We start from the raw sequence: 57,671 nt of genomic DNA, 5'->3' as shown, positions 1-57,671 counted from the left end.
TAATTTATCACTGCATCAATCCGGCATCACCCAAGCTAAGTTAGCTGGTTATTTAAACCCAGAAGCAATTAGCCAGTTTAATGATGTTATGAAAATAGATGAAAGCGTATTAACAAATTGTCGTATCCATACCCAAGCAGCTCTTAACCAAGTAGAAGAGCAAGCGGAATCAGAACAAATTTTGGATGCCACTCAACTTTACGAAGTATTAGAACAACTCCAATAACCTATCTTTCTCTCCCTGGAGTCTTCTTTGGTCTAATTTTTGCAATTCGTCAATTATCTCATATTAATGATGGATTTTTGACAGCATGCAGTTAGCTAGCTTTTTCCAGCGCAGTAATTTCAGTAAAGAAAGTTTCCAACAAATTACGGGCTTAGGTGTTGCGTTTTTCGTATTAGCGACATTAGCTATGGTCATATTACCTATCCCAGCTTTATTACTTGATATCTTATTCTCGTTTAATATCGCCTTATCCATGGTGGTGTTATTAGTCGTTGTGTATACGCTTAAACCACTCGAGTTTGGTGCTTTTCCTTCCGTCATACTAATTGCGACTGTATTTCGCCTTGCTTTGAATATAGCTTCTACACGAGTTGTGTTGTTAGAAGGGCATGAAGGTGGTGATGCCGCAGGTGATGTAATCGCATCATTTGGTGAAGTTGTAATTGGTGGCAATTACGCTGTTGGTCTTGTTGTGTTTGCTATCTTGATGATTATCAATTTTAAAGTTGTGACGGCAGGTGCAGGTCGTATCTCTGAAGTAACTGCTAGATTTACCTTAGATAGTTTACCGGGTAAACAAATGGCGATAGATGCCGACCTTAACGCGGGTTTTATTAATCAGGAGCAAGCTAGAGAACGCCGCGAAGAAATTACAGCGGAAGCCGATTTTTATGGTTCTATGGATGGTGCGAGTAAGTTTGTTAAGGGTGATGCTGTCGCTGGCTTATTAATTATGTTGATTAATATTGCGGGTGGTTTAATTATTGGAATGGTTCAGCATGGTTTAGCTTTTTCAGATGCGATTGAAATCTATACCTTGTTGACTATAGGTGATGGCTTAGTTGCACAAATCCCTTCTCTACTACTTTCTATTGCGACAGCGATTGTTGTGACTCGTGAAAACACCTCAGTTCAGCTAGGCGACCAATTATCAGCTCAATTAGGGAATGTTAAAGCTTTATATATAGGCGCAGCAATTTTATTTGTGATGGGTATCGTGCCAGGTATGCCTCACTTAGCTTTCATTAGCTTAGCGGTTTGTATGGCGGGTACCGGTTTATTAATTACAAGCAAACTCAATCCAGGTGTCAAAATTGGCGGCTTGATATCCGGTAAGAATAAATTAAAAACAGCTGAAACTGCCAAAGCAGCTGGAAAAATAGAAGCTGACTCTAAACCGGCAGCCTTACCTGAGCCACAAGAAATTAGTTGGGATGATGTTCAACCTATGGATGTAATCGGTCTTGAAGTTGGTTACAGACTAATACCTTTAGTCGACAAATCTCAGGGTGGGGAATTATTATCTAGAATTAAAGGGGTTCGTAAGAAGCTTTCGCAAGAAATGGGCTTTTTAATTCCAGCTGTCCACATTAGAGATAACTTGGATTTATCTCCGAATATTTATCGAATTTCTTTGATGGGCGTCGTCATAGGTGAGGCCGAAATTTATCACGACAAAGAAATGGCGATTAACCCAGGTCAGGTCTTTGGTAAAATTAATGGTGTTAAAACGACAGACCCAGCTTTTGGCTTGGAAGCTATCTGGATTAATGCAGATCAGAGAGAACAAGCTCAAACCTTGGGTTATACGGTTGTTGACGCTTCAACAGTTGTTGCAACGCACATTAGTCAATTACTAACGAATAATGCTTGGCAGTTGATTGGCCATGAGGAAACTCAAAACTTATTAGATATGCTTGCTAAGACCTCACCTAAGCTAGTCGAAGGTTTAGTCCCTGATTTACTTAATTTGTCCACGGTTGTAAAAGTAATGCAAAATTTACTTTATGAAGGTGTCGTTATTAGAGATATGCGCACAATAGTGCAAACCTTAGTTGAGTATGCGCCTAAGAGTCAAGATCCGGATGTTTTAACTGCAGCAATCCGAATTTCACTAAGGAAATTAATCGTTCAAGAAATATCAAATGGGCTAGATGAATTACCTGTCATAACTTTGTCGCCAGAGTTGGAGCAAATATTGCATCAGTCTATGCAAGCTGGTGGTGGTGAAGGTGGTGGTATTGAACCTGGACTTGCAGAACGCATCCAAACTGCTCTCACAGAAGCATCTCAGCAACAAGAAATGAACGGAGAGCCAGCAGTATTATTAACCTCTGGGGTTCTACGTTCAGTGTTGGCAAGGTTTACAAAGCATACAGTCTCTGGACTTCATGTTTTATCGTATCAAGAAATACCTGACGATAAACAGATTAGAATTGTGAATTCGATTGGACAGTAAGCATAATTCTAATGGTGTCAAAAAATTGGCCTCCATTGTTAGGTATAGGATTGAGGAGCTAGAATGAAAATTAAACGTTTCGTCGCAAAAGATATGCGCAGTGCATTAAATCAAGTGAAAATTGAGCTTGGTGTTGATGCCGTTATTATGTCTAATACTAAAACCAGTGACGGTATCGAAATAGTTGCAGCTGTGGATAATGCGCCCAAACAAGAAGCTCCAGCTCCTGAACAAGAAAAAACGCTTAAGGTTTCGGCTGAAAAAAAATCCAGCTTAATAAATAAAATTAAAGCTTACGATAAGTCAAATGCAATGGATTCTTTATCAAAAGAGATGAACTCAGAAGCGCGAAGCGTTGAAGATATTCAGGTTTCTGATAGCTTACAATCTTTATTAATGCGCCAACAAGAAGTCAAAGCTCAACAGTCGAGTCCTAAATCACACCCTCCTGCAACTAAAATAAGAACAAGAGAAGTGAGTAGTGACAATACAGATTTAGATTGGTCACCAGAAGATAACTTTCATTCGCAACCTTCAGGTTTTGCTAAGCAGACAGGTCAATCAGAGCTTGCTCAGATGCAAGCTGAAATGGCTGAAATGAAAAAAATGATGCAGTTTCAAATGGCTGGTTTAATGTGGCAGGAGCTAGCTAGAAAAGAACCAGTTAGAGCTTATTTAGTCGATCGTTTGGCTAAAATGGGAATCGCGAATGAGGTTGCTGACCAAGTCGCTAGTTTTGTTCCTGAGGGCGTCGATCAAAACGAAGCTTGGGATTCTGCGTTAGACCTACTTGCTGGTCAAATCAATGTAACTAATAACGACATCATGCGTCGAGGCGGTATTGTCGCGCTTGTTGGACCTACAGGTGTAGGTAAAACAACAACCGTAGCTAAGTTAGCTGCTCATTTTGCACGTAAGCACGGCAGTGACTCAGTTGCCTTAGTCACAACAGATACTTATAGAATTGGAGCATCGGAGCAACTTCAAACTTATGCTAAGATTATAGGATGCCCATGTAAAGTTGTGTCGCAAGAAGAAGAATTAGCTGAAATACTTTACCAATTGAGAAATCGTAAGTTAATATTGATAGATACAGCTGGCGTAGGACAAAGAGATATTCGTTTAGCTCAACAATTAGAAAGTTTAATGGCTTCAAGTAAAGCAAAAATTAGAAGTTATTTGGTCATGCAAGCGACTGCACAACGTCGAGTTTTGAACGAAACGATAGAACAATTTAAAAAAGTCAGCTTAAATGGTTGTATTTTCACAAAAATAGACGAAAGTATAAGTCTGGGAGAAATTATTAGCGTTGCCATTCAAAATGGTCTCCCGATCGGTTATCTTACTGATGGTCAACGTGTACCAGAGGATATAAAATCGGCAAGTGCACGATATTTGGTTGAAAAAGCAACAGAGTTAATGGATGAAAGAGATTTTTCTCTTCCTTATTGGTTTACAGATAACGCTAAGCAGCCTATATATAAATAAGAATTTATGATAAATATGAATCAGTTAGGCGATCAGGCTAACGGCCTACGTGAGATGAATAGAAATAATAGAATAAAAGTAATCGCTGTAACTGGCGGTAAAGGCGGCGTTGGTAAAAGTAATGTCTCGCTAAACATGGCAGTTTCTATGGCGAAACAAGGTAAACGCGTCTTAGTTATGGATGCCGATTTGGGCTTAGCTAATGTTGACGTAATGCTGGGCTTGCGAGTAGAAAAGAACTTAGCGCACTTACTTGCCGGCGAATGTGACCTAGACGATATTTTAGTGACTGGCCCGCATGGCATAAGAATAGTTCCTGCTACTTCTGGAACTCGAAATATGGTTGAGCTTAGTCAACAAGAACATGCAGGTTTAATTAGAGCGTTTAGCGAACTTAGAGAAAGTTTTGATGTGTTAGTTATCGATACCGCTGCAGGTATATCTGACATGGTTCTGAGTTTTTCAAGAGCGGCCCAAGATGTGATGGTCGTGGTATGTGATGAGCCAACGTCAATAACTGATGCGTACGCCTTAATTAAAGTGCTAAATCGAGATTATGGCGTATTTAGATTCAAAGTTGTTGCCAACATGGTTAGAACTATGCGTGAAGGGCAAGAATTATTTGCTAAGCTTTCAAAAGTAACGGATAGATTTTTAGATATAGCAATCGAATTAGTAGCTATCATTCCTTTTGATGAGAATGTTAGAAAAGCGGTGCGAAGACAAAAAACGATCGTTGATGCATTTCCAAAATCACCAGCGGCAATTGCGTTTAAGGCATTAGCAGCCAAAGCGGGCAACTGGCCTATACCAGATAGCGCTAATGGCCACTTAGAATTCTTTATTGAACAATTGGTAACACCTGGAGTTTAGCGAGTAGTGAATAAAGTTGCGGCGTACCAATCAACAGAGCAAATGCAAGTAATGGTTGAATTGCATGCTGGATTAGTGAAACGAATTGCTCATCATATGATTGCCAGATTGCCGGCAAGTGTTCAAGTCGACGATTTAATTCAAGCTGGCATGATAGGTCTTCTCGAAGCTTCTAAAAACTTCGATGGTAGCAAAGGTGCAAGTTTTGAGACATTCGCAGGCATTCGTATTCGTGGTGCTATGCTAGATGAAATTCGTCGTGGCGATTGGGCACCAAGATCAGTCCATAAAAATAGCCGGTTAATATCGCAAGCGATTAACGAAGTCGAGCGGGCCACAGGCCGAGATGCTCGTGATGCAGAAGTCGCAGAAAAACTTGATATAAGTCTAGATGAATACCATCATATGCTTAACGATGTTAATTCTGGAAAAATTATCGGGATTGAAGATTTAGGTGTAACTGAAGATGTGCTTGGTGGAGAAGACAAGCACGAAGATGCTCCTTTTGATGACACTGCAACCGAGGCATTTCATGTTGCTCTGGCAAATACAATTGAAACATTACCCGAAAGAGAAGCATTAGTGCTATCTTTATATTACGATGAAGAGCTCAATTTAAAAGAGATTGGTGCAGTTTTAGATGTTAGTGAGTCGAGAGTCAGTCAAATACATAGCCAAGCTATGCATAGACTTAAATCTAGGCTACAAAGCTGGCAAAATAATTAATTGGTTGTTCGACAGGATATTCTCAAGCGGAGGAAGCTTTGGATAAAAATATGAAAGTGTTAGTTGTTGATGATTTTTCAACAATGAGACGAATTATTAAAAATTTGCTAAGAGATTTGGGTTTTACCAATGTATCTGAAGCTGATGACGGTGCTACTGCTTTACCTATGCTGCAAGCGGGTGACTTCGAATTTGTTGTAACAGATTGGAATATGCCAGGCATGCAAGGTATAGACTTACTACGGGCGATTAGGGCGGATGATAGGCTTAAGCATATTCCGGTTTTAATGGTAACCGCAGAAGCTAAAAAAGAGCAAATCATAGCCGCCGCCCAAGCTGGTGTTAATGGCTATATTGTTAAACCTTTCACGGCAGCTACGTTAAAAGAAAAACTTGATAAAGTTTTTGAACGACTAGGCTAAGAAATTAGTTTTGAGGAGGCAAATTTGTTGCCTAATGCACCACAAATTAGTTTAGAAGATGCAAAACGCTTAGTCACTTGTTTAGAACAAGGTGATAACGATACTGCTAATCAAATTATAGAACAAGCAACTCAAGCAGCTTCGGCTGAGCTTTTTGCTGAGGTTGGGAAATTAACGAGACAATTACATGACTCTCTAAGTGGTTTCCAAATCGACGAAAGGTTAAGCAATTTAGCAACAGAAGATATTCCTGATGCTAAGAACAGACTTGCATACGTGATGGATTTAACAGAGCAATCTGCGAATAAAACCATGGATGCTGTTGAAGGAAGTTTACCATTAGCTGAAGACCTAAGTAGGAATATAAAAGAAATCATACCTACTTGGGACAAATTGATGAATCGTCAAATTGATTTAAGTGAATTTAAAGCATTGTGCCATAGTGTCGATAAACTACTTAGGCAAGCTGAAGTTGATTCAGAAACATTAAAATCTCAAATGACAGAAGTTTTAATGGCTCAAGATTTTCAAGATTTAACCGGTCAAGTCATCAGACGTGTTATTGATTTGGTTAAAGAAGTTGAAGATAGCTTAATTCACTTATTAACTGTTTTCGGTGAACCGCAAAAATCTGCGAATGACTCAGATACACAACAACAAGAAGTAACGAGTCGTCAAACTGCTCCAGGGCCTGAGGGTCCAATTATAGATGCAGAAGAACGGGAAGATGCGGTTGCAAGCCAAGATGAAGTTGATGATTTGTTATCTAGTTTAGGTTTTTAATAGGGGAAAGATTCCATGAGCTTTGATGTAGATGAAGACATTTTGCAGGACTTTTTAGTCGAAGCGGCTGAAATTCTTGAACAATTGTCAGAGCAATTAGTGGAACTCGAAAATAATCCTGAAGATTCTGATTTATTAAATGCGATTTTCCGAGGATTCCATACAGTTAAAGGTGGTGCTGGCTTTTTAGCTATGACTACCTTAGTCGATGCTTGTCACGGGGCTGAAAACGTATTTGATATTTTAAGAAAGGGACAACGTCAGGTTACCCCAGAACTAATGGATGTTATTTTACAATCATTAGATACCATCAATGTCATGTTTGCGCAGATTCAAAATAGAGAAACCCCAGATCCTGCGCCAGATGAATTACTTCATACTTTACATCTATTGAGTGAACCTGAAACTGCAGGAGAAGCGCCAGTTGTTCCTGAACCAGTGTCGGCTCCTTCAGCTCCAGAACCTGAAATCATAGACGATGGTGGCATTGAGTTATTTGATACCAGTGTCGAATCTAGCATACAAGAAGGACCTATTGACGAAATCACCGACGATGAATTCGAAAAGTTACTCGATCAACTACATGGTGAAAATCAAGGGCCAACAGAATCAAAAGTAGCTGCTAGCGCACCAGCCCCTGTCTCTAATAGTAATAGTGACGAAATAGACGATGATGAATTTGAAGCTCTATTAGATGAACTTCATGGTAAAGGAAAATTTTCTCAACCTGCTAGTACTGATAGTGCTCCACAAGCACCTCAAGCAAGCGCGCCAGCGAGTCAATCTAAATCTGCTGATGAGATTACCGATGATGAATTTGAAGCCTTATTAGATGAGCTTCATGGTAAAGGCAAAGCACCGGCTATTGTCGCACCAACACCAGCGGCTCCAGAGCCACCAAAGCCTAAGCCGCAACCGCCTAAAGAAAACAAACCAGCAGCGGTGACACCTCCGCCGCCACCTACACCACCGTCGAAACCTGCTGCTAAACCCGCAGCGCCAGCGGCTAGTGCACCTGATAAAAAGAAAGCTGCGGCACCTGCACCAGCTGCCGAAACAACGGTTAGGGTCGACACTAAACGCTTAGACCAAATTATGAATATGGTGGGAGAGCTGGTATTAGTTAGAAACCGCTTAGTAAGCTTGGGTGTTAATGTTAATGACGAGGATATGTCCAAGGCAATTGCTAATTTGGATGTTGTCACGGGGGACTTGCAGGGTGCTGTAATGAAAACCCGAATGCAGCCAATCAAGAAAGTTTTTGGTCGTTTTCCTCGTGTTGTTCGTGATTTAGCTCGCTCATTAAATAAAGAAATTGCCCTTGAGTTAGAGGGTGAAGAGACAGATTTAGATAAAAACTTAGTTGAAGCTTTGGCTGACCCTTTGGTTCACTTAGTTAGAAACTCGGTCGATCATGGTATTGAAATGCCAGATGATAGAGCAGCCAAAGGTAAACCTAGAAGTGGTACTGTGAGATTGGCTGCTTCTCAAGAAGGCGACCATATCCTTTTGACTATTGCAGATGATGGCGCTGGAATGGATGCCGAAAAGCTTAAAGAAAAAGCAATAGGCAATGGTATTTTAGATACAGATGCTGCAGCAAGAATGTCTGATACAGAAGCGTATAATCTGATTTTTGCGCCAGGCTTTTCAATGAAAGAGCAAATATCTGATATTTCAGGTCGCGGTGTCGGCATGGATGTAGTGAAGACTAAAATAACCCAACTGAATGGCTCCATAGTTATCAAGTCTGAAAAAGGAATTGGTACTCAGTTAGATATTAAAGTGCCATTGACGCTGGCTATTCTACCAACCTTAATGGTCGTTATTTCAGAGCAAACTTTTGCTTTACCATTAGCTGGTGTAAGTGAAATTATTAACTTAGACTTGAAAAAGACTAATACGGTTGATGGTCAATTAACCATGATAGTTCGTAAAAAAGCTATTCCATTATTCTATCTACAAGATTGGTTAACCAGACGCAGAGCTAAAGGGACAACTGAAAGAGCAAGTAAAGAAACCGGTCATGTGGTTGTCGTTCAAATAGGTGCAGGCAAGCAAATTGGTTTTGTGGTTGACTCTTTAATTGGACAAGAAGAAGTTGTTATTAAACCTTTAGACGCATTACTTCAAGGTACGCCTGGCATGGCTGGCGCTACAATTACAAGTGATGGTGGTATTGCCCTTATTTTAGATGTACCAGGTTTACTTAAGCGATATGCGAAGAAGTAAACATTAGGAAGTATAAATGCCAATTAATGTTTTAGTGGTTGATGACTCTAGTTTCTTTAGACGTAGAGTTTCTGAAATTATTGAGAAAGATCCTGAGTTAACTGTTATTGGTACAGCGAACGATGGTAAAGACGCGATAGAGAAGGCGGTAAAATTAAAACCTGACGTAATTACTATGGATGTTGAAATGCCAGTTATGGATGGCATTACTTCAGTTAAAGAAATTATGAAGGTGTGTCCAACCCCTATTTTAATGTTTTCCTCACTAACTCATGATGGCGCGAAAGCCACTCTAGATGCACTTGATGCAGGGGCCTTGGACTTTTTACCTAAAAAATTCGAAGATATAGCTCGAAATAGAGAAGATGCAGTTGGTTTGTTATTGTCTCGGATTAAGCAAATCGCTAAGCGGCGTGTATTTAGATCTAGAGCAAGCTTAGCCAGTTCTCCAAGTCTCCGTCCTGCCGCTCGAAAACCATTAGTTGGGACTAAGACAGAACAGAAGCCAAGTGTATCGACCAGTAATTTTAGAGCTAAACGTAAATCTACATTTAAACTATTAGCAATTGGAACCTCTACAGGGGGCCCTGTTGCGCTGCAAAATATATTAACTCAGTTACCTTCTAATTATCCTTACCCGATTATTTTGGTTCAACATATGCCCGCTGCGTTTACGCCTGCGTTTGCATCTAGATTAAATAGCATGTGCCAAATTAAAGTCAAGGAAGCTGAATCTGGGGATGTGCTTATGCCTGGTTGTGCTTATTTAGCACCAGGTGGAAAACAGATGTTAGTCGATGGCTCAAGTTCAACCGCTAAACTATTAATTAAAGAAGATAATTCGGAACGTTTAACTTATAAACCGAGTGTAGATGTTACATTTGCCACAGCAGCAAAAATCTATCGAGATAGTGTATTAGGTATCATATTAACTGGTATGGGGGCTGATGGTCGAGAAGGTTGTCGACTATTAAAAAGCGCTGGCTCAGAGATTTGGGCACAAGATGAAGCGTCTTGTGTCGTATATGGTATGCCACAAGCTGTATTTTCTGCTGGTATCGCGACGGAAAGTATTCCTTTAAATGAAATCGCTAATAAGATTATTTCGGTTAGTTAAAGGGGATTATTTTGAACATATGGGCTGTTGCTAACCAAAAAGGTGGGGTTGGTAAAACAACGACGACTGTGACACTTGGTGGTATCTTGGTTGAGCGTGGTTATAAAGTTTTATTAATTGACACAGATCCACATGCTTCTTTGACCTATTACTTCGGCATTGATTCAGAAGATTTAGATAACAGTGTTTATGATATTTTCATGCAAGGTAAAAACTTAACGAAAGAACAGCTTTTGCAAACACTGTGCCCTACATCTGTGGAGAATATGGATATTTTGCCTGCGACTATGGCTTTGGCAACTTTAGATCGTAAAATGGGGAACCAATCGGGCATGGGACTCGTGTTAAAAAACGCGTTACAGTTGCTAGATGATGAGTATGACTTTGCAATTGTAGATTGCCCTCCTGTGTTAGGCGTTTTAATGGTCAATGCACTAGCCGCTTGTAAAAGAATCTTAGTCCCTGTACAAACCGAATTTTTGGCTTTAAAGGGTTTAGATCGTATGATGAGAACACTGTACTTAATGTCTCGTTCTCAGAAAAGAGATTATAAATATACTATTATTCCGACTATGTTTGATAAACGAACTAGGGCTTCTACGGAGGCACATAAAGAACTGTTGGAAACTTATGATGATAAAGTCTGGTCGAGTGTAGTGCCTGTGGATACCAAATTTCGTGACGCTAGTTTAGACAAATTAGTTCCTTCTGCTTATGCGCCTAAATCGAGAGGTGTTATCGCCTATAATGATTTACTGACATTTTTACTAAAGGTTGATCAATAAATGAGTAAAAATACTTTCGCCAACGAAGAAGTAATGGAAGAGTATTTATTGGCTTTATTGACCGAAGCTGAAGATGTTTTGCCGCCAGCAGCGGAATGCGAAAAAGAGCAAGAAAAAGCACCATCTAATAAAACTAAATTAGAAGTGGACGTAAATGAGCAGCAAGCCCAACCAAAAGCTCAACTTAGCCACAGATCAAATCTCACTAAGCAAGAAAAACCTTATGCAGATGAGACTGTTTTAAAACCAGTCGAAAATTTACTTAGGCAAGTTACACCAGAGCCAGTTGTTGAGCCGAAAAAAGAAGTCATAACAGAAAAAAAAGCGTCTACAATTATTAGAGACGAAACAAGAACGGCTGCTCAACAAGATGGCGTTCAACCGCCTAAGTTGCCAACAACAGAAAAACCTTATCAACAAGGTGATTTTCAGGCTTTGTTTTTTCAAGTTTCTGGATTAACGCTTGCAGTGCCATTAACTGAATTAGGTGGAATACACAATATGACAGAGGTTTCGCCTCTTTTTGGTAAACCTAAGTGGTATATGGGCTTAATGGTTCATAGAGAACAAAAGTTAAATGTGGTTGATAGTGCGTTATGGGTCATGCCCGAAAAGTATGATAAAGATTTAGAGGATTCCCTAAATTATCAATATCTTATTATGTTAGGCGAAAGTAATTGGGGTTTGGCTTGTGAAAGCTTGATTAACACAGTAACTTTAAGCCAAAATGATATTAAATGGCGAGCTAATCAAGGTAAAAGACCTTGGTTAGCTGGTTTAGTAAAAGAAAAAATGTGTGCTTTATTAGATGTGGACAATTTAATTTTTTTATTAGAGCAAGGCCTAGATAGCCAAGATAAAAATTAAACCGATAGAAGGGTGAATATATGAGTACAGCAGAGAGACAAGCCGTGGCTGAAGCTGCAGACAACGAAGTGTTACAATGGGTAACCTTTAACTTAGACTTAGAAACTTATGGTATTAATGTAATGCAAGTGCAAGAAGTATTGCGTTATACCGAAATTGCACCTGTACCAGGCGCGCCTGACTATGTATTAGGTATTATCAACCTACGTGGCAATGTCGTTACAGTTATAGATACACGTTCTCGTTTTGGTTTAGAGTCAGCAGAAGTTACAGATAACTCTAGGATTGTCATCATTGAAGCTGAAAAGCAAGTTATTGGTATTTTGGTTGATAGCGTTGCGGAAGTTGTATATTTAAAATCTTCTGAAATTGATAGCGCACCTAATGTTGGCACTGAAGAAAGCGCTCGCTTTATCCAAGGTGTATCAAACAGAGGCTCGGAGCTGTTAATTCTTGTTGATTTGAATAAGCTTTTGAGCGATGAAGAATGGGATGAATTAAATACTTTTTAATTTATGAGCCAAATTGTTTATATTTCTATCGGTATTGCCATAACAGCCAACTTTATCTTGTTGGCTGTTGTCTTTTTTAATTTAAAAAAGCAGAAGATTAAAAATACTGAGCTAGTAAATCAGCAAGACTTCTTTTCAAGAGAGATTAAAATTCTGAAACACGAAATTTCAGAAGTAAATGCAAGCTCAATTGGAATGGGCAAGATGTTAAAGCAATTGGAGCAAGCAATTCTTCAATTAGATTCTCGCCAAGAAGAGCTAGAGTTACAAGATCCGGAATCAAAGCTGTATAATAGAGCATCTAAAATGGCAGAGAAGGGCGCTTCTATTGAAGACATTATGCATGAATGTGAAATATCATCTGCCGAAGCTCAACTGATAGTTTCTTTACGTAAAACACGCTAATCTGTATTAATGTACTTCCATTCGACCCGAGTTGTTAATTGGCAAAGTAATTCATAAGCGATAGTATCGCACCATGCGGCTACTCTCTCTATTGCTAGTTCATTACCCCATAAAATAACTTCATCGCCAATTTTATCTTGTGAATGTGGACCTAGATCAACTGTTATCATGTCCATAGAAACCCGTCCAACTAAAGGCACCTCACGTCCATTTAACCAGACAGGCGTACCATTTTTAGCATGACGTGGATAACCATCACCATAACCAACGGCAATAACCGCTAGGTTTGTATCCTGTTTTGCTTGCCAAGTGCCACTATAACCAACTTTATCGCCAGTCAAAATTGACTTGATGGAGATAATTTTAGTTTTAAATGTCATTGCTGGGATTAGATTATTCTCACTGCCTGATGAATTTTGCATAGGCGAAACACCATAAAGCATAATCCCAGGGCGTACCCAAGTCGAGTTGTAAAATAAATTTGTGATAACAGCTGCTGAGTTAGAGACAGAGGTCTTGGATAAATTGTGAGCTTTGACGCACCGAGTAAAACGAGCTATTTGAGTATGATTAAACTCATTGTCGATCTCGTCAGCACAAGCTAGATGTGTCATAGCAACAATGTCATCTGAAACATTAGGACATGCTTTTAAACGTGCTAAGAATTCTTCCACCTGATTGATAGAAATCCCTAGTCTTGACATGCCAGTATCAATCTTAAGCCAAACTTTTATTGGAATATCCAAATTTGATTGCTCTAGCTGAGCTAATTGTTGCTCAGTATGGATGACAGTCTGAAAATTATTAACTGATAAGACAGGGATGTCTTCTTCGCTAAAAAAACCTTCTAAAAGCAAAATGCTTTTGCTAATACCTGAAGCTCTTAATTTAAACGCTTCTTCAATCCGAGCTACACCATAAGCATCTGCATCTGATAAAGCTTCAGCGACTTTGATTAGGCCATGGCCATAACCATTCGCTTTACAAACAGCCATGATTTTACTGTCTTTCGCCAATTTTTTGACTTGCAATAAATTGTGTTTAAGCGCGGATAAGCTGACTTCAGCAACGGCGGTTTTCATAAAGTATCGCTTAATAACCTTGGTAGTCAGTTCTTGCTAAATTATCGAAACGTGAGAATTGGCCCTGGAATGCAACGTCTACGTGCCCAATTGGACCATTCCTTTGCTTACCGATAATAATTTCAGCAATGCCTTTACGTTCAGATTCAGGATGATAAACCTCATCTCTATATATAAACATGATCAAATCGGCATCTTGCTCAATCGATCCTGATTCCCTTAAATCTGAATTTACAGGTCGTTTATCAGCTCTTTGTTCTAAGCTTCGATTAAGCTGAGATAAGGCTACCACAGGAACATTGAGCTCTTTTGCTAACGCTTTTAGAGAGCGTGATATCTCTGCTATTTCTAATGTTCTATTCTCAGATAATCCAGGAACCTGCATTAATTGAAGGTAATCTATCATGATTAAACCAATCCCATTAGGATGGTCTCGAGCCACACGGCGTGCTCTAGAGCGTACTTCTGTCGGCGTTAAGCCTGATGAATCATCGATGAAAATATTGTTTTTTTCTGCCAATATCGCCATGGTAGAAGAAATTCTCGCCCAATCTTCATCTTCGAGTTGACCGGTACGAATACGAGTTTGATCCACTCGACTTAGGGATGCCAACATCCTCATCATAATTTGTTCTGAAGGCATCTCTAAACTGAAAACCAGTACAGCTTTGTCAAACGACATGGCGGCATTTTCACATAAATTCATAGCAAATGTGGTTTTACCCATTGAAGGCCTAGCAGCAACAATGATTAAATCTGAGCCTTGTAAACCTGCTGTCATACCATTTAAATCGTTAAAGCCCGTTGTGACTCCGGTTACACCAGAAGCACCATTTTTCATGGCTTCTTCTATGCGCGTAACCGTTGAGGCTAAAATATGTTTTAAATCTTGAGGACCTTCATTGGCGTTGGTTCTTTGTTCAGCGATTTGGAAAACTCGACTTTCAGCTAAGTCGAGTAATTCATTACTTGTGCGCCCTTGTGTATCATAGCCAGCCTCAGCAATTTCATTTGCAACGGCTATCATTTCTCGAATAACAGCCTTTTCACGAACAATATCAGCATAAGCTGTAATGTTAGCTGCACTTGGTGTGTTATCTGCAATTTCTGCTAAGTAAGCAAAGCCACCAATATCATCTAAAAGTTTAGCCTGCTCTAGTGATTCACTTAAGGTAATTAAATCAATTGGTTGATGGTTTTCAACCAATTTAGCCATGTGCTCAAATATATTTTTATTAGCAAAATTATAAAAATCTTTAGCTACAACTCTTTCAGCAACTCTGTCCCATGCTTCATTGTCTAATAACAATCCACCGACAACAGATTGTTCTGCTTCTGCTGAATGTGGTGCCGTTTTTATATCATCTACAGATTGCGCGGGCTTTTTAGCTTGCCAAGTAATATTTTGTGCCATAGAACAAATGTTTGCTTTTGTTTAAAAATCTAATGCCACATTATGCCGTAAATTAATTAGGACATACAGATTAACTCGCATTAAATTACGAGTTAATCTAACACTTGATATAGGGCTATTTTATTGCTTGTAGTAATTCAGGCAGGTTTCAACTTCATTTCTCGAACCCATAATTACTGGGACTCTTTGGTGAATATCATGTGGCAGAATATCTAAAATATCACCAGTTTCCGTACAAGCTTTACCATTTGCATTTTCCACTAACATAGCGAGTGGGTTCGCTTCGTAAAGCAATCTTAATTTGGCAGGTTGATTTGGATCTTTAGTATCTGAGGGATAACAAAAAATACCCCCTCTAGTCAGTATTCTATGCACATCCCCTACCATAGCCGCGTTCCAACGCATATTAAATCGCTTACCTCGTATGCCTTCTTCTCCTTGGATTAGGTCTGCTATATATTGTTTAATTTCGGTGTGCCAAAATCTTTGATTAGCGCCATTGATTGCATATTCTTGAGTTTCGGATGGAATATCTAAAGCCTCAGTCGTTAACAAATAGCCTCCATGAGTGGCATCTAGGGTATAACAGCGGGTTGGGCCCCCTGTAGAAAGTACTAGCATGGTAGCTGGACCATATAGAACATAGCCTGCGCATACTTGATACTTTCCTCTTTGATGAAATTGTTCAGGGCTGTCATTTGGTACATCGTTTCGGGCATTGTAAATAGTGAAGATCGTTCCAATAGAGCCATTGATATCAATGTTGGAAGACCCATCTAAAGGGTCAAAAGCAACTATATAAGGTGCATTCTCAGTCCCTGCTACTATGGTATCTTCCTCCTCGGAAGCTAGAGCTCTAACTTGTTCATTATCTAGTAGCATATCTTTGATGAGCTGGTTAGCAACTACGTCTAGCTTTTTTTGAGTTTCTCCCTGAATATTTTCGTCAAGGGTTGAACCTAAAATGCCTGATAGCGCTCCTTGGTTCACTCGGAAAGCTATCTCTTTACTGGCTGCTAATATTGTCCTTATTAGCATGATCAGCTCTAAGTCAACGCCGTCCTTTCTTAATCTGGGGGTCAGTCTTTGCATGGTGAATTCCTTATAATCAAAGCTTGCTATTGAAACTAATAAAATACTAGCTAATTTTTAGCTGGTTCTAAGTTCATCTTAATAGTGTTTTGTTTAATTTACAAAATATCAAATGCTAAAAATAGTGAGTGAGAAAATGTGATGCAAGTTTGAAAATACAGACTAGAATTTGATCGGTTGCAGTTAGGTTAATTTTTTTATGGGAGACCAAGATGGACTTACATAAAGCAGTTTTTATGGATCCAAATATTTTACTCGGTATTGTGAATGATCAACTTAGGCATGATTGCCATGATCTGCATGTGTTAGCGACAGTTATGGAAGTTGATGAAACGGAAATTGAAGATAAGCTGGCTCAAATAGGCTTTCATTATGAAGAGGGGATAAATCAATTTAGTCCGGATTTGTAGTGAATCAATTAGGGGTTGTAGCTGATGGGTTATAACATCAGCTACAGTGCTCTTTTAATCAAGAGTCGCTCCCTTTGATTTAAGAAAACTAATAACTTCTGTTTGTTTATGCGTTGTTGCTAAACGCAGGGGCGTAGAGCCTTTGGTTGTTTTTGCATTCACATCTGCACCTTGCTCAATTAATAGTTTCGCAACACCTTTTTGTCCCTTAAACGCAGCCCAGTGTAAAGCCGTAGCCCCTTGGCTATTCAAACTATCTACATCAACTCCTTGTTTTAATATTCGTTGTACTTTTTCTATATCGCCTCTAATTGCAGCTTCATGCAATTCAGGTTCGTCCCAAGGTTTTGGTCCACAGCCAAGTAGTGTCACAATGAGTATGCTGAGAATACAATGTCGGATCATTTATTTAGCCTAATTCAGTGCTTTAAATAGTCATAATTTTTAGTTTAGACGATGAATTATGTTTGTTCTCATAACTTTTTGTTGTGTTGATAGTAAAAAATCATCCTAATGAATAATTGATTAAAAAGTGAGCTTTAGTTATAACCTAGTTAAAGCCTGCTATTTGTCGAGGTATTCAATGGCTAAATTATTTTTTTTCTTTATGTTTATATTTACACAAGTCTCGGTCGCGAAAGAAGTCATCATTAACAACCAAGTACTTTCAGATTCTGAGATTGACGCAATTGAGATGCAGCTTGGCTATGATATTCAATCCGGTCGATACTGGTACGATAGCAAGTCAGGGCTCTGGGGTGAGCAAAACCGTGGAGCAAGTGGTGTTATTGCTGCAGAGTTAATATCGACATGTTTACCTGAGGATATTTCATGCTTAGAGGGTGATACATGGTTAAATGGCAGGCGTTTACCAGCAAGTGAATTGAGTTATTATCAAAGGCATTTTAATTTTCCTATAGCGTCAGGAAAATATTGGTTAGATAAAAATGGCAGAGGGGGACAAGCTGACAAGGTGTTATTTTGTTTTAAGTTAAATGAAAATGAAAGAGGGTTTAACTTAAAGTCAGCTTAGCGCTTTTCGAGATACTAAGCTTTGATGCCTTTGCCAAGCGTTTGAGTTTTAGCCTGTCCTTGCTTGTCATAAGTCATTGAATCGGCATTTTTTAAAGATAAAATAGACTGTTTTAGTCTAGTAACATTATTAAGGCTCGTGCGAATGACTCTTTCGTTTATTGCACTTTGAACTTTAATTTCTTTTAGTTGGTGATTAATGGCGTCGACACTAGCTTGAAATGACTCGCTTTGTTTTAGTTCATCTAGGTTTTCTAGTTGAGCGATACTTTGATCTAATGCCTGAATTTTGATTAACAAAGCTTGTTTAGCTTCTGCAGTATCTAAAATTTTATCAGTGTTTCTTTGTTTATAGGCATCTAATTCGGCTTGCAACAAGTCACCTAAACTTGTTAGTTGCTCTGCTTGTTGGTCGAGTAACTCATTTGCTTGGTTCATTGTTTATAAGCCGAAAATTTTGCCTTCGCTAGCAATAATGTTTGCTGCTAATTTTTCAGAATTAACTTTATACTCACCAGATTCAATCGCTTTCTTGATTTTGTCGACTTTCTCTTGATCAAAACCAGAAGCGTTAGAAGCTTTTTTTGTTAAGTTATTTAAGTTTTGCGCAGTCTGCGTCAAAGAAACAGAGTCTTGTCTCGGCGCACTAGTTTGCTGAGCATTCTGCGCACTTTGGTTCGCAGTCTGCTGATTTTGTGCCGTTTTTTGTGCATCTGCGGCTGTATTTCCAACCTGATTGTTCAGATTGTTGATATTAATAGCCATAATTTAACCCTTACCACTTTTTATTACCTCATCTATTATATCGGTAATTTCTTTTATTTCTTTAATTAATTTTGGTACTAATTTTATAAATTAATTTTTATTTCACCTACAGAGCTCACTCTACCGTGAATGATTCGACCTGAGCTTTTATTTTTGACTCTCACAGTTTCGCCAAAACTACCGTCTGTAAGTGCAATACCTGCTGCTTTAACAGATAGACCTGAAGTGTTAGCAATAACGGTAACAACTTCGCCTTCGCAAACAAAGCAGACATTCTTGTTTATTATAGCTTCTCCTGGCCTAATTTGCTTCTTAGTTTTCGCACCAGTAATACCTTTTTTATCGGCTATAAAACCATTCCTTGAGCGATTTTTTTCGATCATAACAATATCCGTATTCGAATTGGTTAGAATGTCTCCTTGATTCAAATACTGGTTTGCGACTAAAACAGGTGTCAATATCTTGATTTGGACTGGTATATATAGGGTCCAAGGAGTGCTGTCTTCGCACTTTACCCTGACCGTCAAGTTTTTAGAGAAGCGATTTAAATTCGGTGTTTCTGCATTTAACTCAGAATCACAAGGTTTTAAATTTAACCTTGTATCTATGGGAGAGGCTTGCGCTGAGATATTTTCATCTGGATGATGGGGGTAAACAGACAGGGCATGTTCTTCAGCTAAGCTCTCAACTGCTTGTTTACTATATTTTGTTGCATTGGCTGCGTTTGATATAGCTAAAAACACAAAAATGCTCAATGTATAGACAATAATGGTTCTCATTGGCTCTCCTAATCAAATAAAATTTCACTTTTTCGAATATGGACTATGCTTATTTTGAAAAAAGCGTTATAAATGAATCTAATAAGCGTCAAAAAATTGATACTTTATGAAATGATACTTAGTTATCGCAATAAGCATGCCTAGAATAAAAGAGTGGAGATAAATATGGCAGGATTACTTGACTCCGTTAACCAAAGAACACAATTGGTTGGTCAAAATAGACTCGAACTACTGTTATTTAAATTGCAGGGGCGCCAACGATTTGGGATAAATGTGTTCAAAGTTAGGGAAGTATTACAGTGCCCAAATTTAACTTCATTGCCTAAGCGCAATAAATTTATTCGAGGGATTGCTCATATCCGCGGCCAAACTATCTCTGTTATTGATTTGAGTATGGCGACAGGCGGTCGTCCAATCGAAGATACTAAAGATTGCTTTATTGTTATTGCTGAGTACAACCGTACAGTCCAAGGCTTTTTGGTTATGTCGGTTGAGCGTATTATTAATATTAATTGGGAATCTATTATGCCGCCGCCGAAAGGGGCAGGCCGATATAGTTACTTAACTGCTGTCACAGAGGTAGATAAAGAGCTTGTCGAAATTTTAGATGTTGAAAAAATCTTACACGAAATCACACCTATTGATGCCGAAGTGAGTAAAGAAGTAATGGAATCCGCTCCAATTGAGAAAGATTACTCTGACAAGTTGATCTTTATTGCGGATGACTCTTCTGTTGCTCGAAATCAAGTCAAAAGGGCACTTCAGGGGTTCGGCATCGAAATGGCTTTAGCTATCAATGGTCGAGACGCTCTAGAGAAGTTAACCGCAATTGCAAATGAAACAGGCAACGTAACGGATAAAGTCGCTTTGTTGATTTCCGATATTGAAATGCCAGAAATGGATGGATACACGCTAACAGCTGAAATTAAAAATAACCCCAAACTCAAAGATCTTAAAGTTATTTTACATACTTCGTTAAGTGGAGTATTTAACCATGCTATGGTTGATAAAGTAGGTGCTGACGGTTTTATTGCTAAATTTAATCCAGACGAACTGGCCGGTGCCGTTCAAAAATGGCTAAACGTATAAGGCTATATTTGTGATAGATAAATCTATTGACGCAAATGACTATAAGAAATTCTGTACTTTTCTTGAGCACCAGTGCGGAATCGTTTTAGGCGACAATAAGCAATACCTAGTAAAGAGTCGTTTGACGCCTTTATTAGCTAAATATAAAGCACAATCACTAGGTGAAATTGTGACTCGAGCCATGAGTGTGACTGAGCGGCAATTACGTGCCGCTGTGGTTGATGCCATGACAACTAATGAAACTTTATGGTTTAGAGATACCTACCCGTTTGATGTTTTAAAGAATGATATTTTTCCGCAATATGATAAACGTATTGCGCCAATTAAAATTTGGTCTGCAGCCTCGTCATCAGGGCAAGAGCCATATTCTATTGCTATGAGCGCCTTAGAATACCAACAAAGAAAAATTTCAGGTGGTAAGGTTCAAATTACAGGGACAGATATTTCGCCTAGTATGTTAGATATGTGTAAGGCTGCTACTTATGACTCTTTAGCGCTTGCGCGCGGCTTATCACAGCAAAGAAAACAACAATTTTTTGAACCAGCTAACGATACCGGGGCAATGCAATTAAAGCCTGAAGTTAAAAAGTTAGTCAGCTTTAGGCAGATGAACTTACTTGATAGCTATTCACTTTTAGGTAAGTTTGACATTATTTTTTGTCGCAACGTCTTGATTTATTTTTCTGCTGAGAACAAAGCTAAAATTCTTAAACAATTTGCTAGTTCTTTAAACCCTGACGGCTACTTGTTTCTTGGTGCTTCTGAATCTATTTCTGGTTTAAGTGACGACTTTGCAATGCAGCGTTGTAACCCAGGTATCGTTTACCGCTTAAAATCTTGATCACACTTGCCGATAATTATAAAACTATCGGCAAAACCTACCAACATTTCATTTTCTACAAAATATTCGTTAAAGTTTTTCGTTCTTAACTATATGAAAAATATAGGTTTAATTTAAATTTAGAACTGATTGATATTTTGGCACTTAATTTGCTCTGATTTAACTAAGTTAGAACGGAGACAAAAAAATGGCGATCTCATTCGATAAAGCATTTGGTATTCATCCCGAAGCACTGAGCTTAAGGCTTAAACGCTCTGAAGTTTTAGCGAGTAATATCGCAAATGCTGATACGCCTGGCTATAAAGCCAAAGATTTTGATTTTCAAGCCGCTTTATCCGGTGCTCGTAAGGAGTATTCCACGTCTTTAACTAGAACGAGTGATAAGCATATGTCTTTTAGCTCAAGTATGAACGATGGACTACAGTACCGAAATCCATTACAGCCTGATACAGGCGATGGAAATACGGTTGAGTTAATGGCGGAACGAAACGAGTTTTTGCAAAACCAGCTGAGATATAACTCTTCTCTACAATTTTTAACCGGCCGCATTAAAGGGCTGAAAAAAGCGATAACAGGACAAGGTCAATGAGTTTATTTAATGTATTTGATATTTCGGGCTCAGCTATGTCTGCCCAATCGGTGCGGTTAAATACAACTGCGAGTAATTTATCCAACGCCAATAGTGTGAGCTCGTCAGTTGATGAAACGTATCGTGCTCGACATCCTGTTTTTGCTGCTGAGATGACGCGTGCACAAGCCAATATGAACAATACTGAAAATGTTGGTGTACAAGTTAAAGGGATAGTTGAAAGTGACAAACCTTTGCAGATTGAATACAGCCCTAATCATCCAATGGCGGATAAAAACGGTTATATCTATAAACCGAATGTTAATGTGATGGAAGAAATGGCGAATATGATTTCAGCTTCTAGAGCATACGAAACGAATATTCAAATTGCTGATTCAGCAAAAAAGATGTTGTCTAGAACATTGCGCTTAGGTCAAGGTTAGTAGGTAGAAGATATGGTTGATTCAGTTAGTAATTCAAATTCGTTAAGTGATTTGTACTGGAAAAAAGAAGAGGTTAACTCAGCACCTGAAGAAAAGGGGGCGTTAACTCAAGATGATTTTTTCTCTTTGCTTACAACACAGATGGCAGCGCAAGATCCGACTAACCCAACAGATAATGATCAAATGATCTCGCAAATGACGAATTTTACCATGGCCGAAGGGATTAGTGATCTTAATGAGAAGTTTACTGAACTATCTTCTCAGTTTGGTTCTATTTTAGGTAGTATTGAGTCAGGTCAAACCTCTAATAAAGCCTTACAGGCCTCGTCTATGGTCGGTCGGACAGTGCTTGTTTCAGCGGAAGAAGCGCCATTATTTTCACTTGATGAAGAAAATAGAGCAATGGCAGGCCAAGTTATGTTTGATGGCAGTATGAACGACATCAAACTTCAAATTAAAGATCAATCCGGAAAGTTAATCCAAACTTTAGATTTAGGTGCCTCGGAAACGGGAACTGCAGGGTTTAACTGGGATGGTCGCAATAGTGATGGCGAGTTGATGGGTCCGAACATGTACCAAATTTCAGCCAGCGCTATAGATGCAAATACAGGTATGCGAACTGATTTAGCTGTGGGAGCTTATTCAACGGTTAATAGTGTTCGATTTGGAAGTGGAAGTGAATTGTCTATGAATTTAGCTGGCCTAGGCAGCTATTCAATGGATGATATTATTGAAGTCGCACCTTAAGCGGCAATTAATTAAAAGAGGTGAAACGCTATGTCATTTAATATTGCGCTTAGTGGTATTTCGGTAGCACAAAAAGATTTAAATACGACGGCAAATAACATTGCTAATACCAATACCACAGGTTTTAAAGGTTCCAGAGCAGAGTTTTCTGATGTTTATGCTCAATCTGTGTTTGGTGGTGGTAAAACGAAAGTTGGTGATGGTGGTTCAACCGCTGTTGTTGCTCAACAATTTTCACAAGGTAGCTTAAAATTTACTAATAACTCGCTTGATTTAGCAGTTACTGGTAATGGTTTTTATGCAACAACACCTGATTTAGAAGCAAGAGATATGACTTTTACTCGAGCAGGTAACTTTAAACTAGACGACGATAACTTTGTTGTGACAAACCAAGGTAGTTTTTTACAGGTTTATCCTGTGAACTCGGATGGTACCTCTCAGGGGGTCTCTTTAAGTACAACAGAGGCATTAAGAATCCCTGATTCAGCGGGTGTGCCAGTTGCAACCACAGAAGTTGAAATGACAATGAATGTTGATTCAACCTCAACAGGCCTTGATCCAACTTTGTTTGATCCTAATGATAATTCTACATACCATGCTTCTTCTTCAATAACAGTGTTTGATTCTTTAGGTGAAAGCCATATACAAACAACTTACTATGTGAAAGATGGTGTTGGTCCAACTTTAACCCCTCCGGTTGATAATCGCTGGTATGTTTTTTCGTCGATTGATGCAGATGCAAATGGTAATCCTATTCCGGTTGATTTGAATGGTTCAACTTCAGCTGGTACTGATGCCACAACTGCAACTCCGGTTACAGCTGCTCCGACTGGCTATCCAGCTGGTGATGGTGACTTTGTAGGCGTTGCGATTCGATTTAATGCACAAGGTGAAATAGCTTCTATCAATGGTAATGAACCAGGAACAGACCCACAACCTTTCATCCAAAGTCAGGGATTAGGTAATGGCGCTGGCGAAGCGGGTGTTTTAACTAATGGTGCGGATGGAAGCCAAAGTATTATTATTGATTTTGATTCACCAACTCAATTTGCTTCGTCGTTTGAAGTAACCGCGTTAGAGCAAGATGGAGCAACAGTGGGTCGGTTAACGGGTGTTACCATTGCGGATGATGGTTTAGTGTCTGCTAACTATTCAAACGGTACAGTTGATTATTTAGGACGAGTCGCATTAGTTCGATTTGCTAATGACCAAGGTCTGCAACAAGTGGGTAATGCGAGCTGGAAAGAAACGATTTCATCTGGTCAACCACTAGCGGGTGAAGCGAATACAGGTACTTTTGGTACTATAGTGTCGAATGCACTAGAACAATCTAATGTTGATATTACTCAAGAGCTGGTGGATTTGATTACAGCGCAAAAATCTTTCCAAGCTAACTCAAGAGCGTTAGATATAAACTCACAGTTACAACAAAATATCTTACAAATTAGATAATTTTAGATTTAATAATTTGGCTGCATAAAGTATGCAGCCATTTTTTAACTCAGCTTGATATTCAAATTGGAATGCAAGTGCTTTAAATCAGCATAACCGCGAATTTCAGACACAAAAAAACCGATGTAAAATCGGTTTTTTTAAATAAACATAAAAGTTTATATAAGAAGTTATTTTACCATCTCTGGTAATTTAATGTTTGTTGCATGCAGCCCTTTAGGACCTTCTTCAAGTTCAAACTCAACTTCTTGGCCCGCTTTTAGTGTGCGATAACCGTCCATACTGATAGTTGAATAATGTGCGAAAACATCATCATCTTCACCATCTGGCACAATAAAACCAAAACCTTTAGCGTTATTGAACCATTTCACTTTACCGATAGCCATACTACTAATTCCTTCTGAATCCTGAACAGGGTCGATTTAATCGATTACGTGAAGCTGTATTTGAGTACCGCTATTGAAAACCTCTAATACAGACTACATATTTAAATGTAGATAAATTATCCGACCAGTCAAGTTAAATTAGCCCAATTAATGAAAAATTAACCAAATTTTTTTTATATAATAAATTGGTTGGGCAATCAGGCATTAGCGAGCTATATTTTAATTATGAGTAACAAACAATTTAATGAAGATCATGACGAACTACTAAATCCGGTTCGTCAGGCGATTAAGCCACCACCGATGTACAAAGTAATACTTAACAATGACGATTATACCCCTATGGATTTTGTGGTGGATGTGTTGTTAAAGTTTTTTAATATGGACGAAGAAAAAGCCACTCAAGTGATGCTAACAATTCACTATGATGGAAAGGGAACTTGTGGAACCTATACGAGTGAGATAGCAGAAACTAAAGTCTCCCAAGTAAATAAATATGCGAAAGATAATCAACACCCTTTGAAGTGCACTATGGAACAAGCGTAATCAAATGGATACTTATTTTGTCAGTTAGTGGAGTACCATATGTTAAATAAAGATCTAGAAATTACTCTAAATGATGCTTTTCGCGATGCTAGAGAGCACCGTCATGAATTTATGACAGTTGAACATTTACTCCTTGCATTACTCAATAACCCCGCTGCATTAGACGCGTTACAAGCCTGCAGTGCGCCCGTTGATAAACTAAAGTTAGAGCTAGTTAATTTTATAGACGAAACAACACCTGTGATTCCTGAAAGTGACAACGAGCGAGAAACTCAGCCTACATTAGGCTTTCAGCGCGTATTACAAAGAGCGGTTTTTCATGTTCAATCTTCAGGTAAAACAGAAGTAACGGGTGCAAATGTTTTGGTTGCTATATTTAGTGAGCAAGAATCCCAAGCTGTTTACCTTTTGAAAAAGTCAGATATTACTCGCTTAGATGTGGTTAATTTTATTTCGCATGGAATTAAAAAAATTGAAAGCGAGGACATAAACAGTCAAGTCGATACTGAAGAAGTGTCTGAAGCGCAAGGTGAATCTACTAGTGTTTTACAGTCATTTTGTACCGACTTAAACAAAGAAGCAGAGCTAGGTAAAATTGACCCTTTGATCGGCAGAGACTCTGAATTAGAACGAACCGTGCAAGTGCTTTGTCGCCGTCGTAAAAATAATCCTTTATTAGTCGGTGAAGCTGGAGTCGGTAAAACCGCGATTGCGGAAGGCTTAGCATATCGTATCGTCAATAAAGAAGTCCCAGAAGTGATTGAAAATGCAACTATTTATTCACTGGATATGGGGTCATTACTTGCAGGTACTAAATACCGAGGCGATTTTGAAAAGCGTTTTAAAGGTCTTTTAAAAGAACTGGAAAAAGATGAAGCCGCCATTTTATTTATTGATGAAATTCATACCATAATTGGAGCGGGTGCTGCATCCGGTGGTGTTATGGATGCGTCTAACTTACTTAAGCCATTGTTGTCTGGTGGTAAAGTTAAATGTATGGGCTCGACAACCTATCAAGAATTCCAAGGAATTTTTGAAAAAGATAGAGCGCTCGTTAGACGTTTTCAAAAAATTGATGTGGTCGAACCGTCAGTTGATGACACAACAAAAATATTAATGGGCTTAAAGTCTAGATATGAAGAGCACCATGGCATTCGATACACAAATAAAGCTATTAGAGCGGCAGCTGAGTTATCGAAAAAATACATTAATGAAAGGCAGTTACCAGATAAAGCCATAGATATTATCGATGAAGCAGGGGCAAGCCAAAGGTTACTAGCAGCAAGTAAGCGCAAAAAAACGATTGGGGTGTCGGATATAGAGCAAATTATTTCTAAAATTGCGCGTATCCCAGAAAAGTCGGTCTCTTCTTCAGACAAAGATGTATTGAAGAATTTAGAACGTAATTTAAAAATGGTTGTGTTTGGTCAAAATCCAGCGATTGAGACATTATCATCGGCGATTAGGCTATCCCGTTCTGGTTTAGGTGATGAATCCAAACCAATAGGTAGCTTCTTATTTGCTGGCCCGACAGGGGTTGGTAAAACAGAAATTACTCAACAGCTGGCTAAAGCACTAGGTGTAGAGTTGATCCGAATTGATATGTCAGAATATATGGAACGACATACTGTATCTCGATTAATTGGCGCACCACCTGGATATGTTGGTTATGACCAAGGTGGTTTGTTAACCGATCAAGTAATTAAACATCCGCATTCAGTTGTTTTACTGGATGAGATTGAAAAAGCACATCCAGATGTATTTAATGTCTTGTTGCAAGTTATGGATCACGGTACTTTAACAGATAATAACGGTCGAAAAGCTGATTTTAGAAATGTTGTGCTTGTGATGACAACCAATGCGGGTGTGCAAGAAACAACTCGTAAATCAATTGGTTTTCAACAACAAGATCATGATTCAGATGCTATGGTTGAAATTAATCGCACGTTTACGCCAGAGTTTAGAAATAGACTGGATAGTACAATTTGGTTCAATCATTTATCACCTGAAATTATTGTTCAAGTCGTTGATAAGTTTATTGCAGAGCTTGAATCTCAACTGGACAAAAAAGGAGTGGTACTTAACTTACAAAGTGATGCTCGAGAGTGGTTGGCTGAAAAAGGCTACGACAAAGCGATGGGCGCAAGACCTATGGCCAGAGTGATACAAGAACATTTGAAAAAGCCATTAGCGAACGAACTATTATTTGGTGTTTTGGCTAAAGGTGGTTCTGTTACGATAACGGTTAATGGCGATGCACTTGATTTTGAGTACGAAGATTGCCATGTGGAAGCTGCTGAAAGTTAGTTTCAACTGGCACTGAATGTTTGAATTGAAAAAAGAGGCCTAGGCCTCTTTTTTGATTTTATCTTGGAGAGACAAGATATCTACACTGACAAAATAATTAGCGGGCGTTGTGCTTCATCATGCGCTCTTTCTGACGAGCCCAATCTTTATCTTTAATATCTTCACGCTTGTCATGGCTTTTCTTACCACGACCTAGTTTGATTTCTAGCTTAACCCAGCAGCGTTTCCAATACATGGCGGTAGCAACAATAGTGTAGCCATTTCTTTCTTGCGCACCGATAAGTGCGTCAATTTCTCTACGTTTCATGAGTAGTTTGCGATAACGTTTAGGGTCAGCAACTACGTGAGTTGACGCAGTATGCAAAGGTTGAATTTGACAGCCTAATAAGAATGCTTCGCCATCTTTAATAAAAACGTAGGTATCAGAAATATTAACTTTACCTGCGCGGATACTTTTAACTTCCCAGCCCTGTAACTCTAAACCTGCTTCATATTTGTCTTCCAAGGCATATTCGTGCCTTGCTTTTTTATTTAAAGCAATAGTGTTGCTAGTATTGGTTTTTTTCTTTTTTGCATTTGCCATAAATGTTTATTTTCTCGATGAAACAAGCGATTATCTATAGGGCGAGTCTAATCTTGGTATTTGCTTTTGAGCAAGCATTTACTACGACATCAGGGTATATTTGGTGAACAATATGACCATGTCGCGCATTTAGCCCTCTGGTATAAGCCAGATATTATACCTAAACGATAGCAACAGGCTAGCGGTTTCATCAGTAACAAATTTCGATGAAATTTTTATTATCAAAAATGCGGCTGAGATCAATTTATGGTAGAATCCGCGCTCGTTAATTTTCAGGAGTTCAGAATGCCAGCTATACACAGACATGCTTTGGTTATGCATAGTGCGAAAAATATGTATGATTTGGTTAATGATGTGTCTGCTTATTCGAAGTTCCTGCCGGATTGCCAAGATGTAAAAGTAATCGAAAAGACGGATATTGAACAAAAAGCTTCCTTGTTAGTTGGTAAGGGTGGCATTACTAAATGGTTTACGACACACAATAAAATGTGTGATGGGAAATCAATTGAGATAAATTTAGTCGATGGTCCTTTCAAAAAATTAACAGGCACTTGGCAATTCCAAGAAATTGATGAAGATGCTTGTAAAGTCATTTTAGATTTAGAGTTTGAATTTTCATCTAAATTGATTGCTATGGCATTTGGTTCTGTTTTTAGTCATATGGCGAATAATATGGTTAAAGCTTTTGTTGATAGAGCAAGTAAGGTTTATACAGCATGAGTGATGAATTACTTAAAGTTGAAGTTGCATTCGCATTACCAACTAAGCAAAGCATAATGACAGTTCATGTTTCTGAAGGGACAAGTATTGAAGCTTGCATTAAAGCTTCAGGCATTTTAGAAGAATATCCTGAGATAGACCTAGCAAACAATAAAGTTGGAATTTGGAGTCGAACTAAAAAGCTTTCAGATACAATTAAACTAGGCGACAGAATAGAAATTTATCGACCTTTAATTGCTGATCCAAAAGAGATCAGAAGGCTCAGAGCTGAAAAAGCAAAAGAGGAAGGCCGAGCAAATAAAATTACCGGTGCGAAAAAAGTCACCAAGTAAAGGTTTTAATAGCATCAAACTATAATTGTCATTTTAGTTTGATGCTTTTCATTTACGCTCATTTTGAGCGACTCACTTAAATAACTTATAGAGACTCTAATGTTTAATTTGATTAATACAAATCAATCAAACGTTAAAAACGATGTATTGTCTGGGATTACTGTAGCATTAGCTTTAGTACCTGAGGCGGTTGCGTTTGCGTTTGTTGCTGGTGTTGAACCTATGATAGGTTTATATGCTGCGTTTATGATGGGCTTACTAACTTCAATTTTTGGTGGTCGTCCAGGCATGATTTCAGGTGCGACAGGTGCGACAGCTGTTGTTATGGTTGCACTCGTTGCTGTACATGGCGTGCAATATTTATTTGCCGCGGTTGTACTCGCTGGATTACTACAAATAATGGCCGGTGTGTTTAAGTTAGGTAAATTTATTCGTATGGTTCCGCACCCAGTTATGCTGGGATTTGTCAATGGTTTAGCGATTGTTATATTCCTAGCCCAGCTAGGTCAATTCAAAATACTGGATTCAGTAGGCGAGTGGACTTGGCTGCAAGGCGAGGGCATGTATCTTATGTTGGGGTTAGTCGCCTTAACGATGGCGATTGTGCATTTCTTACCTAAATTAACGACAGCAGTTCCTTCTGGTTTAGTTGCGATTGTCGTGGTGACTGGCATAGTGATTGGCTTAGATTTAGATACTCGTAATGTTATTGATTTTGTTCGCGATATGTTACCACCAGAAGAAGCAGCTAACGCTTCATTAAATGGTGAACTACCGAGTTTCTCAATTCCTATGGTTCCTTTTACGCTTGAAACCTTAATTATCATATTCCCAACTGCGCTTGTTATTGCCGCAATTGGTTTGATTGAGTCGTTACTGACTTTAACTTTAATTGATGAAATTACCGGTACTCGCGGAAAAAGTAACCGTGAATGTATTGGTCAAGGTATAGCAAATACTACCAATGGTTTCTTTGGTGGTATGGGTGGTTGTGCCATGATAGGCCAATCTATGATCAATATTAATTCAGGTGGTCGTGGTCGATTATCTGGTATTACAGCAGCATTAGTATTATTAGGCTTTATCTTGTTTGCTGCAGGCTTAATTGAAATGATCCCGCTTGCTGCATTAGTTGGCATAATGTTTATGGTTGTTTTAGGCACATTTGAATGGTCATCATTACGTATTATTCGTAAAATTCCAGTAACAGATGCGTTTATTATCATTCTTGTATCAGGCATTACGGTTGTTTATGATTTAGCGATTGCGGTTGTCATTGGTGTGATTGTTTCGGCACTTGTGTTTGCTTGGAAACATGCAAAACACATTCAAGCTAAAACATATTTAAATGAAGACGGTCATAAAGTTTATGAAATTCAAGGGCCAGTATTCTTTGCGTCAGTTGCTAACTTTAAAGAGTTATTTGATATTGAAAATGATCCTGAAGAAGTGATTGTTGAGTTTCAACGTTCACGTGTAAGTGATCATTCTGGCATAGAAGCGATTGATGGTTTGGCTGAAAAGTACAAACAAGTCGGTAAAAAATTACATTTACGTCATTTAAGCCCTGAATGTGTTTCTTTATTGAAACAAGCTGGCGATGCTTGTGAAGTTAATATATTAGAAGATCCTGAATATCATGTTGCGAGCGATAAACTAGGTTAGTTTATTGAGCCATGTTTAATGAATGTGCTAGCTAAGTTAGCACATTCATTTACTCCAATCATTTACTCCAATCAGTTACTTTACTCCCTGATAAACTTCAGCGATACCTATCTTTCCAGTTAATCATTTTAATTGCTTTGTTGTAATTTGGTTCGGTATTCTGCTGGGGTGCATAAAAATCGCTTTTTGAATGCTCGGTAAAATGGACTTAGTTCAGCATAGCCAATTTTTTCTGCTATGTTGTTGATGACGCAGCCTTGTTCAAGTAGCATTTCCACAGCACAATCTAATCGATAATTCTTAATATATTCGGCAGGAGAGTGGTTCGTTAAGGCTTTAAATTTACGATAAAAAGCACTCCGGCTCATGCCTATTTTTGACGCTAATACTTCAGCATTAAACTGTGAATCTGTGTAATGCTCGGCCACTATATCTTTAAAATTTTGGATAAACTGCGCATCTGCGCTCGATAATTTTTCAGTTGTCAGTAGAGAGTTGTTTTCTGCTTGTTCATTTAGCTCGGCAGGGATGTATTTAGACCGAATAAGCTGTTTTTCAATATAAGTTGCGACCCTTTTACTCGCTTCTAAATGATTTTTAATTTTAGATTTTAATAAAGGCGTCGAAATTGGTTTATTGATGTAATCAATAGCGCCTGCTTGTAGTCCCATCGCTTCAGAGCTTTGTGAGGTTAAAGAAGTTTGTAAAATAATAGGGATATGGCTAGTGGCTGAGTGATTTTTAATTTTTTGGCACATACTAATACCATCCATTCCACCTGGCATCATGACGTCTGAAATTATGATGTCGGGGATTTTTTCTATTGCTAGCTTTAAACCTTCTTCACCGCTACAGGCTAAAATTATTTTAAAGTCATCTTCTAGTTCAGATAAGTAGTAATCGCCTAATTCAGAGTTGTCATCTATTAATAAAATGAGTTTCTCATGTTGGTCGTTTAAATCAGAAATTTTGCTTGTTGCTGGTATTATGTCTGTTTGGTTATTTTGCTCTTTTTCTTGTACTTTCAGCTTGGTCAAGTGCGGTAATTTTAGAATAAACCTTGTGCCTGAAATTTCTTCTCTATCAACAAAGTAAGGGCTTTCTGCCGTAATACTAGCATTTTGCAGATCAACTAATTCTTTAACTAAAGCTAAGCCAACACCAAAGCTAGATAAGTTAGACTCCAGTTTATTATTGCCGCTGTAGAAAGGGTCGAATATTTGCACTAGATCATCTTGAGCTATTCCAATACCTTGATCATCAATGATGACTACAATGCCTGAGCTCGGCTCTTGAGTATTAACACTAATATTAACCTGAGTATTATTTGCGGAATATTTAAGTGCATTTAAAACTAAATTATCCAAAATTTTACGCATGGCGTCAGGATCAAACTTACACAAATAACTTCCATTGTCACATTTTAAATTGATACTTTGCTCACGTGATTCAGCTAAATTAGCGAAATCAGCAACGACCATTTTAATGAACTGGTTAAAATCTTTGGTGCTTGGATGCAGAATAACTGCTCCGGTTTGTAATTTTCTATAATCCAGCAATTGGTCCACTAATTCATTTAGCCTACGTGCATTCCTTAAAGCCATCTCGATTGGTTGTTTAACTTTGTTATTCCGATTTACGCTGTTCGATATTTTTTCAAGCGGCCCAATAATTAATGTGAGTGGAGTTCTTAATTCATGCGAAATATTGGTTAAAAACCTGAGCCTGGCTCTGTCGAGTTTAGCTACATGCTTGATTCTTTGTATTAATAAGCTAATCAGTAAGCCGGCTATTATGATGGGCACTAAGATGAGTAGGGCAATAAACCAGTTCGTTTCCCAAAATGGTATTTTAATAACAAAATTAAGCTTAGCCGGGCTTGTATCTAAATTGCCGTGACTATCACGTGATCTAACTTGAAGTTGGTATTCACCTGGCTGTAATCGCGGAAAATAATTGGCTTTGTTTAATGTATAACTAGACCAAGCTTCGTCATTCAGTTTATAGGAGTATTGTAATTCGTTGACTGGGGTTTCTGACCACTTATCGACACCAGTCCATTCAACATAAATTGATTTATGATATTCATCTGTTTGCTCTACAATCTTGGCAATGGTATCAGGCGCATCTAAGTTTGGACTATAACGAATACTAAATGTGTCATGATTGCTTGTATATTTTACAATGTGCGAGTAAATCCAGTCTTGATGAAAATTTCCTATCCAGATTGCACCGTCTTTTGCCTGTTTAAAAACGCTTTTACTAGCATCACCAGTAGATAATGGAAAACTGAGTTTCTGCCAATCTCGGCCGTTGTACTTTTCAATTCCTTTATCACTTAGTGCTAAGATATCTTGGTTGGTTAATTGTAAGAGGTTGGATATATTATTACTGGATAAGCCATTTGCCTTGCTCATGTGTTGCCACTGATTTTGACTGTATCTTAAAATCCCTGCTCCCCAAGCAGCAGACCAAATTTCACCATTTTTTGTTACCATAGTGTCATCTATCCAGCCTGATTTTAAACTGATCGGAGTGGGTAAATTTTGATGGCCGCTTGTGGTGTACTTTCTAAGTCGGTGACCACTTAATAATAAGTCATTGTTTGGTAATTCAGATATTGTGGAGACTTTTGGGTAGTCAATTGCCAACAAATTTAGCTCATATTGTTTGCTGTTATTGTTGGGGCTAAATTTAGCTAGATAGGCTGCTAAAGGTTTTTCTAAAAAACTATCATCATTGCCAAAATAAATGGCACCGTCACTTGCTTCAAAAGGAGACTGATAATTGATGCTTTTACCTAATTTAGGAATTTGGATTAGTTGCCAAGATATACCATCATACCTATTGACTGCTGCTACTTTATTATTTGAACCTGCAAGCCATATCTCATCTTTTGAGCTACAAAGCGCAGAGACGGGCTTATCCATTAGGCCGTCTGCTTGGGTGAACTGAGTCCACAGGTTTCTATATTTAGAAAATTTTACTAAGTGCCTTTGCTGATTAAGAAAGTATTGGTTACCTTTTTTATCTTCACATTGGTAAATTAGGTTTGGATATATACTATTTTTTGCACTACGGGTGTTAAAACGTTTAAGTGATGACTTAGGCTCTAATAACCATAAGCTGCCATCTGCTTGTTCGAGTAACTTGTTTGACTGGAGTGATAATTTTAGTTGGTGTTTCGCTTGCTCTTGGAACTGCCAACTCAAATTGTTTATTTTACTGTAGAGTATGTGATCAGCTGCAGTAATTAAGTAATAACCATCTTGAGTCTCTATTACACTGTGGTTAATGTTTGCACCTCTAATATTAGGTAATTTTATTTTTTTCCATACTTCTTGTTCATGGTCTAGGTACATAGGGGGATAATGGTTGTTGCTTGATATCAACCAGATATCTCCATTTTTCATTTGTTTGATTGATGCGCTGAAAGGTAGATTATTTCTATTTTTGTCAGCTAATAATTTTGGCCAAGTGTTAACTTTAGATAGAAGACCGTTGGTCATTTCGTATTTTGATACATCGCCTTCATCTCCTTCAATTAGCCAAATATAACCAAGCTGATCAACAGTCATGTTTTTTATTAATTTGTTTATTGGCTGACTTTTTGTCACTAGTTTATTTTTCATTTGAACAACAAAATTTTCAGCCGCAAAGTAAATTGACTTATCCGGGGCTTCACTCGCATCTGTCAGTATATGAGTATAAGCAGAAGGGAAAAGGCTTAGATTTTCTGCGATCTTAGTCCATCTATTATTCTCCAGCATAAAAATGTCTTTAAAACCAACTGCGTAGATCTTTCCTTCTGAAGTGGCTTTAATGAGTTTAAAGTTATGACTAGTTAGGCCTTGGTGTGGATTGTAGTGAGTTACTTTTAAGCCATCGTATTTAACTATACCGCTTGAGGTCGCTAGCCAAATGTTACCTAATGTATCTATGTCGAAATTATGTAGCGTCCTATTAGGTATATTTTCAATCGAAGTCCATTCAATTTCGCTTTGCAATGGCGCTAATGGTTCAAATTTGTAGCTAGTTTCTGCCTGTAAGCTAGTTATAAAAGCTGAGATAACTAAAAAATATGTGTTTATTTTATTTTTACTTAACATTTAAATGGACTCTAAATTCATTTAACAATAGGTAGGAAATAGCCGAATTTTATAAACACTTATTGGTACGATTTTTTATCGAACTTGCTAATCTTAAAGTTTAATTTAAAAGTCATACATATCTCGCACTTATAATTAATTACTAACACTTTGTTATAATATCTAACACCTTTCACTCACATTTACATATCTTTACCTTTTGTATCCTAAATTGTTAAATTTGGTTTTGGAAAGATAATATATTTTGCCCCTTTGTTATAAAAATACCTCTAGTTTAGATTGGTTTTATTGTTTATAAATTGTTTTAAATTCAATGGTTTATTGTTTATGTGGTGTGTTGTGAGAAGTATGGTTAGTTCGAATTGGATGCTTGGTCAGTGAATGTTTAAATAATGTTGTATAAATTTGAAATTATGAAGTTCTCAGCAGCATAGGCATAGAAACTTATTGGATTTTTGTGCTAAAGCTAAAAAGTGGATTTCAACATTAATATAAAAAGATTGTTAGTTTTTGCTGTTTTTACTGATTGTTCATCATCAGATGAAATAGCTCAGGTTAACAAAAATCACTGTATCAACATGCAATGGGAATTAAAATATGTACAAACGTAAGTCCCTCTCTGAGCAAATTCGTTACCATTTGCTCGCTTCGGCTGCTGTGTTATCCCCTTTGGGGATGAGCACTGCAATCGCTGCAGAAGAAAACCAAGGTGAAGAAACGGAAGTTATTGAAGTCACAGGTGTTAGAAATTCATTAAAAGAAGCTGCTTTCATTAAAAAAAATGCGAATCAAATTGTAGATGCTATATCCGCCGAAGATATAGGCCAATTACCGGATAATAACATTGCTGAAGCTTTGCAGCGAGTAACAGGGGTACAAATTAACCGCGATGGCACAGGCCAAGGTTCTGGTTTTCAGGTGAGGGGATTATCTCAAAACCGAGTTGAAATTAATGGTCAAGGAATGGGCAGCGGGGGGGATGACAGGTCTAACTCTTTCAATGCGGTTGATTCTGCACTTTTTTCTAAAATAGAAGTTATTAAGTCACCAACAGCTGACATGGTTGAAGGGGCTTCAGGTGCAACAGTTCGCTTGCATACTTTTAAACCTTTAGATTTTAAGAAAACAACCTTTAACGTTTCTTATCAAGCGACTAAAGATGATATAGCGACTGATTGGGGTGGAAAAGGCACCTTGATGGGAACGACTAAATTCGATTTAGAACAGTTTGGTGAGATCGGCTTGCTCTTTAATTCAGCTTTTGAAAGGAGTAACAGAGAATCCCATAAGTTTGATACAAACTGGGCTCCCGCCATAGTAAATCAAACAGAGCAGAGCTCTCAACTCGTTGGTTTAGATGTTTTTAGGCCTGATAATATTTCTATTAACCAAACACCATACGAAGACACTCGAATTTCTTTAGATGCGGCTGTTCAATGGACTTTAAATGAGAATGTGCAATTTAGTGTCAGTGCAACACGCATGGAACTCGATCGCCTATACACAAAACAAGGCATTCAATATAAAACTAATAATGATAGAAATTATTTCATTGATCGAGACCAAGACGGGACCTTAATTGATGAGAGTATTTTCGTTATAGGACCTTGGTATAGAACTCCCAATAAAGATGAGCTTTACATTGCTAATCCAACAGATGTAAAGAAAGGTTTAGCGCCTGTTTATGCAGCTTATGAGCAACCTTTAACCCGCTATATTGCTCAAAGTGCCACAGTTACACCTAAAGGAGATCTTTACAATCCACCGGTTCAAGTTCAGTACGGATCTAATGACGAAAACTTACTTCAAGAGACATTTCAGTTCGGCAGTAAAATTTTCTTAACTGATGATTTAGAAATGAATTTTATTTATGCCACTGCAAGTTCGGAGAAGAAGGTTGAAGCATTTACTTTGAATATGGGGGCTGGTCAGATACAAAGTAGAGCGAGTATTGAAGCTGAAGCTGATTTAGACAAAAGCGAAGCTGAAGCTGTTATTAATTTATCTAGTGCAAATGTTTACTACGATTTTACCTCTTCAGGAGATGTTCCTAATGTTGGCATTATCGTCGGTAACGGTGATTTCGCGTCAATGAAAGACGCATTGCTTAATCCAGAAATTTATACCGTAAGTGGCTTTTGGGGTAATGAAAGCATTCACTTAAATAAGAAAGATTCATTGTCATTAGATTTTGATTACACAGTTGACGGTGATTTTTTTACTAAGTGGGAGTTTGGTGCTCGGGTCGCAAACAATAATATTAACCGTCAACAAAACAAGTTAATCCACGCAGGCGCTGCAGATAAATCAATCACTTCTGATAACTGGCGTGCTTACGACCAAGATCTAACAACAGAAACCATGCTAGGTGGCAATATTGGCTGGAGTAATCCAACTGTTGGATGGATGGATCAAGTTTTTGAAGAACACTACGGGACAAAAAATTATATGTCTCGTTATTTAATTCAGCTAGATGATACTTTCCCTGGTTCAAATGGTGATAATGTACCTGGTTGGTTAGGTTTAGACATGGAACATGCTGATATTAAACAGTTAGTTGCGGATATGTTCCCAGGCCGAACCGGTGGAAACTGTACTCTTTACGATAAAGATGAACAAAAAATTTGTCGTGACCGCATGGAGTATCCTGCTGGCGATGAAACACCTGAAAATTGGCGTGAATATGACTACACAATGGATATACCGGCAGCTCAGTTTATTCTAGATCAAAGATTCCCGTACCTAATTGAAGAGCAAACACGTGCTATCTACTTAAAAGCTAATTTTGAAAATGAAATCTTTGATATGCCTCTTATCGGTAATTTTGGTGTTCGGTATGTAGAAACGGATGTTGAGTCATTGGGGATGGAATTATCTCGTATCATAGATGAAGATACTTATAGACCAATTAAAGATTACGATAAAATCAATGGCGAACACTATACATGGGTTAGGGAAACTAATAAATATAGTAATGTCTTGCCATCTTTAAATGCTAATTTATTGATAACAGATAAAATGTTTCTGCGTTTTGCATTTTCTAAAACAATGACAAGACCAAACCCTAGTGACATGTCTCCTTCATTTAGCATTCCTACTTTTGGTTATAGTGGTAGTCGAGGAAACCCTAGATTAAAACCTGAAAAATCGACTAACTATGATCTATCTTGGGAATGGTATCCAGATGATGTAAATCAATTTAGTACTGCCATCTACTACAAGCAACTAGATGATTTTTTAACTAACACCTATCAAAACTATTTCTCACCTGAAGATAGGGATAAAAATGGTGAGTGGGATGATCCAGTTGCAATAAAGCAACCCAGTAATGGCGATCAAGGTTCTATTACCGGGATAGAGCTTGCTGCTACGCACACATTTGAATATTTACCAAGTTGGCTAAGTGGTTTTGGCGCTCAAGCTAACTATACCATTACTAAAAGTGATCAAGGCTCTGGTTTTAATGAGTTAGACGGTTCTAAATTGCCGATTAAAGATTTATCTGAAAAGAGCACCAACTTCATTTTATTTTACGACAAGTACGGTTTTAACTTTAGAGCTGCATTTAACTTCCGTGACGAGTCCTACAGTGAAGGTGCTACAGGTGGGCCAGATCAAATTATAGTTGAGAGCTATGTTAATTCGGATGGTGAAATTGGTTATAGAAATCGAGCTATATCATTACCTGTGTGGAATGATTCATTTCAAACATTGGATTTATCAATGAGTTATAAGCACAAGGGTATCTCTTTTTATTTCCAAGTTAATAATGTTTTAGACGAACCTAAGCGTCGTTATGTTGGTGACCTTAATGAAACTAAGCATTTATTACGTGAATATAACGAGACAGGCCCTTACTACACCATGGGTGTTAGAGCGCGTTTTAATTAACTCGAAGTGAAGAATTAGGTATTTAAGATGAAATATAAAATGAAAAGCGTATCGCTAACTGTCATTGCTAGTGCACTTTCTTTGCTAGTTGGGTGTGGAAGCGAACTAGAACAAGCTGGGATTAATACTCAAACCAACGAAAATATAGAGCCTATCCTATATCGTGGTGGTTATGGTTTCACTCGATATTCACGTGAGGTTATTGATCCAGAAACTAGAGAAGTTAAATTAACTTACTATTGGGAAAGAGCGGATGTCGATGCCGACTTCAAAACAGAAATTAATAGTGCTGGCATATATGGTATGTCTGCAGATGCAGAGGTTCCTGTTCATATTGAATCAGTTAAAGACATTACTGGCACAGTATACGATCCACGCATTAAAAAGAATATAACAGCGGCAACTGAAGAGTGTGAAAATCGTAATTTTAATAGTAAAGAAAGTAATAAAATTAATTACGATAATTGGTTATTAGCGAAAGAAGACGCAGAAACTAATAACAGACCCATCCCAGAGCAACCCGCCGTAATTGAATTAGAGGCTTGTGAAAATCAAGATTATATCTATGAATTAATGAGTTATACCCCAGTTCCGTTAGAAGATGTAATCGATGTAACTTCTGAAGGTTTGTTTAAATACTCATTGAGTGACACATTAGATGTTGATAAACAAGAATTATTCGGTGTTAACGCACCACTAACGGCTCAGCCTGGAAAACTTACATTATTAACTAATATCACCCCAACATTTGATTTAAACGATGAGCAATGGGAAAAAGCATTTCAAGCTACTTTAGTTGTTGGAAATCAAAAAGATGTGTTCATTATCAATACTGGCGTTAGAGATGCTCAGCTAGATGTTAAAACAAAAATTTTGACACCTAAACGCAACCTAAAACCTGGTCGAACATTTACTATGGAGCCTGTGACATTTAATGGTTTCAATACAAATGCACCAGTTGTCTTGAGTAAAGTAACTAAAATTAACGATACTGAAATTGATCCTGCAGCTATAACAGACTATGACATTTATTATTCAATAAATAGTAACAAAGACGCTGATTTTGTGCTTTATCAAGAAGGTAATACTGAATTAACTATTCGTAAGTTTGAAAAGTTATACATTAAAGTAGCCTCTAAAGATGGAGATGCTGAACAGTTCTATGATAAAAATTTGATCATAGACATTAAAGTCGGCGAAGAGGGTGTTGAGAAATCAACAGATAGAGTAATAGTACATACTCAACCTGTGGATTTCTTGCCTGCTCCAGAGTTGTCAACTCAATATCCAGTTCCTTCAAGTGCAACTTATACTGAATCAGTGACACTCCGAGGCAAAGTATATATAAGTCAAGATCAACTTGATTTTACAAATAACGGAAAGGTACCCGATGCTTCTATCCCAGAAGAGCATGTTGTTGATGGGTTAACTATTTATCGTGTCCATTCAGACGAGACTATGACTGAACTCGCTAAATTAAGTGCGAGTGATTTAACTTTACTAGTAGATGAGAGCACAGCTGTATTCTCAGAAGCAACCCAAGGAGAATTGAAACGCAATGTTTATAGTTGGGAAAAGAAAGTAGACCTAAATATTGGCGTTAATGAGTTTGCTATGGTGGCAACTTCTAATTTAACTCGTACTTGGCCTGTTGAATTTAATCGAGACATACAAGTTGCTCAAAGTGAAATTACAACTGCTGAAATTACTCGTATTGGTGAAGAGCCATTGTTCACTTTTCCAGTTGGATTAGAGCAGAGCGTGCTAGAAAATGTTGTTGATTTAACTTTAGACCCTAGAGATAACTCATTATATTTACTTGACGGCAGTGGCAATAATGATGCTATTTCTGGTAATCAAGCGCCGGGTATTTTATGGCGATATGATTTGAAAGGTCTAGATAAACCTACTTGTCTAGTTTTACCTTGGTCATGGAGTGATGCTGGTGTAAATGGTGTTCAATTCAATCATGCTATTCCTGAAGTTGGCGGTGTGGTTATTGGTGGATCACCTGGTAATTTAGCTTATTATCCTGACGATTTATTAACCGGAGATGTTAGCACTTCTAATAAAGGTTTGTATCAAACTAACTGGGAAGGTGTTAAACATCCAGGTCACTTTGCTTATACGGCTTCTGGTCAGCAATTGTTCATGAGCGCAGCTTCAAACTTTAATCAAGATCCTCGTTATCAAGCCATTGTCGGTTTAAAAACACCTAAAATTGAAGATTTCGTCTTTAAAGGTTTTGGTGCTGGCGTAGGTGTAGTAGCTAAAGAAACAACATCCACTCAAGATGCGGCTGGAGTAAACAATAATGCAGTTAGTTTAGATATTTACAGCCAAGTAAATAGAGACAACGAATCTGCAATTGAGTACGAAGAATGGTTATTAATCTTAGACGGTAAAGATAACTCTACGATAGCCAATAATGGACAAACTTTGCTACGTAAAATGAAAGTCGCAGAGAGTTACACGCCAGATACTGCTTCAAGTATTGTTTCCATCATAGATGAGAATAATGAAAGTATTAAATTATTTAAATCAGACGCAATCGCTATTTCAAATAAACGAGGTTTAGCTTTTGTTGTAGATAATAAAAATAAGTTAATTTATGAATTGGATCTTTCACAATTAGCAACTGGTGTTTTGACTGCAAAAGTCATTGCCAGCCCTACTCATGCAAATCAACCTCCATTAGGCAATGTAAAAGCTATGGTGATTGAAGGTGATATGGATTACATGATTATTTCTGATATTGCGAATGAAGATGGCTATAGCGCTTTATTAGCAATGGATTTAGAAACGTATGACATGGCTTACATATTAAAAACTAACAATCAAATAGTAGCTGATTCAACTAAGACGCATTGTGATCAATAACAAAACGCTGGGGAAACCCAGCGTAAAAAATATTTTTTGGAGTCAAAAAATGATTTCTAAGCAATTTAAGACCACACAAGTGGCAGCGGCCGTACTTTCAATTTTATTGATATCGGCATGTAGTGAAGACGTTAAAAAACCGTCTGACAATAGAGAATCTACACCTGAAAAGTTTACTTTTAGCCAATCAGGCACGAGTAAAGATTTAAATTACACGAGTGCGAATCAGGTCGATCTTTCACTCAATGAATTTAATGGCACTGAACAGATAATTTCTTTTAAACCTGATCAGCTAATCGTTTCAGGATTAGGGCAATTTAAAAAGCATACTTTTGAATTAATAGCGGCAGATACGATTACAGTACCAAATCCATCAGCATGCCCCTCAGATGACAACTATATGGTGAATGTACCGTACAAGCATACTTTTGTTCGTGCGGATGTAAAGCCAACTAAAGCAGGTACTGGTGTTACAGGCAGTACGGCAGTGACTTCTGTGATTGATGGAGATGAGTTTTCAATTGATTTTCTAGTACCTAATGGTTTTTACAACATGTCATACCAAGCTGGGTTAGAGTATGCAGGAGAAAAATTTGATTTTGCATTAACGACACCTAGCCCAAGTGATATTTATAGAGACGACCAAATTGAGTTTGATTGGTCAGCTCTAGAAGATAAAGATGGCAACCGAAAAGTGGTCGCAGATGGGCAAACTATTTTAATTAAAGCGAAAACACCGATTCAAGGATTAAGCAATTATTATAAGTCTGAATTTAGTTTTGTCTCTGATATGGATACCTTGATCGGTGAAACGGAAGATAACAAAGCTATAGTCGAACCAGTTGCGAAAATTTCGATTTACTCAACTGATGACTTTAAAGACGCTGATATGCTGCCATATAGCGCTTGTGGTCAAAATGGAGATTATTTGCAAGTTGCATTTAACATTCCTGATTACACCTACGATCAAACTTATAGAGCTCAACTAACTTGGGATTATGAAGTTGTTGATTATGAAATGATTCAGTCAACAGATGATGAAGGTGCTAACTTATTTGATGACCTTGGCAATCCAATTATGGAACCCAAAAGGGATGAGCGAGGCATACCTGTGGTTATCGGTCGAACGGCTAAAACCCAAATTATTCCTTTTGAAGTCGTAACAGCCTCGAAAGATACTGTGTTTGATACTATAGACCCTGATTATTTTATCGATGATCCGAGAAATTCGGGTGCTGAATTAAGCACCTCAGAGCAAGTCGTTGAGCTTATCTACACAGTTAATTTACAAGGATATAATTCAGTATTACCTGTTTCAGTATCTGCAACTGATGCTGATGGTAACCCATTAATAGGCAAGGTTTTATATTCTATAGATGGACAATTTTTCAGTGATGCTGCTGGGGCTGAAATCGCTCCAGGCCAGAATTTATTGGTTAAAGTTATTTCACCTGAAACATTCGTGACATCTATAAAACCAAGTTTAGCGGTTGGTGATGAAACTTTTACTTGGGTCGTGAAAACAAAAGCAGATCCTAGCTTACCTGTATTATCAGCTAGTTTTGAATATCCAGCACCCGTAAGTGCAACCGCTTCTAATAGTGTTATTCTTAGAGGTAAAGCGAGTTTAAATACATCAGATGCGCTTACAGAAGCAAACCTCTTAATAAATGGTAATCCAGTTACCACTTATGATTCTGCAACTGGCATATGGACATATCAAGCAGATATCACAAGTACAGCAGCTGGAGATGATATTGAATTTATTTTAACTTCAGATGTTGATGATTCGATTACGCCTTTTGATGCAATCAATTTAAAACCACTTAAAGTTTCGGTTAGAAAGTTAGCTGATAAAGATACTTTATTTCCAGAAAATGCAGGTGATTTTAAAGATTTAGTCGACGTGGCTATTGATGGCCGCGGTGGTTTTCCTGTGTTTTATCTAGGTGAAAAAGAAGGTAAGCAAGTTACTGAATTTAAAATGGTTTCTAGCCCTGAAAAGCTTACTGCACCACTAGAGCTTTTCGGTGCGAATGAGGTAGATAAAAAAATTGGTGGTTTAACTATTAATAACTACCGCCCAGCTGCGGATGGAAATTATTTAATTCGCCATGGTTGGCAGGGACCCGCTCTTCGAGTTTCTGATTTATCTAACTATCCTAATTTAAAAAATAAAGCAACGCCTGATGCATACATAGATGGGTTAAGTAATACCCTATGGGATGCGCGTCAAACTGTTATGTCTGAAGATGGTGTCACAATATATGCTTCTGGTAATGATGGTTTAGCAACTTACACTTTAAACTATAACCTTGAAGGCACGCCATTAAGTCAAACTGATACGACAACACACAGAAAGTGGGTATCTAAAAAGACTTTTGGTACTACATCTAATTATAGTGGCACTGTGAGTACCGATTTATTATATATCGGTGAAGGCGAAAATCGTAAAGAATACATAATCACTTTAGCTCAAAGCAGCAATGATACGGGCAATACCGCTAAAGTATTCGCCACAATTCGTAAAGATATTTATAACGAGTCAACGCCTTTAACTGAGCTTTCTTTGGTCGATATTGATGATGTTTCTGCTGCGAAAGAGTTACCAGCAAGTTACTCAATCGCTGTAGATAATGCCAACTTAAAAGCTTATATCGCTTTTGGTAATCAAGTCGCTGAATTAGACCTTTCAAATATAACTGCGATAGTAGATGCCACACCTTCTGGCGGAGCCGCGACAGAAAACACCACGGTTAAAATATTAAATTTACAATCAACTGAAAATACGATCGGAGAGTTAAGTTCGATAGTTACTGAAGGTGGATTACCTTACTTAGTTGCAACAGATAAAACTGAGAGCGCCTTATATGCAATAGATCAGCATACGGGAGAAGTTGTCTATCTACTTCAGGCTAGTAACAAAGATTAATTTTAATACGCGGTTAATTAGTTAGCCGCATTTTATACCAAAACAAATTTTACAATTTAGCGGTACGTTTATCGCTAAATTATCAAGAATAAGAGGCAGAGTCATGTCACCTAAATTAAAGGCAATCCCTTTATCTATACTACTTGCATTAGCTGGTTGTAATGATAGCGAAGAGAAAAAAAGAGTTGTAATAAACGACTGTGAGCAAGATAGTAGCTGTGAAACTGTACCTAATGTTGCTCCAAGCATTAGTATTATCGCTCCTAGCACAGAACTTTCTATTAATGCTGGAGAAGCTTTAACTGTTTCGACTATAGCTGAAGATGCAGATAGCAATATTAAGCGTGTTGATTTTTATTGGAATGGTGCATTTATTACTTCTGTTATATCAGCACCTTATACACTGGAAAATTTCTATGTACCAGTGAATGCTACATTAGGAAAAAATACCATTGTAGCTATGGTTGTTGATACACAAGATGAAGTTGCTCAAGCAACAGTAGATATCGATGTAACCGCAGCATTAAAACCGCCAACAATTGAGCTTGTTTTACCGACTCATAAAACCCCCTTAGTACTAAATGAATCATTATCATTAGAGGTTTTAGCAACAGATCAAGACGGCAGTATAGATAGAGTCGAATATTATCTTGACGGCGAACTGATTGGTCAATCAACCACAGCTCCAAACTATAGTATTGATTACACATTAATGAGTTTTGGTTTTAAAAAATTAACCATGAAAGCATTCGATAATGATGGTCAACTTCATCAAGTAGATACTATGATTTCGGTTGCTAAAACGCATCAAACGCTACTCATTAAACCAAGCCAAGTTTACTTTAAATCTGAAGCTCCTTATGACGAAATTACTGTTTTTTGGGGCGACAATAGCGAAAATGAAAAAGGTTTCAAAGTAGAACAAAAAATAGAGGGTAGTGATACTTGGACCAATATTGGACAGGCAGGTGAAAATGAAACAGAATTAACCATATCTAATTTTGACCGAACAGAAACTAGTTACATTCGAGTTAAAGCCTTACGCGATGATTTAGAATCAGAATCGAGTGAAATGCTTCGTTTAGTAGGTACCAATGATACCCTTGAAGTATATCCTGTGATACCTGAAATCAGTTCAGGTAAAACTTTATCAACCAATAAACAGGTATATAACTCAGAGGGTACATTAGTTACACGAAAAATAACTTATCCAGCCTTCCAGTATCAGACTCCTAATGAAAGAGGGCAAGGGCAAGCAACTCGTGCTTCTAGTTACTTTTCGGTTGAAGTTAAAACGCTTGATAGCGAATTACTCTCTTCACCAGTATATGAAACTAGACCTCAAATTAGAAATTTTCTAGCGCAAAATGATAAACGCCATACAGGCCAAGATAAACCTTACCAAGCTGGACGTTATGGTGTTGTTGAAGGTGAATTAAATAGTTCAATACACTCTAAGCACTGGACGAATATTGACGCCTCAGAAGATGTTATTGTTCGGGTTAAATTAGATCCAACAATGGGTGCAATCGATATTTCTGATTTAGAAATTCATCCAGCACCAATTGATACAGTGAAAATTGATGAACAGACATTTGATGTCACTTTGCCAGGTGCAACTGACTTTACGCGTCATTATCGTATTGCTGTTAATAGAAAAGCTTGGGCAGAATCAGAACAATCTGAGTACCGTGGTAGCATAACAATTGAATCGCCTTTATTTGTATTCATTAACCCCGTTCATTTAGCGCCAGCTTCAGCGCCAATGGGGCAAGTTAAAGAGTTTAATGACGGTGCTTTAGTTGTATTTGGTGCTGGTGTTCATTTACCTAAAACTGAATATCAATTCTTAGGTGAAGGAGGTGCTGTAGCTGGTGGCGCAACGGGTAATGATAAAGTAAGAGAAATTTATGCACCAGGCGATGCCTATTTGCAATATGGCTTCTTATTTAAAAATAATAGTTATCCAATAAAAGCATGGGGACGTGCAATATACTCAGACGAAATGTTTAATGTATATACAGAAGACGATAAAGCTGGTGATGCTGATGGCTATGTTTGGAGTGATAGAGCTCGCTCTCCATGGTCTCATTTAGATGCAACAGAAGGAAATCCTTGGCAAATTACACATGCTTCTAACCCACATATGGTATTAGATGGTAGCTACACTGCAGAGCCAACTGTTATTGATGGATTTACTAATATTAGCACTACAACTGGTATTTTAGTGACAAATGGCCAGTCTGTTATTAAAAACTATAAAGATGTAGGTTATGGCGGAGGCACATATCAATCAGGTAGTGCTAAGGTCGAATATACGGGTAATTTATTTGTTAATTCAGGCGATATCACTCAATTACATAAAGATATCACTATGTCTAACAATACTAGCTATAACCTTTATACAGGCGCTAGCTTTCAACTTGGTACTGATTTAGAAACAGAAATGGGCATTACAGCTCAAGTTTCAAATCATACCGTTTTATCTTCAGATCGATTAAATGATGAGTTGCTAAGCTCTCAATCAGTATTTAATAGTCAACTGACAGCCGCTAAACTTGTTGAGCATGCAGGTGGTGTGTTTGAAAACTTTGAGTTTTATGGCCAAGAGTCGTCAATCTTTAATATTCAAGTTTGGAATAGGGAAGAGCAAGCGACTGATACTACTAGTATTATTTCTGATAAAACGTTTAAAAATTTCAATGTACGTCAAGCGCCAGTTAATGCTGAAAATTTAATTGCAGAATCAGATTTAAGCTTAAATCAACAAGCTTATATTCGTTTTATTCATTTCGATAATCTAGTTATTGAGGGGACTGCAATCAACAACGCGTCTGATTTTGATAGCTATTTTAATTATAATGAAGGTTTGCTTTTACACACTGTTACCTTGTTCAGCATGCCGTCTATGATCGACGAATCAAGTGTAGTAAATGGTTACGCAAGTGCGCCTATTGATCAATATGTCGCTATTAAAGCAGATAATATGAGCTATGTTCAATCAGATGAAAGCCTGCCAGCTAGCTTTAACCCGTTAACAGCGAATGCTAGCTCTGATAATGATGGTTTTGTTGTGGTGAGTGCTGGTGACGATTATGTTGCGCTGAGAGATTTTTCAGGCCGTTATGTTCAAGCCGATCCTAATCGATATGGCTATGTACACGTACAGCTGGAGCCAAGTGATGATATCTCTGAGTGGGCTAAATTTATTTGGGTAGATAACGGCGATAGTACATTCTCACTTTTCTCTAAAGCAACGGGTTTATATGTTCGACTAGAAGATAGCTTAAGCACTAATGCACCACTTTATGCTGCTAGTGATGAAATTACTGCTTCGGAAAGCTTTGAGTTTGAAGCTCATTCTGGTGAAGCACCTGTATTTGGTAAACCGCCAATTTCAGTAAAATTAGAAGCTGAAGAATATGCGAGAGTAGGTGACTCTACTGGTGAGAAAGCCGATGCGCTTAAACCAACTAACGGTGCTGATGGTGGCAGTGCATTAGGTTGGGTTGGTGCTGATGACTGGGCTGAATTTGACGTCAATATGTCTGATGTTGCTTACATCAAAATTAAATCTTTAACGGCTGGTTTCCAAAACCGAGATTTAGAAGTTTCTGTAAATGGTGTTAGTTTGGGGGTTATCCCAGCCAAGAGCTCAGGCAACTGGGGTACTTATGTTTGGTCTGAAGAAGCCAAATTAAATGCACCTTCTGGTGGTGTTATTTCTACATTACGTATTACAGCACCAGGTGACGGTATTAATCTTGATGCGTTTGATGTGACATTTGTTCGTTATAATGCACAAGAGCTAAACTTTAATGCTGGCTCATTTGATTCTGAGACTGGCGGCATTAAAGCTACTGGCGGTGGTGTTAATATCGGGTTCGTCAAAAACGACAGAAGCGTAAGTTATAACTTAAATTTAGATGCTTCTAGCATAGATACTAAAGCAACCTTAGAGTTAGTTGGGGGAAGTGTCAAAGCTGGTACCGTTATTACTTTCTTGGCCGATGATGTTGAAATAGGCTCTGCCACTACGCCTGTTGCAGGCCCTCAAACAATCTCAACCATGCTTTCTACTGCAGGTAATACTGGTATTGGCACTTTAAAAATAGTGTTTACGCATCCTACAGATACTGGGTTTTTATTAGATGTATCAACAATTAAACTTGAATATGGGGTTGTAGATACAATAAAAGTTGTTGAGAACTTAGTGCTTGATAGTGCTTCTGCTACAGAGATATTAACCGCTAAAACAGACAAGCTAGATAATATCAAAGATATGGCTTCAGCAACCTATAATGTAGAGCTAAAGCCGGGCGATGCTGATATTAAAGTGACTATGGAACATGTTGGGGGCGGTGGTGCAGCTGTTTCTTTCTACGGGATCTTATCTGATGACACAGAAGAAATGTTAGGCACTGTTAATTTACCTGGCGGTGGTGGCTGGAGTGACCCTTACTTAATAGCTGAAGGTGTGCTTGATGCGGTAAGAACAGAAGGTACTTATAAAGCGTTGAGATTCGTTTTTGATAATAACGGTACTTATTGTTGTAATGTAGGTAGTGTTCAGCTCGAATATGAATACCTTCCTTAGATGACCAGTCTCTAACAAAGTTTAAAAATTGCAAAAGCCAGTTATTGGGGGTCACTTCATTACACTGGCTTTTTGTTTCTGATAGCTTGATATCAAACCGCGTTCAAATGACAGAGAACATTTCGGCTCATACCCAATAAATTAATTCTGCTAAATTAGAGAAATATGGTCAGTGTTACTTATCTAAATAGAGACGTTTTAACATTGTTATAAAAGTGTTAGGAGATTACCTTGAATATATAATATATAAATCAAAATGGAGTCGACATGAGCTTGAGTCGTATAGTTAGTTCAGTATTATTGTCGGGTTTAGCAATTGCTTGCCAAGGCACTAAATTAGATATCGATAGTGAGCAGGGAATAGTTATTAATCAAAAACCGACTGTTTCGTTTACTTCGCCAAATAATAATCAAATATTTGCATTAGGAGAGCAGGTTAATATTAGTGTCAGTGCAAGTGATGCGGATGGTCAGGTTACTCAGGTTGAATTTATTGCGAATAACCAGTCTTTATTATTAGATCTAGAAGCACCTTTCGAATTATCTAAATCTGATTTTATTCTTGGTGAGCATCAAATAGAAGTAATAGCGACAGATGATAAGGGGGCAAGCTCTAATGCGTTTGTAGTTATTAAGATAAATGACTTAACAAATGCCGCACCATCTATTTCATTTAACAGTCCAGCAAATAATAGCCAATTTACTTTTGCGGAGCCGATTCGCTTTTCAGTTGATGCAATTGATTTAGACGGTTCAATTTCGCAAGTTGAGTTTTTTGTAAATAATCAATCTGTTTCAATTGATACCGCAAGCCCTTACGAATATGTCAATAATCAGCTTAGCTTAGGTGATCATGAGATTACAGCTGTAGCGCTTGATGATAAAGGGGCAACTCAAGAAGCAAAATTGAGTATCAGCATTGATGGTGGTACAAGTAATGACCTAGCTTCTCCAGATGCGTTATATTTTTTATCCCCAGAGCCTTATGCAGAATTAACGCTTTTTTGGTCTGATAATACTGAGGACGAAACAGGTTTTGTGATTGAACGAAAATTTGAAAATTCAGATTGGCAATCAGTTGCCACAACCACAGCTAATGCTACAGAGCATCAGTTAACCAATTTTGATCGTAGCGATACGTCTTATTTTAGAGTTAAAGCGATTCGTAATACGCAAGAGTCGCCAGCAAGTGAAATGTTAAAAGTGGTTGGTACCAGTGATACTTTAGAGGTTTATCCAGAAGTTGCTGGAATCCGTGCACCACAAATGGTAACGGTAAATGGTATTACTTTTCCTGAAATCCAATACCAAACACCGGCGGATCCCACTCAAGGTCATGCAACTCGCATTTCAACTTACTTCAGTGCTGAAGTTAGAACGAGTGCTAGCAATAATGCGATGACACCATTGAATTCACCTGTATACGAGACGCGTCCGCAGTTGAGAAATTTTCTAGCGCAGGACGATCCAAAACATTCAGGCGGCCATAGGCCATACGGTTATGGTTTGTATGGTCCTAATTCATCTAAATCGGGTAGTTCAATGCATTCAAAGCATTGGACTAACATAGATGCGAGTGAAGAAGTTATTGTTACTATTGATTTATTATCAAGCGGCAGTTTACCTAGCACAATCGATATTAATGATTTAGAAATTCACCCAGCACCAGTTTCAGTCACTAAACTTAATGATTCTAGTTTTGAAGTGACTTTACCTGGAGCGACTGATTACACTCGGCATTATCGTATTGCGGTTAATCGCAAAGCTTGGTCTGGCCATGCCTCAACTTCAAACCGAGGCAATATCATCATTGAAGCACCTTTATATGTATTTATTAATCCTGTACATATAGCGCCAGCTTCTGCGCCTTCAAATGAAATTAAAGAATTTAATAATGGTGAGTTAGTGGCCTTTGGTGCGGGGATTCATTTACCCAATCCGACTTATCAATTTTTAGGCGATGCCGCTGGCAAAGGGAATAGCACAGTTCGTGAAATGTACATTCCGGGTGACGCTTATCTACATTATGGCTTCTTATTTAAAAATAATAATTACGCGCTAAAAGTTTGGGGGCGTGGTCTTTACTCGGACGAAATGTACAACCTTTACTACCTATACAGTGATAATGACGACGGTTATTTATGGACAGACGACTCAAGAACGCCTTGGGCATCACATCAAGCTATTGGTGGTAATCCATGGAAAGTCGAACAGTCCTGGGATACTCATGTGTGGTTGATGGGAAATTATCATGACGAGCCAAGCATTTTTGCTGGTTTAACTAATATTGGCGCGCGTATGGGGGTTATGGTTAGAGATGGTCATGCTCATCTTATAAATCACAAAGATGTTGGTTATGGCGGTGGGACATACCAGGACGGCAGCAAAGGCTCTAAAACTTATTATCGTGGTAACTTATTAATTAATGATGACGATATAACCTATATCCACGAAGATTATTTAATGGAATTTAACACGAGTTACGTCATGCATAATGGCCCAAGTTTTCAATTTGGCTGGGAGTTTAATGGTGTTAAAGCAAGCCCAACTAAAGTGAAAAACCATACGATTTGGTCATCCGATCGTTTATTTCAAAGTTTTTGGAAAAACCATGGTGTTTTTGATAGCCGCCTTCGATTAGGTGCTTTAAATCAGCACAATGGCGGTATATTTGAAAATATGGAATTTTGGGGTAAAGAAAGCGTTATTTGGAATTTAAGAATTTGGGATGAAGAAACCTCAGGCGGACCTAGCGTCAGTATTTTAGGCGATAAAACGTTTAAAAATATCAATATACGCCAAGCTTCTTATAACAAAGAGAATCTATGTACTGAGCGTAATCAGGCATTAGGACAAGAGAGTTATATTCGCTTCTTCCATTTTGATAATCTAGTGATTGAAGGCGACAAGCTCGATCATATAGATGATGGAAACCACTTTGTATATAACCAAAGTTGTAAACCAATACCGGCTTCGGATACTTCAGAGATCAGTAGCGGGGTTTTACTCCATACTTTTACCTTCTTTAGTTTACCTGATCCAATAGCAGAGCCGGCCTCAGGTACAGCTCCTATTGGTGACGCTATTTTAGTTCAAGCGGAAAATGATAAGTTTGTTCAACCTGATGCTAGCTTGCCGGTCAGTTTGTCACCAGCAGTTGCTAATCAAGATCAAGCAACAGAAGGCTTTTTGGTCACTGATGCGGGCGATGGTTACATTGCTCTCCGCGCATTTAATGGTTATTACTTAAAAGCCGATCCAATGCGTTATGGTTACTTATATACAGTGCCTGATATTGCAAGAGGTGATGAAGATAGCCAAAGTATTTCTGATGACGCTAAATTTATTTGGGTTGATTTAGGTAATGACGATTTTGCGCTTTGGTCGAAATCTATGGGATTGTATGTCCGGATGGAAACTAACTCAGGCCCGGAAATGCCGTTATATGCAGCGAGTGACACTGTTGGTGCGAACGAAACCTTCACGGTAACAGGTACGACAACGCCACCAGTGTTTGCATCTATTGTTAATCAAACCGTTGAAGCTGAAACTTTCAGTGATAGTTTTGGCGCTAAATTAGCGAATAGTGATGCTGTCGGTTATATAAAAAATAACACTTGGGTCAGTTTCGATTTAAATTTAACTAATATTGCAACCGATATTGAAGCTAACTTTAGTTTAGTCGGAGGAAGTGTGAAAGCCGGCGCTGTCATTACTATATTGGCAGATGATGTTGTAATTGGATCTGTTACTACACCTGTATTTGGTCCTCAGGAATTACCTGTGATACTAACACTCGGCAGTATTAGTGATATTTCGACATTAAAGTTAGAATTTGGTCATTCAACAGAGACGGGCTTTTTACTTGATATAGATAAATTTACCCTCAAGTATCAAACGACAGCTAACTAAAATAACCAATACAAATAAGAAGGTTAAAGATTTTATATTAGCCTTCTTATTTCTCTGCAAAACCTCTCTCGCATCTTTACGCCATTTAAGGTTATAATCCCGTGCAAAATTTGAGAGCTATCTCAATTCATAAATAAAAATTCTCTAGTTTACCTTCTAATCAGAAAAATTAATTAGTAGTCAAATATCAAACTAGGGTTAAGTGCAATACTCATCAGGAATTTTAAATATGCGAAGCCATTATTGTGGGCAAGTTAATGAATCTTTAGTTGATCAAGAAGTAACTCTATGTGGTTGGGTTAATCGTCGTCGTGATTTAGGTGGTTTAATCTTTTTAGATTTGCGTGATGTAAAAGGTTTGGTTCAGGTTGTTATTGACCCAGATTTTAAAGCTTTATTTGAAACTGCTAATAAATTAAAGCATGAGTTTTGTATTCAATTAACTGGTAAAGTACGTGCACGTCCAGAAAGCCAAGTGAATAAAAACATGGCCACAGGCGCAGTTGAAATTTTAGCTTCTGATATGACGATATTAAATGGTTCTGCGCCATTACCGCTTAGTATCGATGGACATCAAAATAACTCAGAAGAGCAAAGACTAAAATATCGTTATTTAGATCTTCGTCGCACTGAAATGACTGAGCGCATGAAGTTTCGTGCCAAAGTGACCAGTGAAATTCGTCGTTATTTAGATGACAATGATTTCTTAGATATTGAAACACCTATCTTAACTAAAGCGACACCTGAAGGTGCGCGTGATTACTTAGTACCAAGCCGAACTTACCCAGGTCAGTTTTTTGCTTTACCGCAATCTCCTCAGTTGTTTAAACAGTTATTAATGATGTCGGGTTTAGATAGATACTATCAAATCGTTAAGTGTTTCCGTGATGAAGATTTACGTGCTGATCGCCAGCCTGAATTTACCCAAATCGATATCGAAACTTCTTTTATGACAGAAGATCAAGTGATGGCGTTAACAGAAGACATGACGCGCACTTTATTTAAGAAGTTACTTAACGTTGATTTAGGTGAGTTTCCGCGTATGACATTCGCTGAAGCTATGACTAAATACGGCAGTGATAAACCTGATTTACGCAACCCACTTGAAATGGTTGACGTTGCTGACTTATTGAAAGACGTTGAGTTTGCTGTTTTCTCTGGTCCAGCCAATGATCCAAAAGGCCGAGTCGCTGCGTTAAAAGTGCCAGAAGGTGCTGCTAAATTCTCGCGTAAGAATATTGATGAATTAACTAAGTTTGTTGGCATTTATGGTGCTAAAGGTTTAGCTTGGTTAAAAGTGAACGACTTAGCTAAAGGGATTGAAGGTCTTCAATCACCTATTCTTAAATTTTTACCTGAAGCAACTGCTTTGGCAATTATTGAAAGAACAGGCGCGCAAACAGGTGACATTATTTTCTTCGGCTCTGATAAATACTCAGTTGTTTCTGAAGCGATTGGTGCGTTACGACTTAAAATTGGTGAAGAATTAGGCTTAGTTGAAGACTGCTGGAAACCATTATGGGTTGTTGACTTCCCTATGTTTGAAGAAACCAATGATGGTGGCTTAACGCCATTACATCACCCATTCACCTCACCAACAGGTATCAGTGCAGAAGAGTTAAAAGCTAACCCAGAAACTGCCTTGTCTAATGCTTATGATATGGTATTAAATGGTTGTGAAGTTGGTGGTGGTTCGGTGCGTATTCACCAACAAGAGATGCAAGCCGCTGTGTTTGAAATCTTAGGTATAGGCGAAGAGGAAGCGGAAGATAAATTTGGTTTCTTATTAGAAGCATTAAAATATGGTACGCCACCACATGCTGGTTTAGCTTTTGGTTTAGACCGTTTAGTTATGTTAATGACAGGTGCTTCGTCTATTCGTGATGTGATGGCATTCCCTAAAACAACAACGGCAGCTTGTCCATTAACTAATGCGCCAGGTTTTGCTAATCCACAACAAGTTACAGAACTAGGCATTCAAGTTGTACCTCAGTTAGATGACGGCAGCGACGAAGAAGAATAAGCCCACTTTATCTGTTATAAAACCGGAGTTCGCTTGAGTATAATTTTAGGTATAGACCCCGGTTCTCGTATTACTGGCTACGGCGTTGTTAAACAACAAGGTAGCCGATTTTCTTATATTGCCAGTGGTTGTATTCGATTAGGTGATGGCGCATTAGCCGATCGCTTAATCAAAATATTTCACGGTATTTCAGAATTAATTACCCAATTCTCTCCAGATGAATTTGCAATTGAGCAAGTGTTTTTAGCTCATAACCCAGACTCTGCATTAAAGCTTGGCCAAGCACGTGGTGCAGCTATTGTTGCTGCGGCTCACGCAAGTTTACCTGTGGCTGAATATTCCGCGCGGCAAATAAAACAAGCCGTAGTTGGCAAAGGGAATGCTGAAAAAAAACAAGTTCAGCATATGGTTACTCACATTCTAAAGTTGAATGCCAGCCCTCAAGCTGATGCCGCGGATGCGCTTGCTGTTGCATTATGTCATGCGAATACTCAGCAAAGCTTAATTCATATGGCAGGGCAGGCGACTAAAACGGTTAGAAGGCGATTGCGGTAAATGATAAAAATCGGTTGTAGGAATTAAATATGATATCTAGATTAACTGGAAAAATAGTTGAAAAAATCCCACCTGAATGCGTTTTAGACGTACAAGGTGTCGGCTACGAAATAAATTTACCAATGACGAGTTTTTATCAGTTGCCAGAGCTAGAACAAAACGCGACCATTTTTATTCATCAAGTATTTAGAGAGGATGCCCAAGCTTTATATGGCTTCCATTCTCGTTACGAAAGAGATTTATTTAGAGAGTTACTAAAAGCTAATGGTGTTGGGCCTAAACTTGCTCTTGCTATTTTATCCGCTATGTCAGCCCAGCAATTTGTTTGGACAGTGAATCAATCTGACGTGACGACACTGGTTAAAATCCCTGGCGTTGGCAAAAAAACCGCAGAGCGGCTTTTACTGGAAATGAAAGACAGATTGGCTAAATGGCAGGATATGAATCCGACGCCAGCGACAGATGCTGCCCCTGTTGATTTAATCACTAGCAGCCAAGTTAATCCTAATCACGCTAAAAATGATGCAGTTGATGCGCTTATGGCATTAGGGTATAAAGCTAATCAAGCTGAAACTTCGGTTAAGCGGGTGGCTAAAGAAGGTATGAACAGCGAAGAAATTATCAAACTCGCCCTTAAGAGCATGTTGTAAATAATATGATTGAAGCCGACAGATTAATTAGTGCGGGTGCAACGCACGATGATGAAATAGTAGACAGAGCGATACGTCCTCAACAACTAGCCGACTATACCGGACAAAAACATGTTGTTGAACAAATGGAAATTGCAATTGAAGCTGCGCTTAAACGTGAAGATGCACTTGACCACGTACTAATATTTGGCCCGCCTGGACTCGGTAAAACAACTTTATCTCGTATTATTGCCAATGAAATGAATGTAGGGATAAAAACCACTTCAGGCCCTGTATTAGAAAAAGCAGGTGATCTGGCAGCGCTACTGACAAACCTTGAAGAAAACGACATTTTATTTATAGATGAAATCCATCGTTTAAGCCCTGTTGTTGAAGAAATACTCTATCCAGCAATGGAAGATTATCAGCTTGATATTATGATAGGTGAAGGCCCTGCAGCCCGCTCAATTAAACTCGATTTACCGCCATTTACTTTAATTGGCGCAACCACTAGAGCGGGGTCACTCACTTCACCGTTAAGAGATAGATTCGGGATAGTACAAAGACTTGAATTCTATTCGGTTGAAGAGTTGCAAAAAATTGTTGGTCGTTCAGCTTCTCATATGAACATGCAATTAAGTGAACAAGGTGCCCTAGAAGTGGCAAGACGCTCGCGAGGGACGCCTAGAATAGCAAATAGATTATTGCGTCGAGTGAGAGATTACGCTGATGTCAAAGCGGATGGTCGAGCTGAACAAAGCATTGTCGCTGCTGCATTAGATTTGCTAGATGTAGATACCAAAGGTTTCGATTATATGGATAGAAAACTCCTTGAAGCTATAGTCGATAAATTTGATGGCGGCCCTGTCGGACTAGACAACTTAGCGGCAGCCATAGGAGAAGAAAAAGAAACAATAGAAGATGTCATTGAACCTTTTCTAATCCAACAAGGTTTTATTCAGCGCACCCCAAGAGGTCGAATTGCCAGTCAGAGGGCTTATTTACATTTAGGCTTGAAAATTAAAGAATAATTTTTAATAGAGAAAAGAGGATTGCTTATTTTCTCTATTGAATAGTTAAAAATAGTGTTTTTGGGTTATAAATTTTAATATTTATTTGACCTTTACGATAATTTTGCTAACAAGATGGCATCTAGCTCTAGATTTAACCTACCAGCAGTGATTTAATATGACACAAATATTTAGACACTCAATTCGA

General features: G+C 38.2%; 46 protein-coding genes (2 of these 46 cut by a window edge). 36 read left to right on the top strand and 10 right to left on the bottom strand.

All coding sequences use genetic code 11. From position 1 onward, the window contains the following. The 13 genes from XM47_RS09170 to XM47_RS09110 form a co-directional block, all read left to right on the top strand. On the top strand, positions 1-226 hold the 3' end of the coding sequence (locus tag XM47_RS09170) for a VC2046/SO_2500 family protein (RefSeq protein ID WP_048691834.1). 257 nt of this gene lie to the left of the window's left edge; the window shows 226 of its 483 coding nt (coding positions 258-483); its start codon lies off the left edge, out of view; it ends in the stop codon at positions 224-226. Positions 227-311: 85 nt separating this feature from the next. Continuing rightward, positions 312-2,465 carry a flagellar biosynthesis protein FlhA gene (gene flhA / locus XM47_RS09165; protein ID WP_048691832.1) on the top strand — a complete coding sequence of 718 codons (2,154 nt, stop codon included), beginning with the start codon at positions 312-314 and terminating at the stop codon, positions 2,463-2,465. A 63-nt stretch (positions 2,466-2,528) separates the two neighbouring features. Continuing rightward, positions 2,529-3,953 carry a flagellar biosynthesis GTPase FlhF gene (gene flhF, locus XM47_RS09160; protein ID WP_048691831.1) on the top strand — a complete coding sequence of 475 codons (1,425 nt, stop codon included), beginning with the start codon at positions 2,529-2,531 and terminating at the stop codon, positions 3,951-3,953. A 15-nt stretch (positions 3,954-3,968) separates the two neighbouring features. After that, on the top strand, positions 3,969-4,826 hold the full coding sequence (locus XM47_RS09155; RefSeq protein ID WP_048691829.1) for a MinD/ParA family protein: 858 nt from the start codon (positions 3,969-3,971) through the stop codon (positions 4,824-4,826). Positions 4,827-4,832: 6 nt separating this feature from the next. Then, positions 4,833-5,552: an RNA polymerase sigma factor FliA gene (locus XM47_RS09150; protein ID WP_077066519.1), complete on the top strand. Its 720-nt coding sequence runs from the start codon at positions 4,833-4,835 to the stop codon at positions 5,550-5,552. A 38-nt stretch (positions 5,553-5,590) separates the two neighbouring features. Then, positions 5,591-5,974, top strand: a complete 384-nt coding sequence (cheY, locus tag XM47_RS09145; protein ID WP_048691827.1) for a chemotaxis response regulator CheY — start codon at positions 5,591-5,593, stop codon at positions 5,972-5,974. Between the two features lie 24 nt (positions 5,975-5,998). Next, positions 5,999-6,757 (top strand): protein phosphatase CheZ, encoded by a 759-nt coding sequence (locus XM47_RS09140; RefSeq protein ID WP_048691826.1) that lies wholly within the window; start codon positions 5,999-6,001, stop codon positions 6,755-6,757. A 15-nt stretch (positions 6,758-6,772) separates the two neighbouring features. Beyond that, on the top strand, positions 6,773-8,989 hold the full coding sequence (locus XM47_RS09135; protein ID WP_048691824.1) for a chemotaxis protein CheA: 2,217 nt from the start codon (positions 6,773-6,775) through the stop codon (positions 8,987-8,989). A 16-nt stretch (positions 8,990-9,005) separates the two neighbouring features. Then, positions 9,006-10,106 (top strand): protein-glutamate methylesterase/protein-glutamine glutaminase, encoded by a 1,101-nt coding sequence (locus XM47_RS09130; RefSeq protein WP_048691822.1) that lies wholly within the window; start codon positions 9,006-9,008, stop codon positions 10,104-10,106. A gap of 11 nt (positions 10,107-10,117) precedes the next feature. After that, the gene (locus XM47_RS09125; protein WP_048691820.1) at positions 10,118-10,891 is read left to right on the top strand and encodes a ParA family protein; all 774 of its coding nucleotides are present in this window, start codon (positions 10,118-10,120) and stop codon (positions 10,889-10,891) included. After that, complete coding sequence (locus XM47_RS09120; protein ID WP_048691818.1) at positions 10,892-11,758, top strand: chemotaxis protein CheW; 867 nt, start codon at positions 10,892-10,894, stop codon at positions 11,756-11,758. Positions 11,759-11,778: 20 nt separating this feature from the next. Further along, on the top strand, positions 11,779-12,270 hold the full coding sequence (locus XM47_RS09115) for a chemotaxis protein CheW (protein WP_048691816.1): 492 nt from the start codon (positions 11,779-11,781) through the stop codon (positions 12,268-12,270). A 3-nt stretch (positions 12,271-12,273) separates the two neighbouring features. After that, positions 12,274-12,675: a DUF2802 domain-containing protein gene (locus XM47_RS09110; RefSeq protein WP_048691814.1), complete on the top strand. Its 402-nt coding sequence runs from the start codon at positions 12,274-12,276 to the stop codon at positions 12,673-12,675. Here XM47_RS09110 and alr read toward each other — a convergent pair. The 3 genes from alr to XM47_RS09095 form a co-directional block, all read right to left on the bottom strand. Further along, the gene (gene alr, locus XM47_RS09105; protein ID WP_048691813.1) at positions 12,672-13,757 is read right to left on the bottom strand and encodes an alanine racemase; all 1,086 of its coding nucleotides are present in this window, start codon (positions 13,755-13,757) and stop codon (positions 12,672-12,674) included. The two genes, XM47_RS09110 and alr, sit on opposite strands and share 4 nt — an antisense overlap. Positions 13,758-13,767: 10 nt before the next feature. Further along, a complete protein-coding gene (gene dnaB, locus XM47_RS09100; RefSeq protein WP_048691811.1) occupies positions 13,768-15,171 on the bottom strand; it encodes a replicative DNA helicase in 1,404 nt (467 codons plus the stop codon). A gap of 120 nt (positions 15,172-15,291) precedes the next feature. Further along, on the bottom strand, positions 15,292-16,263 hold the full coding sequence (locus tag XM47_RS09095; RefSeq protein WP_048691809.1) for a class 1 fructose-bisphosphatase: 972 nt from the start codon (positions 16,261-16,263) through the stop codon (positions 15,292-15,294). 212 nt (positions 16,264-16,475) lie between these two features. On the opposite strand from XM47_RS09095, the gene XM47_RS09090 reads away from it, so the two are divergent. Beyond that, positions 16,476-16,673, top strand: coding sequence for a DUF4250 domain-containing protein (locus XM47_RS09090; protein ID WP_048691808.1), 198 nt, complete (start codon positions 16,476-16,478; stop codon positions 16,671-16,673). Positions 16,674-16,727: 54 nt separating this feature from the next. Here XM47_RS09090 and XM47_RS09085 read toward each other — a convergent pair whose 3' ends face one another. Then, on the bottom strand, positions 16,728-17,078 hold the full coding sequence (locus XM47_RS09085) for an ankyrin repeat domain-containing protein (protein WP_078061874.1): 351 nt from the start codon (positions 17,076-17,078) through the stop codon (positions 16,728-16,730). A gap of 178 nt (positions 17,079-17,256) precedes the next feature. On the opposite strand from XM47_RS09085, the gene XM47_RS09080 reads away from it, so the two are divergent. Next, positions 17,257-17,706 carry a hypothetical protein gene (locus XM47_RS09080; protein WP_048691805.1) on the top strand — a complete coding sequence of 150 codons (450 nt, stop codon included), beginning with the start codon at positions 17,257-17,259 and terminating at the stop codon, positions 17,704-17,706. Positions 17,707-17,720: 14 nt separating this feature from the next. Here XM47_RS09080 and flgN read toward each other — a convergent pair whose 3' ends face one another. The 3 genes from flgN to flgA all read right to left on the bottom strand — a co-directional run bounded on the left by flgN (position 17,721) and on the right by flgA (position 19,249). Next, positions 17,721-18,143, bottom strand: coding sequence for a flagellar export chaperone FlgN (gene flgN, locus XM47_RS09075; protein WP_048691803.1), 423 nt, complete (start codon positions 18,141-18,143; stop codon positions 17,721-17,723). Positions 18,144-18,146: 3 nt separating this feature from the next. Continuing rightward, positions 18,147-18,470, bottom strand: coding sequence for a flagellar biosynthesis anti-sigma factor FlgM (gene flgM / locus XM47_RS09070; RefSeq protein ID WP_078061873.1), 324 nt, complete (start codon positions 18,468-18,470; stop codon positions 18,147-18,149). An 83-nt stretch (positions 18,471-18,553) separates the two neighbouring features. Beyond that, on the bottom strand, positions 18,554-19,249 hold the full coding sequence (flgA, locus tag XM47_RS09065; RefSeq protein ID WP_048691801.1) for a flagellar basal body P-ring formation chaperone FlgA: 696 nt from the start codon (positions 19,247-19,249) through the stop codon (positions 18,554-18,556). Between the two features lie 165 nt (positions 19,250-19,414). Here flgA and XM47_RS09060 point away from each other — a divergent pair, with 165 nt between their 5' ends. From XM47_RS09060 to flgE, 6 genes are all read left to right on the top strand, one after another. Beyond that, entirely contained in the window at positions 19,415-20,338 is a 924-nt protein-coding gene (locus tag XM47_RS09060; RefSeq protein WP_048691800.1) for a chemotaxis protein CheV, read from the top strand. Positions 20,339-20,348: 10 nt separating this feature from the next. After that, positions 20,349-21,179: a CheR family methyltransferase gene (locus XM47_RS09055; RefSeq protein ID WP_048691798.1), complete on the top strand. Its 831-nt coding sequence runs from the start codon at positions 20,349-20,351 to the stop codon at positions 21,177-21,179. A 187-nt stretch (positions 21,180-21,366) separates the two neighbouring features. Further along, positions 21,367-21,768, top strand: a complete 402-nt coding sequence (flgB, locus tag XM47_RS09050) for a flagellar basal body rod protein FlgB (protein ID WP_048691797.1) — start codon at positions 21,367-21,369, stop codon at positions 21,766-21,768. Next, on the top strand, positions 21,765-22,190 hold the full coding sequence (flgC, locus tag XM47_RS09045) for a flagellar basal body rod protein FlgC (protein WP_048691795.1): 426 nt from the start codon (positions 21,765-21,767) through the stop codon (positions 22,188-22,190). Before flgB ends, flgC begins: the two co-directional genes overlap by 4 nt. A 12-nt stretch (positions 22,191-22,202) precedes the next feature. Next, a complete protein-coding gene (locus XM47_RS09040; protein WP_048691793.1) occupies positions 22,203-22,937 on the top strand; it encodes a flagellar hook capping FlgD N-terminal domain-containing protein in 735 nt (244 codons plus the stop codon). A 30-nt stretch (positions 22,938-22,967) separates the two neighbouring features. Then, positions 22,968-24,389: a flagellar hook protein FlgE gene (gene flgE / locus XM47_RS09035; protein WP_048691791.1), complete on the top strand. Its 1,422-nt coding sequence runs from the start codon at positions 22,968-22,970 to the stop codon at positions 24,387-24,389. A gap of 170 nt (positions 24,390-24,559) precedes the next feature. On the opposite strand, the gene cspD is transcribed toward flgE, so the two are convergent. Further along, positions 24,560-24,775 carry a cold shock domain-containing protein CspD gene (gene cspD, locus XM47_RS09030; RefSeq protein WP_048691790.1) on the bottom strand — a complete coding sequence of 72 codons (216 nt, stop codon included), beginning with the start codon at positions 24,773-24,775 and terminating at the stop codon, positions 24,560-24,562. A gap of 225 nt (positions 24,776-25,000) precedes the next feature. On the opposite strand from cspD, the gene clpS reads away from it, so the two are divergent. Beyond that, the gene (gene clpS, locus XM47_RS09025) at positions 25,001-25,318 is read left to right on the top strand and encodes an ATP-dependent Clp protease adapter ClpS (protein ID WP_048691788.1); all 318 of its coding nucleotides are present in this window, start codon (positions 25,001-25,003) and stop codon (positions 25,316-25,318) included. A gap of 39 nt (positions 25,319-25,357) precedes the next feature. Next, positions 25,358-27,625: an ATP-dependent Clp protease ATP-binding subunit ClpA gene (clpA, locus tag XM47_RS09020; RefSeq protein ID WP_048691787.1), complete on the top strand. Its 2,268-nt coding sequence runs from the start codon at positions 25,358-25,360 to the stop codon at positions 27,623-27,625. 97 nt (positions 27,626-27,722) lie between these two features. On the opposite strand, the gene smpB is transcribed toward clpA, so the two are convergent. Next, a complete protein-coding gene (gene smpB / locus XM47_RS09015) occupies positions 27,723-28,208 on the bottom strand; it encodes an SsrA-binding protein SmpB (RefSeq protein ID WP_048691785.1) in 486 nt (161 codons plus the stop codon). A gap of 285 nt (positions 28,209-28,493) precedes the next feature. On the opposite strand from smpB, the gene XM47_RS09010 reads away from it, so the two are divergent. The 3 genes from XM47_RS09010 (at position 28,494) to XM47_RS09000 (ending at position 30,925) form a co-directional block, all read left to right on the top strand. After that, positions 28,494-28,928, top strand: coding sequence for a type II toxin-antitoxin system RatA family toxin (locus XM47_RS09010; RefSeq protein ID WP_048691783.1), 435 nt, complete (start codon positions 28,494-28,496; stop codon positions 28,926-28,928). Then, positions 28,925-29,260 carry an RnfH family protein gene (locus XM47_RS09005; protein ID WP_048691780.1) on the top strand — a complete coding sequence of 112 codons (336 nt, stop codon included), beginning with the start codon at positions 28,925-28,927 and terminating at the stop codon, positions 29,258-29,260. The genes XM47_RS09010 and XM47_RS09005 overlap by 4 nt, the downstream gene beginning before the upstream one ends. A gap of 99 nt (positions 29,261-29,359) precedes the next feature. Beyond that, entirely contained in the window at positions 29,360-30,925 is a 1,566-nt protein-coding gene (locus XM47_RS09000; RefSeq protein ID WP_048691778.1) for a SulP family inorganic anion transporter, read from the top strand. A gap of 128 nt (positions 30,926-31,053) precedes the next feature. On the opposite strand, the gene XM47_RS08995 is transcribed toward XM47_RS09000, so the two are convergent. Beyond that, complete coding sequence (locus tag XM47_RS08995; RefSeq protein ID WP_048691776.1) at positions 31,054-35,034, bottom strand: hybrid sensor histidine kinase/response regulator transcription factor; 3,981 nt, start codon at positions 35,032-35,034, stop codon at positions 31,054-31,056. A 597-nt stretch (positions 35,035-35,631) separates the two neighbouring features. Between XM47_RS08995 and XM47_RS08990 the strand changes: the two genes are divergently transcribed. The 10 genes from XM47_RS08990 to ybgC all read left to right on the top strand — a co-directional run. Continuing rightward, a complete protein-coding gene (locus XM47_RS08990; RefSeq protein WP_048691774.1) occupies positions 35,632-38,925 on the top strand; it encodes a TonB-dependent receptor domain-containing protein in 3,294 nt (1,097 codons plus the stop codon). Between the two features lie 27 nt (positions 38,926-38,952). Beyond that, positions 38,953-41,805 carry a hypothetical protein gene (locus XM47_RS08985; protein WP_048691772.1) on the top strand — a complete coding sequence of 951 codons (2,853 nt, stop codon included), beginning with the start codon at positions 38,953-38,955 and terminating at the stop codon, positions 41,803-41,805. 49 nt (positions 41,806-41,854) lie between these two features. Beyond that, positions 41,855-44,737 (top strand): hypothetical protein, encoded by a 2,883-nt coding sequence (locus XM47_RS08980; protein ID WP_048691771.1) that lies wholly within the window; start codon positions 41,855-41,857, stop codon positions 44,735-44,737. Positions 44,738-44,840: 103 nt separating this feature from the next. After that, on the top strand, positions 44,841-49,334 hold the full coding sequence (locus XM47_RS08975) for an Ig-like domain-containing protein (protein WP_048691769.1): 4,494 nt from the start codon (positions 44,841-44,843) through the stop codon (positions 49,332-49,334). 267 nt (positions 49,335-49,601) lie between these two features. After that, entirely contained in the window at positions 49,602-53,246 is a 3,645-nt protein-coding gene (locus tag XM47_RS08970) for an Ig-like domain-containing protein (protein WP_048691767.1), read from the top strand. A gap of 229 nt (positions 53,247-53,475) precedes the next feature. Beyond that, complete coding sequence (aspS, locus tag XM47_RS08965; RefSeq protein ID WP_048691765.1) at positions 53,476-55,269, top strand: aspartate--tRNA ligase; 1,794 nt, start codon at positions 53,476-53,478, stop codon at positions 55,267-55,269. Between the two features lie 33 nt (positions 55,270-55,302). Next, positions 55,303-55,824, top strand: a complete 522-nt coding sequence (gene ruvC, locus XM47_RS08960; RefSeq protein WP_048691763.1) for a crossover junction endodeoxyribonuclease RuvC — start codon at positions 55,303-55,305, stop codon at positions 55,822-55,824. Positions 55,825-55,853: 29 nt separating this feature from the next. Next, positions 55,854-56,474: a Holliday junction branch migration protein RuvA gene (gene ruvA, locus XM47_RS08955; protein WP_048691762.1), complete on the top strand. Its 621-nt coding sequence runs from the start codon at positions 55,854-55,856 to the stop codon at positions 56,472-56,474. Between the two features lie 5 nt (positions 56,475-56,479). Then, the gene (gene ruvB, locus XM47_RS08950) at positions 56,480-57,484 is read left to right on the top strand and encodes a Holliday junction branch migration DNA helicase RuvB (protein WP_048691760.1); all 1,005 of its coding nucleotides are present in this window, start codon (positions 56,480-56,482) and stop codon (positions 57,482-57,484) included. Positions 57,485-57,641: 157 nt separating this feature from the next. Further along, positions 57,642-57,671: the 5' portion of a tol-pal system-associated acyl-CoA thioesterase gene (ybgC, locus tag XM47_RS08945; protein ID WP_048691758.1), read on the top strand. It continues 375 nt past the right edge of the window; only the first 30 of its 405 coding nucleotides appear in the window; its start codon is at positions 57,642-57,644; the stop codon falls past the right edge of the window.

It is taken from the genome of Catenovulum maritimum (assembly GCF_001050375.1).
Classification (GTDB): Bacteria; Pseudomonadota; Gammaproteobacteria; order Enterobacterales; family Alteromonadaceae; genus Catenovulum; species Catenovulum maritimum.
The sequence above is the reverse complement of the archived record's forward strand: the minus strand, read 5'-3'. Positions and strand labels throughout refer to the sequence as shown.

Excerpts from the sequence above, each read along its gene's own strand:
- clpA (WP_048691787.1), top strand. The coding sequence starts at position 25,358 with ATGTTAAATAAAGATCTAGAAATTACTCTAAATGATGCTTTTCGCGAT.
- aspS (WP_048691765.1), top strand. The coding sequence starts at position 53,476 with ATGCGAAGCCATTATTGTGGGCAAGTTAATGAATCTTTAGTTGATCAA.
- XM47_RS08975 (WP_048691769.1), top strand. The coding sequence starts at position 44,841 with ATGTCACCTAAATTAAAGGCAATCCCTTTATCTATACTACTTGCATTA.
- XM47_RS08995 (WP_048691776.1), bottom strand. The coding sequence starts at position 35,034 with ATGTTAAGTAAAAATAAAATAAACACATATTTTTTAGTTATCTCAGCT.
- flgA (WP_048691801.1), bottom strand. The coding sequence starts at position 19,249 with ATGAGAACCATTATTGTCTATACATTGAGCATTTTTGTGTTTTTAGCT.
- flgC (WP_048691795.1), top strand. The coding sequence starts at position 21,765 with ATGAGTTTATTTAATGTATTTGATATTTCGGGCTCAGCTATGTCTGCC.
- clpS (WP_048691788.1), top strand. The coding sequence starts at position 25,001 with ATGAGTAACAAACAATTTAATGAAGATCATGACGAACTACTAAATCCG.
- XM47_RS09130 (WP_048691822.1), top strand. The coding sequence starts at position 9,006 with ATGCCAATTAATGTTTTAGTGGTTGATGACTCTAGTTTCTTTAGACGT.
- XM47_RS09115 (WP_048691816.1), top strand. The coding sequence starts at position 11,779 with ATGAGTACAGCAGAGAGACAAGCCGTGGCTGAAGCTGCAGACAACGAA.
- flgB (WP_048691797.1), top strand. The coding sequence starts at position 21,367 with ATGGCGATCTCATTCGATAAAGCATTTGGTATTCATCCCGAAGCACTG.
- XM47_RS09005 (WP_048691780.1), top strand. The coding sequence starts at position 28,925 with ATGAGTGATGAATTACTTAAAGTTGAAGTTGCATTCGCATTACCAACT.
- XM47_RS09155 (WP_048691829.1), top strand. The coding sequence starts at position 3,969 with ATGAATCAGTTAGGCGATCAGGCTAACGGCCTACGTGAGATGAATAGA.
- ruvB (WP_048691760.1), top strand. The coding sequence starts at position 56,480 with ATGATTGAAGCCGACAGATTAATTAGTGCGGGTGCAACGCACGATGAT.
- alr (WP_048691813.1), bottom strand. The coding sequence starts at position 13,757 with ATGAAAACCGCCGTTGCTGAAGTCAGCTTATCCGCGCTTAAACACAAT.
- XM47_RS09060 (WP_048691800.1), top strand. The coding sequence starts at position 19,415 with ATGGCAGGATTACTTGACTCCGTTAACCAAAGAACACAATTGGTTGGT.
- dnaB (WP_048691811.1), bottom strand. The coding sequence starts at position 15,171 with ATGGCACAAAATATTACTTGGCAAGCTAAAAAGCCCGCGCAATCTGTA.
- XM47_RS09010 (WP_048691783.1), top strand. The coding sequence starts at position 28,494 with ATGCCAGCTATACACAGACATGCTTTGGTTATGCATAGTGCGAAAAAT.
- smpB (WP_048691785.1), bottom strand. The coding sequence starts at position 28,208 with ATGGCAAATGCAAAAAAGAAAAAAACCAATACTAGCAACACTATTGCT.
- XM47_RS09095 (WP_048691809.1), bottom strand. The coding sequence starts at position 16,263 with ATGCAAAGACTGACCCCCAGATTAAGAAAGGACGGCGTTGACTTAGAG.
- XM47_RS08990 (WP_048691774.1), top strand. The coding sequence starts at position 35,632 with ATGTACAAACGTAAGTCCCTCTCTGAGCAAATTCGTTACCATTTGCTC.
- XM47_RS09090 (WP_048691808.1), top strand. The coding sequence starts at position 16,476 with ATGGACTTACATAAAGCAGTTTTTATGGATCCAAATATTTTACTCGGT.
- flhF (WP_048691831.1), top strand. The coding sequence starts at position 2,529 with ATGAAAATTAAACGTTTCGTCGCAAAAGATATGCGCAGTGCATTAAAT.
- XM47_RS09120 (WP_048691818.1), top strand. The coding sequence starts at position 10,892 with ATGAGTAAAAATACTTTCGCCAACGAAGAAGTAATGGAAGAGTATTTA.
- ruvA (WP_048691762.1), top strand. The coding sequence starts at position 55,854 with ATGATATCTAGATTAACTGGAAAAATAGTTGAAAAAATCCCACCTGAA.
- XM47_RS09080 (WP_048691805.1), top strand. The coding sequence starts at position 17,257 with ATGGCTAAATTATTTTTTTTCTTTATGTTTATATTTACACAAGTCTCG.
- flhA (WP_048691832.1), top strand. The coding sequence starts at position 312 with ATGCAGTTAGCTAGCTTTTTCCAGCGCAGTAATTTCAGTAAAGAAAGT.
- XM47_RS09085 (WP_078061874.1), bottom strand. The coding sequence starts at position 17,078 with ATGATCCGACATTGTATTCTCAGCATACTCATTGTGACACTACTTGGC.
- flgE (WP_048691791.1), top strand. The coding sequence starts at position 22,968 with ATGTCATTTAATATTGCGCTTAGTGGTATTTCGGTAGCACAAAAAGAT.
- XM47_RS09135 (WP_048691824.1), top strand. The coding sequence starts at position 6,773 with ATGAGCTTTGATGTAGATGAAGACATTTTGCAGGACTTTTTAGTCGAA.
- XM47_RS09110 (WP_048691814.1), top strand. The coding sequence starts at position 12,274 with ATGAGCCAAATTGTTTATATTTCTATCGGTATTGCCATAACAGCCAAC.
- cspD (WP_048691790.1), bottom strand. The coding sequence starts at position 24,775 with ATGGCTATCGGTAAAGTGAAATGGTTCAATAACGCTAAAGGTTTTGGT.
- XM47_RS08980 (WP_048691771.1), top strand. The coding sequence starts at position 41,855 with ATGATTTCTAAGCAATTTAAGACCACACAAGTGGCAGCGGCCGTACTT.
- XM47_RS08970 (WP_048691767.1), top strand. The coding sequence starts at position 49,602 with ATGAGCTTGAGTCGTATAGTTAGTTCAGTATTATTGTCGGGTTTAGCA.
- XM47_RS09040 (WP_048691793.1), top strand. The coding sequence starts at position 22,203 with ATGGTTGATTCAGTTAGTAATTCAAATTCGTTAAGTGATTTGTACTGG.
- XM47_RS09000 (WP_048691778.1), top strand. The coding sequence starts at position 29,360 with ATGTTTAATTTGATTAATACAAATCAATCAAACGTTAAAAACGATGTA.
- flgN (WP_048691803.1), bottom strand. The coding sequence starts at position 18,143 with ATGAACCAAGCAAATGAGTTACTCGACCAACAAGCAGAGCAACTAACA.
- XM47_RS08985 (WP_048691772.1), top strand. The coding sequence starts at position 38,953 with ATGAAATATAAAATGAAAAGCGTATCGCTAACTGTCATTGCTAGTGCA.
- flgM (WP_078061873.1), bottom strand. The coding sequence starts at position 18,470 with ATGGCTATTAATATCAACAATCTGAACAATCAGGTTGGAAATACAGCC.